The organism is Enterococcus sp. DIV2379 (assembly GCF_050542965.1).
In the GTDB taxonomy this organism is placed as follows: domain Bacteria; phylum Bacillota; class Bacilli; order Lactobacillales; family Enterococcaceae; genus Enterococcus_D; species Enterococcus_D entomosocium.
Window position 1 is genome coordinate 461,372 of the sequence record NZ_CP172938.1, and the last position, 57,671, is coordinate 519,042.

At 43.4% G+C, this 57,671-nt stretch carries 49 protein-coding genes and 1 other annotated feature (1 of these 50 cut by a window edge); of the genes, 41 read left to right on the forward strand and 8 right to left on the reverse strand.

Annotated elements, in window-relative coordinates:
• Positions 1-26 precede the first annotated feature (26 nt).
• The 11 genes from IGI92_RS02185 (at position 27) to IGI92_RS02235 (ending at position 13,920) form a co-directional block, all read left to right on the forward strand.
• Complete coding sequence (locus IGI92_RS02185) at positions 27-1,181, forward strand: cobalamin-independent methionine synthase II family protein (RefSeq protein WP_315041050.1); 1,155 nt, start codon at positions 27-29, stop codon at positions 1,179-1,181.
• A gap of 126 nt (positions 1,182-1,307) precedes the next feature.
• Positions 1,308-1,542: a binding site (T-box leader), on the forward strand.
• Between the two features lie 307 nt (positions 1,543-1,849).
• Positions 1,850-2,494: an amino acid ABC transporter permease gene (locus IGI92_RS02190; RefSeq protein ID WP_010748717.1), complete on the forward strand. Its 645-nt coding sequence runs from the start codon at positions 1,850-1,852 to the stop codon at positions 2,492-2,494.
• Between the two features lie 12 nt (positions 2,495-2,506).
• Complete coding sequence (locus IGI92_RS02195; protein WP_005227272.1) at positions 2,507-3,139, forward strand: amino acid ABC transporter ATP-binding protein; 633 nt, start codon at positions 2,507-2,509, stop codon at positions 3,137-3,139.
• A gap of 13 nt (positions 3,140-3,152) precedes the next feature.
• Entirely contained in the window at positions 3,153-3,956 is an 804-nt protein-coding gene (locus IGI92_RS02200; protein WP_005232224.1) for an amino acid ABC transporter substrate-binding protein, read from the forward strand.
• 163 nt (positions 3,957-4,119) lie between these two features.
• Positions 4,120-6,558 (forward strand): DNA translocase FtsK, encoded by a 2,439-nt coding sequence (locus IGI92_RS02205; protein WP_430607827.1) that lies wholly within the window; start codon positions 4,120-4,122, stop codon positions 6,556-6,558.
• Between the two features lie 43 nt (positions 6,559-6,601).
• Positions 6,602-7,303, forward strand: a complete 702-nt coding sequence (locus tag IGI92_RS02210) for a GntR family transcriptional regulator (RefSeq protein ID WP_005232219.1) — start codon at positions 6,602-6,604, stop codon at positions 7,301-7,303.
• Positions 7,304-7,364: 61 nt separating this feature from the next.
• Complete coding sequence (proC, locus tag IGI92_RS02215) at positions 7,365-8,165, forward strand: pyrroline-5-carboxylate reductase (protein ID WP_008376116.1); 801 nt, start codon at positions 7,365-7,367, stop codon at positions 8,163-8,165.
• 46 nt (positions 8,166-8,211) lie between these two features.
• Positions 8,212-8,886, forward strand: a complete 675-nt coding sequence (locus tag IGI92_RS02220) for an HAD family hydrolase (RefSeq protein WP_430607829.1) — start codon at positions 8,212-8,214, stop codon at positions 8,884-8,886.
• Between the two features lie 47 nt (positions 8,887-8,933).
• Entirely contained in the window at positions 8,934-9,158 is a 225-nt protein-coding gene (locus IGI92_RS02225; RefSeq protein ID WP_223347157.1) for a hypothetical protein, read from the forward strand.
• 15 nt (positions 9,159-9,173) lie between these two features.
• Positions 9,174-11,879 carry a YhgE/Pip family protein gene (locus tag IGI92_RS02230; RefSeq protein WP_430607830.1) on the forward strand — a complete coding sequence of 902 codons (2,706 nt, stop codon included), beginning with the start codon at positions 9,174-9,176 and terminating at the stop codon, positions 11,877-11,879.
• A 217-nt stretch (positions 11,880-12,096) separates the two neighbouring features.
• The gene (locus IGI92_RS02235; protein ID WP_034872061.1) at positions 12,097-13,920 is read left to right on the forward strand and encodes an APC family permease; all 1,824 of its coding nucleotides are present in this window, start codon (positions 12,097-12,099) and stop codon (positions 13,918-13,920) included.
• A gap of 72 nt (positions 13,921-13,992) precedes the next feature.
• Here IGI92_RS02235 and IGI92_RS02240 read toward each other — a convergent pair whose 3' ends face one another.
• Positions 13,993-14,883: an ArsR/SmtB family transcription factor gene (locus IGI92_RS02240; RefSeq protein ID WP_008376111.1), complete on the reverse strand. Its 891-nt coding sequence runs from the start codon at positions 14,881-14,883 to the stop codon at positions 13,993-13,995.
• A gap of 317 nt (positions 14,884-15,200) precedes the next feature.
• Between IGI92_RS02240 and IGI92_RS02245 the strand changes: the two genes are divergently transcribed.
• The 10 genes from IGI92_RS02245 to IGI92_RS02290 all read left to right on the forward strand — a co-directional run bounded on the left by IGI92_RS02245 (position 15,201) and on the right by IGI92_RS02290 (position 26,115).
• A complete protein-coding gene (locus IGI92_RS02245) occupies positions 15,201-16,451 on the forward strand; it encodes an extracellular solute-binding protein (protein ID WP_430607832.1) in 1,251 nt (416 codons plus the stop codon).
• 46 nt (positions 16,452-16,497) lie between these two features.
• The gene (locus tag IGI92_RS02250; protein ID WP_176257025.1) at positions 16,498-17,388 is read left to right on the forward strand and encodes a carbohydrate ABC transporter permease; all 891 of its coding nucleotides are present in this window, start codon (positions 16,498-16,500) and stop codon (positions 17,386-17,388) included.
• Between the two features lie 12 nt (positions 17,389-17,400).
• On the forward strand, positions 17,401-18,252 hold the full coding sequence (locus IGI92_RS02255; RefSeq protein WP_005227285.1) for a carbohydrate ABC transporter permease: 852 nt from the start codon (positions 17,401-17,403) through the stop codon (positions 18,250-18,252).
• An 8-nt stretch (positions 18,253-18,260) separates the two neighbouring features.
• Entirely contained in the window at positions 18,261-18,677 is a 417-nt protein-coding gene (locus IGI92_RS02260; RefSeq protein WP_008376104.1) for a hypothetical protein, read from the forward strand.
• A 15-nt stretch (positions 18,678-18,692) separates the two neighbouring features.
• Positions 18,693-19,649 carry a glycoside hydrolase family 43 protein gene (locus tag IGI92_RS02265; protein WP_430607835.1) on the forward strand — a complete coding sequence of 319 codons (957 nt, stop codon included), beginning with the start codon at positions 18,693-18,695 and terminating at the stop codon, positions 19,647-19,649.
• Between the two features lie 18 nt (positions 19,650-19,667).
• The gene (locus tag IGI92_RS02270) at positions 19,668-21,290 is read left to right on the forward strand and encodes a glycoside hydrolase family 43 protein (RefSeq protein ID WP_430607836.1); all 1,623 of its coding nucleotides are present in this window, start codon (positions 19,668-19,670) and stop codon (positions 21,288-21,290) included.
• A 10-nt stretch (positions 21,291-21,300) separates the two neighbouring features.
• Positions 21,301-22,746 carry an alpha-N-arabinofuranosidase gene (locus IGI92_RS02275; RefSeq protein WP_216691251.1) on the forward strand — a complete coding sequence of 482 codons (1,446 nt, stop codon included), beginning with the start codon at positions 21,301-21,303 and terminating at the stop codon, positions 22,744-22,746.
• Between the two features lie 4 nt (positions 22,747-22,750).
• Positions 22,751-23,017, forward strand: a complete 267-nt coding sequence (locus tag IGI92_RS02280; protein ID WP_005232191.1) for a DUF6171 family protein — start codon at positions 22,751-22,753, stop codon at positions 23,015-23,017.
• A gap of 137 nt (positions 23,018-23,154) precedes the next feature.
• Complete coding sequence (locus IGI92_RS02285; RefSeq protein ID WP_430607839.1) at positions 23,155-24,081, forward strand: helix-turn-helix domain-containing protein; 927 nt, start codon at positions 23,155-23,157, stop codon at positions 24,079-24,081.
• Positions 24,082-24,114: 33 nt separating this feature from the next.
• On the forward strand, positions 24,115-26,115 hold the full coding sequence (locus tag IGI92_RS02290; RefSeq protein ID WP_430607841.1) for a glycoside hydrolase family 31 protein: 2,001 nt from the start codon (positions 24,115-24,117) through the stop codon (positions 26,113-26,115).
• A 124-nt stretch (positions 26,116-26,239) separates the two neighbouring features.
• Here IGI92_RS02290 and IGI92_RS02295 read toward each other — a convergent pair whose 3' ends face one another.
• Positions 26,240-27,505: an alpha-galactosidase gene (locus tag IGI92_RS02295; protein WP_429947016.1), complete on the reverse strand. Its 1,266-nt coding sequence runs from the start codon at positions 27,503-27,505 to the stop codon at positions 26,240-26,242.
• Positions 27,506-27,625: 120 nt separating this feature from the next.
• On the opposite strand from IGI92_RS02295, the gene IGI92_RS02300 reads away from it, so the two are divergent.
• The 9 genes from IGI92_RS02300 (at position 27,626) to IGI92_RS02340 (ending at position 41,008) form a co-directional block, all read left to right on the forward strand.
• Complete coding sequence (locus IGI92_RS02300; RefSeq protein WP_086332957.1) at positions 27,626-28,525, forward strand: helix-turn-helix domain-containing protein; 900 nt, start codon at positions 27,626-27,628, stop codon at positions 28,523-28,525.
• 40 nt (positions 28,526-28,565) lie between these two features.
• The gene (locus IGI92_RS02305) at positions 28,566-30,209 is read left to right on the forward strand and encodes a sensor histidine kinase (RefSeq protein WP_430607843.1); all 1,644 of its coding nucleotides are present in this window, start codon (positions 28,566-28,568) and stop codon (positions 30,207-30,209) included.
• Entirely contained in the window at positions 30,184-31,734 is a 1,551-nt protein-coding gene (locus IGI92_RS02310; RefSeq protein ID WP_430607844.1) for a response regulator transcription factor, read from the forward strand. Before IGI92_RS02305 ends, IGI92_RS02310 begins: the two co-directional genes overlap by 26 nt.
• A gap of 121 nt (positions 31,735-31,855) precedes the next feature.
• Complete coding sequence (locus tag IGI92_RS02315) at positions 31,856-33,442, forward strand: extracellular solute-binding protein (protein ID WP_430607846.1); 1,587 nt, start codon at positions 31,856-31,858, stop codon at positions 33,440-33,442.
• A 102-nt stretch (positions 33,443-33,544) separates the two neighbouring features.
• Complete coding sequence (locus IGI92_RS02320; protein ID WP_016609626.1) at positions 33,545-34,468, forward strand: ABC transporter permease; 924 nt, start codon at positions 33,545-33,547, stop codon at positions 34,466-34,468.
• Between the two features lie 12 nt (positions 34,469-34,480).
• Complete coding sequence (locus IGI92_RS02325) at positions 34,481-35,374, forward strand: carbohydrate ABC transporter permease (protein WP_016609627.1); 894 nt, start codon at positions 34,481-34,483, stop codon at positions 35,372-35,374.
• 4 nt (positions 35,375-35,378) lie between these two features.
• Positions 35,379-36,011, forward strand: a complete 633-nt coding sequence (locus IGI92_RS02330; RefSeq protein ID WP_086299056.1) for a DUF624 domain-containing protein — start codon at positions 35,379-35,381, stop codon at positions 36,009-36,011.
• 49 nt (positions 36,012-36,060) lie between these two features.
• On the forward strand, positions 36,061-38,001 hold the full coding sequence (locus IGI92_RS02335; RefSeq protein ID WP_086299057.1) for a glycoside hydrolase family 127 protein: 1,941 nt from the start codon (positions 36,061-36,063) through the stop codon (positions 37,999-38,001).
• Between the two features lie 175 nt (positions 38,002-38,176).
• On the forward strand, positions 38,177-41,008 hold the full coding sequence (locus IGI92_RS02340; RefSeq protein ID WP_430607849.1) for an endo-beta-N-acetylglucosaminidase: 2,832 nt from the start codon (positions 38,177-38,179) through the stop codon (positions 41,006-41,008).
• 130 nt (positions 41,009-41,138) lie between these two features.
• Here IGI92_RS02340 and IGI92_RS02345 read toward each other — a convergent pair whose 3' ends face one another.
• The 4 genes from IGI92_RS02345 to IGI92_RS02360 are packed head-to-tail and all read right to left on the reverse strand — an operon-like array spanning position 41,139 to position 44,540.
• Complete coding sequence (locus tag IGI92_RS02345; protein WP_005227316.1) at positions 41,139-41,801, reverse strand: ABC transporter permease; 663 nt, start codon at positions 41,799-41,801, stop codon at positions 41,139-41,141.
• Between the two features lie 4 nt (positions 41,802-41,805).
• A complete protein-coding gene (locus IGI92_RS02350) occupies positions 41,806-42,726 on the reverse strand; it encodes an osmoprotectant ABC transporter substrate-binding protein (protein ID WP_008376082.1) in 921 nt (306 codons plus the stop codon).
• On the reverse strand, positions 42,726-43,361 hold the full coding sequence (locus IGI92_RS02355) for an ABC transporter permease (protein WP_005227319.1): 636 nt from the start codon (positions 43,359-43,361) through the stop codon (positions 42,726-42,728). The genes IGI92_RS02350 and IGI92_RS02355 overlap by 1 nt, the downstream gene beginning before the upstream one ends.
• Positions 43,362-43,364: 3 nt before the next feature.
• Positions 43,365-44,540, reverse strand: coding sequence for a betaine/proline/choline family ABC transporter ATP-binding protein (locus tag IGI92_RS02360; RefSeq protein ID WP_008376079.1), 1,176 nt, complete (start codon positions 44,538-44,540; stop codon positions 43,365-43,367).
• Positions 44,541-44,892: 352 nt separating this feature from the next.
• On the opposite strand from IGI92_RS02360, the gene queA reads away from it, so the two are divergent.
• A complete protein-coding gene (queA, locus tag IGI92_RS02365) occupies positions 44,893-45,924 on the forward strand; it encodes a tRNA preQ1(34) S-adenosylmethionine ribosyltransferase-isomerase QueA (protein WP_005227329.1) in 1,032 nt (343 codons plus the stop codon).
• Between the two features lie 450 nt (positions 45,925-46,374).
• Here the strand turns inward: queA and IGI92_RS02370 are convergent, their stop codons facing one another.
• A complete protein-coding gene (locus tag IGI92_RS02370) occupies positions 46,375-47,085 on the reverse strand; it encodes a DUF975 family protein (RefSeq protein WP_008376075.1) in 711 nt (236 codons plus the stop codon).
• Between the two features lie 198 nt (positions 47,086-47,283).
• On the opposite strand from IGI92_RS02370, the gene tgt reads away from it, so the two are divergent.
• A complete protein-coding gene (tgt, locus tag IGI92_RS02375) occupies positions 47,284-48,429 on the forward strand; it encodes a tRNA guanosine(34) transglycosylase Tgt (protein ID WP_005227333.1) in 1,146 nt (381 codons plus the stop codon).
• An 83-nt stretch (positions 48,430-48,512) separates the two neighbouring features.
• Positions 48,513-48,854, forward strand: a complete 342-nt coding sequence (gene yajC, locus IGI92_RS02380; RefSeq protein ID WP_005232170.1) for a preprotein translocase subunit YajC — start codon at positions 48,513-48,515, stop codon at positions 48,852-48,854.
• Between the two features lie 131 nt (positions 48,855-48,985).
• On the opposite strand, the gene IGI92_RS02385 is transcribed toward yajC, so the two are convergent.
• Positions 48,986-49,417 (reverse strand): Hsp20/alpha crystallin family protein, encoded by a 432-nt coding sequence (locus tag IGI92_RS02385; RefSeq protein WP_008376072.1) that lies wholly within the window; start codon positions 49,415-49,417, stop codon positions 48,986-48,988.
• A gap of 248 nt (positions 49,418-49,665) precedes the next feature.
• Here IGI92_RS02385 and IGI92_RS02390 point away from each other — a divergent pair, with 248 nt between their 5' ends.
• The 8 genes from IGI92_RS02390 to IGI92_RS02425 form a co-directional block, all read left to right on the forward strand.
• On the forward strand, positions 49,666-50,508 hold the full coding sequence (locus IGI92_RS02390) for a YitT family protein (protein ID WP_005227341.1): 843 nt from the start codon (positions 49,666-49,668) through the stop codon (positions 50,506-50,508).
• A gap of 26 nt (positions 50,509-50,534) precedes the next feature.
• On the forward strand, positions 50,535-51,263 hold the full coding sequence (locus tag IGI92_RS02395) for a GntR family transcriptional regulator, LSA1692 subfamily (protein WP_016611378.1): 729 nt from the start codon (positions 50,535-50,537) through the stop codon (positions 51,261-51,263).
• Between the two features lie 25 nt (positions 51,264-51,288).
• Entirely contained in the window at positions 51,289-52,590 is a 1,302-nt protein-coding gene (locus IGI92_RS02400; protein WP_016619682.1) for a Sapep family Mn(2+)-dependent dipeptidase, read from the forward strand.
• Positions 52,591-52,714: 124 nt separating this feature from the next.
• Positions 52,715-53,662 carry a N(4)-(beta-N-acetylglucosaminyl)-L-asparaginase gene (locus IGI92_RS02405; RefSeq protein WP_087664850.1) on the forward strand — a complete coding sequence of 316 codons (948 nt, stop codon included), beginning with the start codon at positions 52,715-52,717 and terminating at the stop codon, positions 53,660-53,662.
• A gap of 54 nt (positions 53,663-53,716) precedes the next feature.
• Positions 53,717-55,063 carry a PTS sugar transporter subunit IIC gene (locus IGI92_RS02410; RefSeq protein ID WP_430607855.1) on the forward strand — a complete coding sequence of 449 codons (1,347 nt, stop codon included), beginning with the start codon at positions 53,717-53,719 and terminating at the stop codon, positions 55,061-55,063.
• A 13-nt stretch (positions 55,064-55,076) separates the two neighbouring features.
• Positions 55,077-55,598, forward strand: a complete 522-nt coding sequence (locus IGI92_RS02415; protein WP_010748750.1) for a GrdB-related putative oxidoreductase — start codon at positions 55,077-55,079, stop codon at positions 55,596-55,598.
• Positions 55,599-55,611: 13 nt separating this feature from the next.
• Complete coding sequence (locus tag IGI92_RS02420; protein ID WP_271771212.1) at positions 55,612-56,682, forward strand: M42 family metallopeptidase; 1,071 nt, start codon at positions 55,612-55,614, stop codon at positions 56,680-56,682.
• 12 nt (positions 56,683-56,694) lie between these two features.
• Positions 56,695-57,671, forward strand: the 5' portion of a protein-coding gene (locus tag IGI92_RS02425; protein WP_430607859.1) for a M42 family metallopeptidase. It continues 130 nt past the right edge of the window; 977 of the gene's 1,107 nt are visible here — the first part of the coding sequence; it begins with the start codon at positions 56,695-56,697; its stop codon lies beyond the right edge, outside the window.

Consider the following 57,671-nt stretch of genomic DNA (forward strand, 5'->3'; position numbering starts at 1 on the left):
AATTTTGAAAACTTTGTATAGGAGGAATGGATATGGCAACAGACAAATTTCAGCTTGTGGGGTCATTGTTACGACCACAAGATTTATTGGACTACAAAAATCAAATCGAGCATCGGGAGGACATCCGCTACCCGTTTTATGATGCGTTTCCTGGCTACCAAGAAACGGAAGCAAAAGCGATCGCTGACATCATTGAAGCGCAAAAAGAACACGGCATTACAGTCATCACAGATGGCGAACATGGCCGCTCGATGTGGCACCTGGATTTTCTCTGGGGATTAAAAGGCGTTGAGCGCTATATCTCCGATCATGGGTATGCCTTTGAAGATTTGGACGGTGGACATTTTGAAACGCGTAAAGACATCGGCATCCGGATCACAGAACCATTATCTGGCAAAAACCATCATTACTTGACATTGTTTAAAGAAACCAAACGCCAAGCTGGCGACCTGCCAGTCAAAATCACCGTCTGGGGGGCTGCCCACGCGTTTACCGAGCTGACTGTCTTTAACGACCTCGTTGGTGAAGGTCAGGTGTATCCAACGAAAGAAGCCTTGCGGGAAGGGCTGCTTAACGCCTACAAGGAATTCTTGCAGGAATACCGAGAAGCCGGTGGTGAGATCGTTCAGTTCGATGATTGTTTATGGGAACTATTTGCTGAAGACAATGACAAGAGCTTCTTCACCCAAGGCAATGACGGCTTAGAAGCGTTAGCCGATGAATTCGTGGCGATCAACAACGAAGTCGCTGATTACGCCCACGAATTAGGATTAAAAGTCTGGACCCACAATTGTCGCGGCAATTACCAAAGCCGCGCGGCAGCCAGTGGTACCTACAAAGCGATCGCCGAAAAATTCTTGCGAGATCAGCATTATGACCGCTTTTTCCTAGAGTGGGATGATGACCGTGCCGGTGATATCTCGGCTTTAGAAGCGCTGAAAGATCGTACAGAAGTGGAGGTTGTCTTAGGCTTATTATCCAGCAAAACCGCCACATTAGACGATGAAGAGCGAGTGATCGCCTTATTAGACAAAGCTAGTCAAATCATTCCTAAGGATCGGCTTTATCTTTCTCATCAATGTGGCTTTGCCTCTTGTGATTGCGGCAATGAGCTTTCGACTGAGCAGCAATGGGCAAAAATCAAGCAAGGACAAGCCTTAGCTGAAGCATACTTCGGTTAAGCAGTTGCGTCTTCTTTTCCCTGAATCTTCCCCTCGAAATCGGTGCATTCCACAAAGTTTCGAAAATTTCAGAAAAAATGTTTGACATTTTCTTTAAGAGCGAGTAAAGTAAGACACAACTTAATGAAACAGACATCGAAAAGAAGAGTAGCAAGGCTTGCTGTTTGAAGAGAGTCTCTGGTTGGTGCAAAGAGATAACGCATGGTTGTGAAACACATCTTGGAGTCGTTTTTCCGAAAGAAAAGTAGGAGAGACCGGGTTTGCCCGTTACAGCAGCAGTCATTGATTGATGACTTTCTGAGTTCAGTTGCTGTGAAGCACTGATAAACAAAGGTGGAACCGCGTTGATAACGTCCTTTAGCTGTAATGGCTAGGGGACGTTTTTTTTCTCTTTTTTTGCGGGTCACCGAAAATCGAAAGTGGAAGGATCACAAGAACTGCACGAGGCCTTTTCCTGTGAAGGAAAGGCAAATTGAGGTGGAACCACGTATCTAGCGTCCTCTGGTAAATGCCAGTGTGCGCTTTTTTTGTTTTTCTTTTTTAGAAAAATGAAACTTGCCAGTTGCCCTCACCAGCCAACGCACAGCGCCACATAAGCGTCGGAGTAAGCCGTCGCTAAGCTGTTTTTCTGCCAAGCGAAATTGAAACCTATCAAGGAGGAAGTCACCATGTTTGAGTATTTAGTCAATGTTATGCCCCAACTGATTTCAGGAACTGGAATCACCGTTAAATTGTTCGCACTGACCTTAATCGGGTCCATTCCCTTAGGCATCTTGTTGGCCTTTGTTTTAGCCAGTCGCCTGCGTATTTTGAAATTGATCGTGCAAGTCTACGTTTGGTTGATGCGAGGAACGCCTTTATTGCTACAGCTGATCTTCGTATTCTACGGTCTGCCGATCTTAGGGATCGTCTTTGACCGCTTTGAAGCAGCCTTGATCGCCTTTATTATCAATTACGCTGCTTATTTTGCCGAGATTTTCCGTGGAGGGATCCAATCGATTCCAGCCGGACAATACGAAGCCGCGAAAGTCTTGCGTTTGTCCCCAATCCAAACGATCCAAAAAATCATCATCCCACAAGTCGTCAAGATCACCCTGCCATCTGTCGGCAATGAAGTCATCAATCTTGTCAAAGACACATCTCTGGTCTACATCTTGGGCTTGTCAGACGTGATGCGAATCGGAAAAATCGCCATGGAGCGAGACAGTACCTTGCTTCCGTTAGTTGGGGTCGGCTTGATCTACTTGGTGATGACGGGCGTCTTCACGTTATTGTTAAAACAAATCGAGACCAAACTGGACTATTACCGTTAGGAGGAACCACGTATGTTAGAACTAAAACAAGTATCAAAATCATTTGGCGCTAAAAAAGTCATCGATCAGCTAGACCTGACGATCGAAGACGGCAGTATCTTAGCGGTGGTCGGTCCTTCCGGTGGCGGGAAAACCACCTTGCTTCGGACACTGGCTGGGTTAGAAACGATCGATTCTGGAAGCTTTTTACTGGATGGCAAAGCCTTTGATCCCACCGACACAAAAGAACAAGAACAAGTCGTCGGTGTCGTCTTCCAAGACTTCCAATTGTTTCCGCACTTGTCGGTTTTTGAAAACATCACTTTGGCACCAAAAATGGTGCTAAAACAAGACAAAGCCGCGTATACAGCAAAAGCCGAACAGTTGGCAGAAAAACTAGGGTTAAGTGACCTATTAGCTCAATACCCCTTCCAGTTGTCCGGGGGGCAGCGGCAACGGGTGGCTATCGCACGAGCGATGGCGATGAATCCCAAAGTGTTGGCCTATGACGAGCCTACCAGCGCCTTAGACCCAGGCTTGAGACAGCAAGTCGAACAGCTGATCTTGGATCTGAAAAAAGAAGGAGTGACCCAGATCGTGGTGACCCATGATTTGGTTTTTGCCGAAAATATCGGCGATCAATTATTAAAAGTAGCAGGAGAATAAGGGGGAGAACAAAATGAAAAAATTACTATTAACGGGAATCGCAGCAGCAAGTGTATTTTTATTAGGGGCGTGCGGCAGCAGCAATGACACCACAACCAGTGCCGCTGACAAAGAAGAAGTGATCGTCGGCCTAGACGATACCTTCGTACCGATGGGCTTTAAAGACGACCAAGGCAACATCGTTGGGTTTGATGTGGATTTAGCCACAGCGATTTTGGATCTAACAGGAACCAAAGTCAAATTTCAACCAATCGATTGGTCCATGAAAGAAACCGAACTAAGCAATGGCACCATCGATATGATCTGGAACGGGTATACCAAAACCGCAGCTCGTGAAGAAAAAGTATTGTTTACAGATACTTATATGGAAAATAAACAAGTCTTGGTCACAGCGAAATCAAGCGGCATTACTAGTTTTGATGATATGGAGGGCAAAGTCTTAGGTGCCCAAGAAGGTTCTTCTGGTTATGAGACCTTCAATAACCAACCGGAAGTTTTGAAGGATCTCGTAGACGGCAATGACGCAACCTTGTATGCCAGCTTTAATGAAGCCTTTATCGATCTAGAAAACGGTCGGATCGACGGTCTTTTGATCGACCGCGTCTACGCAGAATATTATTTGACTCAAACAGGCAAAACCGATGACTTCAACGAAATCGAAAGCCCCTTTGAAGCAGAAGATTTTGCTGTAGGTGTGCGTAAAGACGATCAAGCCATGGCAGATAAAATCAATGATGGCTTGAAAGAATTGCAAGACAATGGCACCTTTGCTGAAATCTCTGAAAAGTGGTTTGGCGAAGACGTCACACCAAACTAAAACAAGTCAACAAGAGGCACTGGCTGCTTAGCAGCTGGTGTTTTTTTCATCATTTAAGAAATTTTCGCGTAAATTCTAGCACCTAACCAAAATTTCTCACAGGAAAACTTTTGTTCGCCTTCTTTTTTCGTTATAATAGGGAAAGATGAAAAGAGGGATAGAAATGGCGCAAAAAAAACGCGCAAAGAAACGCAAAACAAAAAAACAACAAAAACAGCAAGAGAAATTAATGCTGGTCGGCGTCGGCCTGCTCTTTGTCTTGTTTTCGATATTTGGCTTTTTCCATTTAGGTTTTTTAGGAACCTTGATTGCCAACGGGTTTCGGATCGTTGGCGGAAACACGTACCAATTTTTGAGTGTTGCCCTAGCCGCTTATGGTGTCTGGTTAGCGATCAAAACGACCGATGCTCGATTTAAGAGTATTCGGCGAGTGATCGGCTGTGTATTGGTGTATTTTGGTTTACTGATCATCCTCCATGCGCAAATCTTTAGTAATGTGGTGGGAGAACAAGCCAATATCTTCCAAACGACGTGGATGACGCTGTTAGGCGATATTCGGCGCAGCCAAGTGACCCAAAATGTCGGGGGCGGAATGATTGGCGCCATGCTTTATGGGGCGACCTATTTTCTTGTTTCTCAGATCGGCAGCTACATCATCGCTGTTTTACTCATGCTGATCGGGGCGTTCTTGTTCAGCCAAATGAGCAGCCACGAGTTAGTGGAGCACCTGCAAGCAGCTGGTGACAAGCTGCAGCGGTTGTTAGAAGGCTCAGCAGAAAAGCAAGCCGAACGAGAAGCCCGCAAAGCGGAACGAGCAGCAGAGAAACAAGCGGCGAAAGAAGCCAAAAAAGAAGCCGAGCGAGCAGCAGTCATGGCGGAGATCAAAGAAAAGAATCAAGTCCGACCAATGACAGAAGACGAAAAATCAGCAAAAGAACAGCAGATGCAAGCGCCAGCTGATTTTGAACCAGAGCAGCTGAGCTTTGTACCCATCGACCACTTCCAAGAATTGCCGCAAGCGACGGGACCAGAGGCCGCTCAAGCACCGCATCCAGCAGGAAACAAACCGGGACCAAGCAAAAAGGTCAACGAAGACGGGGAGATCCTCGATGACGATGGTGAAGTATTGGAATTTGAGATTTCGGAAGAAGCTGAAAATCGTGATTATGAATTGCCTTCAGCGCAATTACTCGATTCGATCCCTTCAACGGATCAAAGCAGCGAGTACAAAAAGATCGAACAAAATATTGGTGTGTTAGAAACCACCTTCCAAAGCTTCGGTGTTGACGCAAAAGTCGTCAAAGCTAGCTTAGGACCAGCAGTAACCAAATTCGAAGTTCAACCAGCAGTAGGGGTCAAAGTCAGCAAAATCGTCGGGTTGACCGATGATATCGCCTTAGCCTTGGCCGCCAAAGATGTGCGGATGGAAGCGCCGATCCCAGGGAAATCATTGATTGGGATCGAAGTTCCAAACAGCGCAGTCAGCATGGTTTCATTCCGAGAAGTGATCGAAGCCCAACCAGATCATCCAGATAAACTATTAGAAGTACCTTTAGGACGCGATATTTCTGGCCGTGTCCAAACGGCAGACTTAACGAAAATGCCCCATCTCTTGATTGCCGGATCGACCGGGAGCGGGAAGTCCGTAGCCATCAACGGCATCATCACCAGTATTTTGATGCGGGCAAAACCCCATGAAGTCAAACTGATGATGATCGACCCGAAAATGGTTGAATTAAATGTTTACAATGGGATTCCCCATCTCTTGACACCCGTTGTGACCAATCCTCGCAAAGCGGCGCAAGCGTTGCAAAAAGTGGTCAAGGAAATGGAAGAACGCTACGAAAAATTTGCGGCAACTGGGGTCCGAAATATTACTGGCTACAACGATTTAGTAATCAATAAGAATTTAGAAGATGGCGAAAATCGTCCGATCTTGCCATTCATTGTGGTGATCGTTGATGAGTTAGCTGACTTGATGATGGTTGCTAGCAACGAAGTCGAAGATGCCATCATTCGTTTGGCACAAATGGCGCGGGCAGCTGGTATCCATATGATCTTAGCAACGCAACGACCAAGTGTGGATGTCATTACAGGGATCATCAAAGCCAATGTTCCATCACGGATGGCGTTTGCTGTTTCCAGCGGTGTCGATTCTCGGACCATCATTGATGGGAACGGGGCCGAAAAACTGCTGGGCCGCGGCGACATGCTGTATCTGCCGATGGGTGAGAACAAACCGATTCGGGTCCAAGGGGCCTTTATTTCCGACCAAGAAGTCGAACGAGTGGTTGAATTCGTGACAGATCAGCAAGAAGCCAATTATGAAGAAAAAATGATGGTCACTGAGGAAGAAACGAGTGCCGGCAGCAGCGGACAACCGCAAGATGAGCTGTTCGAAGACGCCAAAGCCCTTGTGGTGGAAATGCAGACCGCCAGCGTTTCTCTCTTGCAGCGACGTTTTCGCATCGGCTATAACCGAGCGGCTCGGTTAGTGGATGAATTAGAAGATCAAGGCGTCGTTGGCCCTTCTGAAGGCAGCAAGCCACGGAAAGTCTTGATCGAGCCGCAACCAGAAGACATTCCTACCTTTGATGAATAAGGAGAACACCAGACCAATCCAATGAGAGAAAGGCGAGATAGCAATGAAACGCAAACACATTCTTTACCGTGATGTTGCCGATAAGCTCAAAGAAGACATCATGTCGGGTCGCTACCCGATTGGTTCATTTTTACCGACGGAAACAGAATTGGAAGCTACCTTCAATGTCAGCAAGATCACTGTCCGCAAAGCCATCGAATTGTTAGCGGCAGATGAGTATGTGGAAAAACGCAGCGGACGTGGGACGACGGTTTTAAGCAATCGCCCCTACAACAAGCTGTCAAAAGGCACGACGTTTAGCCAATTGCTTGAAAAGACCGGCAAGGAATACACAAAGAAGAACCTCAGCTATGAATTAGTCGAACTTGCGCCTGAACACCCTGCGTATTCTTTGATGGGCAAAGAAGTCATGCGTTTACGTCGCATGTACTATTTTGACCACCAACCTTTTATTTACTATGAGTACCATTTGCCAAAGCAACTAAAGGGAACCTCCATCGAGGTCTTTGAAGAAAAATCATTGTATCGCCTATTGGATGAACATCGAATGATCATCGATCGCTTTCAAGATGCGTTTGTGGCAACGACGTTGACTGAAGAGCAACAGAAGTTTATGATCACGCCGGAGGTCGCTGCCTTGAAACGAACCCGTTATTCGTATGATCTACAAGGAGAAGTGGTAGAATATACAGAAGGGATCTATAACACTGCCTTGCATCCGTATATGATCGAATTTGAAGCCTAGTCATTGATTAGGCTTTTTTAGCAAAAAGTGGTACCAAAATCAGAAGTGGAGTGTGAAATACATGAGAAAAATCGCCTTTTTAGGAGCCGGTAACATGGCAAAAGCTATCATTAATGGCTTGATTGCAGCAAAGCTGTATGAACCAGCAGAGATCTTGGTTTATAACCATCGCTACGAGCCGACTTTGGCACAATTAGAAAAAGAAACCGGGATCACTGGGACAACTAAGCTGGCGGATGTCACAGAAAAAGCAGAGATCTTCGTCTTAGCAGTCAAACCTTTTGTCTTTCCCCGCTTGCTTGCTGATTTAAAAGCAGGATTGACTGAGGAACACTTGCTAGTATCCATTGCCGCGGGTGTGACGATCGCGCAAATGGAAGAAATCATCGGTGCGCACAAAATCGTGCGGGTCATGCCAAATACCCCCGCACTTGTCGGCGAAGGGATGTCTTCTATCAGCCCCAACGGTCAAGTAACGGAAGCCGAAGCCAACGAAGTCAAACAACTTTTTGAAAGCCTTGGGAAAGCCGAGCAAGTACCAGAAAGCATGATCGATGCAGTCATTGGTGTCAGTGGTTCTTCGCCAGCCTACACGTATTTATTCATTGAAGCTTTGGCAGATGGAGCAGTGGCAGAAGGTATGCCGCGGCCGATGGCGTATGAATTTGCTGCTCAAGCGGTATTAGGCGCAGCGAAGATGGTACTAGAGACGAAGGAACACCCAGGTGTCTTAAAGGATCGTGTCAGCTCGCCTGGGGGCACAACGATCCAAGCAGTCAAAACCTTAGAGGAAAATGGCTTTCGTGCGGCTGTCATCAAAGCAGTGCAAGCAGCTGCTGACAAAAGTCGGGAAATGTCTTGATACCCAGTGAGTGAGGGGAAAATCTTAGCAAAACGAAGGAGCGTTTATGAAAGAACTTTTGATTTTTGATTTTGATGGATTGTTAGTCGATACTGAGAAAGTCTATTTTGATGGGTGGTTGGCTCTATTTAAAAAGTATCAGCTTCCGATTACAGCCGCTGATATTTTTGGTTGGCGTGGTCAAAGTTGGCAACAGACGGCTAGTAAATTAGCCGACCTCGTAGGCGGTCAGCAGCGGGTGCAGGAATTACGAGCAGAACGGGAAGTCTATATTGCCCAGCAAATAACTGATGGCACCTTCAAAACTAAACCCTATGCGAAAGAAACCATCGCATTGGCTAGGGAGAAAGGCTTCCAAACGGCACTAGCCACCTCGACGATGAAAAAAAGAGCCTCTGAATTGTTGGCGCATTTCGATTTGTTGCAGGCCTTTGACTATCAGACCTTTGGCGATGATGTCTCCGCCCATAAACCTGATCCCGCACCTTACTTGCTGACTTTAGAAAAAGCGCAATTCGCAGCAGAAAAAGCATTAGTCATGGAAGATTCTCTTGTGGGAGCAACAGCTGCGACACGTGCGGAGATCGATGTCGTGTTGATTCCCGATCAAAGTTTTGATCAAGTCTACTCCCCAGAAGAGAAGGCCGGACTTCAGTTATATGGCGAAGCCACCTCACTGAAATATGTGTATGATTTATTGGCAAAGGATCAACTGAAATAACACCTAAAAAAGCTTCCTTTTCGTTGCAGAAAAAGGAAGCTTTTTTTGTGAAGAAAAGACCGGTAAAAAAACAGTTCAAAGGATATGAGTGGTTTGTTTTTCGCCATCATGGTAAAGTTAAAGAAAGTTTAACAATAAGCGAAAAAAAACAAAAAGTAAAGGGGTTTCATTTTGACAAAAACGTCCATTTGTCAAAAGGACTTTTCTTGGTCGATCGTAGCCGTTGGCGGCGGGGGAAAAACATGGTAAATTATCCTTCGACGAAGAACTAGTGGGGGAAGAAAAAAATGAATAAACTAAAGAATGTTTTCTATTTATATAAACTGGACTGGAAACGAATTTTCAGCAATCCAATCTCTGCATTTTTGATCATTGCCTTAATGATCTTACCCTCGCTTTATGCGTGGTTCAATATCAAAGCACTTTGGGATCCATATGGCAACACCAGTGAATTGCCAATCGCCGTGTATAGTGCGGATAAAGGGGCAGAATTTCAAGGCAAGCATATCGATATCGGTGATGAAGTCATCGACACCCTCCATGATAACAAACAGTTAGGCTGGCGTTTCGTGGATTCAAAAGAGGACTTGGTAGAAGGGGTCAAATCAGGAAAATATTACGCCGGTATTTATCTGCCAGCTGATTTTTCAGATGATCTGATCAGCTTTACCAGCGGGACAATTGAAAAACCGACCATTGAGTATTACAGCAACCAAAAAATCAACGCCATCGCACCAAAAATCACCGAGAAAGGAGCTAGCAGCCTTCAAGAAGAGATCTCACAGAACTTTATTGAAACCGCCAGCTCTACGTTAATAAAAGTCTTCAATGAAATCGGTTATGACATTGATTCCAACTTAGTCAGCATCAACAAAGTCAAATCCATGATCTTAGATACCGATGACAATTTGGCTACGATCGACGGTTATACGAAAGAGATCGTCACCTTGCACGATAAGTTTCCAGAAATCAAAGAAAAGATCGCAAAAGCCGAAGAATTTACCGATTATATTCCGCAAGTGGATGCCATGGGGGAAAAACTGATTGGCCTAAACGATAAGCTGCCGACATTGAAGAAAGAAGCCAGCATCATTTTGACCTTGCAAGAGAAGATCCCAGAGATCCAAAATGCCGGCAAACAATTGAAGATGATCGATGATGATTTTGATGACATTGCCAGCACCATGACGGACGGCATCGATACCGCCAAACAAGGACTGCAAGTCATCGAACAAGTTCAAGCCGCGTTACCACAGATCGAACAACTAGGCGACCAAGCCGCCAGCTTCGCCACAGCGACCAAAGATGGGGCGCAACAGTTGCAAGATGCCCTGCCAAGTATTTCTAGCAGTGTGAAGGTGACGATTGAGTTGATCAGTCAAGTGGCAACAACTACTGCTGGGCTGACAAGTACGATTCGTCAAGCACTAGCTGACAATGAACTAACGGATGAAGAGCGTCAAGCAATCAGTGCAACGATCACTGACTTTCAAAAGAACATCCAGCAACAACAAGCAGCCTTGGATTCCTTGATTGCCTTTTTAACCAATATTCAGAATTCCGGTAGTAACGCCGATTTAGAAGGTATCATTACGCAACTAAGCAATGCTAAAACATCGCTAGGAGTTTTATCTGACCGCTTATCGCAATTGAATAACCTTGTTCAAAATGGGTCTGTTGATGAAATTACAGCGTACCTCGATCAAGTTACCGCAGCTGCTCAAAACATCGCTGATCTCATGAACAGCATCAATGTTGATTCAATCACTGTAACCATCAACGACATCCTAACCAAACTAATCGAAACCATCACCACAGCCGAAGATGTCTTGAAAAAAGCCCAAGAAATCGATTTTGACTCGTTGCTGTCTTCCACCAAATCAGTGGTCAGCAATGCCGTGACGATTTTGGAAAAATACCAAAAAGAATTGCCTGCCATCAAGCAAGAATTGCACGATGCCAATACGATGCTGAATGGTCATATGGATGAAATCGTCAATGCCATCAATAAAGGAGCCGACCTTTACAACAACGAATTGCCAGTTGTCGAAGAAAAATTAGGGTTGGCCGTAGACTTCTTGCAAAACGATTGGCCAACCATCAAATCAGAAATCAGTTCTACGATGGCGATGGTGGATGAAAAACTGCCAGAAGTTGAAAAAGCCTTGGATGCGGCTGTTGATTTAATCAATAACGATTGGCCAAGTATCAAAGCAGGCATCCACAAAGCCGCTGATGCGATCCGAGCAGGAGAAAATGAAGTCGATCTTGGGGAGGTCATCAAATTATTGAAACTTGATGCCACGGATGAAGCCGACTTCTTCAAACAACCAGTGGAATTAAAAAGCAATGAAATCTACCCAATCGCCAACAATGGTTCAGCGAGCACACCATTTTATACCGCATTGTGTTTGTGGGTAGGGGCATTATTGTTGTCAAGTGTCGCTACAACGGAGTATCATTTAGAGAAGAAAGACAAAAAACGCTTTACACAACGTGAAACCTTTGTGGCACGGATGCTGACGTTCTTGACGATGGCAGTCGCCCAAAGTTTGATCGTGACCCTAGGAAATATGTTTTTATTAGGCGTCGATGTCCACAACCCTGTGTACAGTGTCTTCTTCGCATTACTCGTCGGACTCGCCTTTATGATGATCGTCTACGTACTGGCGGGACTGTTCGGCAACCTCGGGAAAGGGATCGCCATCATTATTTTGGTTCTCTCCATTTCAGGTGGGGGAGGAAACTACCCAATCCAAGTCTCTGGGAAGTTCTTCCAATTCATTAATCCGCTACTGCCGTTTACTCATGCGGTCAATCTGTTAAGAGAATCAGCCGGTGGGATCTATTGGCCAAATGCTATCCCGCAGTTGATCATTTTAACGATTTTGTTCCTAGTCTTTGGGATCGTCGGTACGTACGCGTATCCTTATCTAGTCAACTCTACGAAGAAACTAAGTGACATTTCCAAAGAAAGTCATTTCTTCCACTAAAATCTTAAAGCAGAAAGAGCATTTGTTCTTTCTGCTTTTGTGCCATCACGTGAAATTTCTAATAATCAAAAGAGGGAAAAAGGGTCGTTTTTTCATCTGATTTTCATTGACTTTTCGCGGTTACAAGAGTAGCATACAGTCTTGATAATTCAATATTTGTGAGGATATCGTTACAAGTTTAACGAAGGATTTTTTCATGAAAAGGAGTGTAGAAAAAGTGGAGTATTTGAAACGTTTGTTGGTCGGACGTCCATTGAAATCCGCAGAGAATGATGAACAAAAACTGAGCCGGACGGCGGCCCTTGCGTTGCTATCTTCTGATGCTTTGTCTTCGATTGCTTATGGGACAGAGCAGATCGTTGTCGTATTAGTGGCACTTTCCGCTGCTGCTATCTGGTATTCATTGCCGATCGCTGCTTTTGTTATTATTCTTTTGATTTCATTGACCTTGTCTTACCGCCAGATCATTCATGCTTACCCTCACGGCGGTGGGGCATATGTAGTAAGTAGTGAAAATTTAGGGAAAAATGCGGGCCTGATTGCCGGCGGCTCTCTATTGATCGATTATATGCTGACAGTGGCAGTATCCGTCTCAGCAGGGGCAGAAGCCATCACTTCAGCTGTGCCGGCGTTGTTCGGTCATCAAGTGGCCATTTCTGTCGTGATCGTAATCTTGATCATGATGATGAATCTGCGAGGGTTGCGAGAATCAGCTAGCTTCTTGATGATTCCTGTCTACACCTTTATCGCAGTGATCACAGTCTTGATCGTGGTCGGTTTGTACAATATCGTAACGGGTGCGCAACCGTTAAATGCAACCGCACTACCGGGAGCGGTCGTACCTGGGGTATCCGTGGCCTTGATTTTACGGGCTTTCTCATCAGGTTCCTCTTCTTTGACAGGGGTCGAAGCGATCAGTAACGCGGTGCCGTTTTTCAAAAAACCACGGGCGAAAAATGCAGCTGCGACCTTGACAATCATGGCGTCGATTTTAGGATTCTTCTTTGTCGGCATCACTTTTATCAACTATTGGTATGGTATCGTACCAGAAACAGAAGTGACCGTCCTATCTCAAATCGGTTCTGCCGTTTTTGGTCATGGGTTTATGTACTACGTTTTGCAATTTGCTACGGCACTGATTTTAGCAGTTGCCGCAAATACCGGATTTTCAGCTTTCCCCGTGTTGGCGTATAACCTAGCGAAAGACAAATATATGCCGCATATGTATCAAGACCGTGGGGACCGTCTTGGCTATTCGAACGGAATCATCACCTTGGCTGCTGGTTCCATCGTATTATTGTTTATCTTCCAAGGATCGACCGAGCGTTTGATTCCTTTGTATTCCATTGGGGTATTTATTCCTTTTGCCTTGTCCCAAAGCGGAATGGTGATCAAATGGAGAAAAGAAGGCAAAGGCTGGTTCTTTAAATCGATCGCCAACATCGTTGGGGCTTTGATTTCCTTTGCGATCATTGCCATCTTGTTCGTGTATCGCTTAGGCGATATTTGGCCATTCTTTATTATCATGCCGATCCTCTTGTATATCTTTTACAAGATCCATGATCATTATAAGAAAGTCGCAGAACAGCTGCGGTTGGAAAAACAAGAAGCACTACATGTTTATGAAGGAAATACCGTGATCGTTTTAGTCGGAAATGTTACCCGAGTAAATATCGGCGCATTGAACTATGCCCAATCGATTGGTGATTATGTCGTAGCGATGCACGTATCGTTGGATGAAGATGTGAAGAAAGAAAAAGAAATCGAACAAGAATTTAAGCAAAAATTCCCAGACGTGCGTTTCTCCGTCGTTCATTCTTCTTATCGTTCGATTGAAAATCCCATCTTACGTTATGTGGATCTAGTCAGCCGCAATGCAGCCAAACACAATTACACAACGACCGTCATCATTCCACAGTTTGTCCCAAGACGTCGCTGGCAAAATATTTTGCACAACCAAACAAGCCTGCGCTTGCGTTTCAGACTCTCTTGGCGTGAAAACATCATTGTAAGTACGTACAGTTACCATTTGAAAAAATAACAAAAACGCTAGTTTAGCGACCTGATTCCCAAAAGAAATGTTTGGGTCAGCCGCTAAGACTAGCGTTTTTTTTTAGCTATAAAACATTTTTAGTTTGATATCTTGATCGTAATTCCCAAACCCCTTGCCAAAGAGGGTACAACCGCCGACATGCTCGGCATCTTCTTTGACTTCCACTTTTAAATGCCACGTATCTTCGTAGGCAGGTATATCCTTGATCGTAATGTCGGAAAGAGGAACACCTTCCATGTAGGTTCCATGATCCATGATGCGGATCGTCTTCAATAACCCGTACTGATTAAGATTGTCTGGATACCAATCCGGTGTATACTTTCCACGAATGTCTGCAAAATCCCCTGGGCTAGTCCATGTACCAAGCTCCACACCATTTAAGCTGAAGGTGATGTCTGAAGGCCAGTTGTTATTGGAAAAAGGAAATTCAGACGAAACCTCCATTGAGATCTCCATCATTTCGAGTTTTTCTTCTTTTGCTAAGAAGTTTGGCGATTGGTATTCGACAAATCCTTTCGTAAACCACAAGATGCGGGCATCCATTCGTCGGGGATCCATGAAAAACTTCGGTTCATCTACCATTCCCACAAAATCAGCTGAAGTAGCAAGCCCGCACGTTGGTTCTACCGAATAATTTGTATAATGACCGATCGGTATCGCCGTTTCTTTCGTATCAAAGGCATTAAAGATTTTCTCTGGAAAGTTGATATCGATATGGTCCACTCTCAAACTGGAAATCTTTTTTTGCCCCACACGCTCTGTTTTGATGATTTTGGCTTCTTCTAATTTTTTGATGTGCATCGTAATGATAGCGCTGCTTAAGCCCAACTCTTGTGCCAACTCTTTGACATTCATCTTGTTTTTAGCCAGCAATTGAATGATTTTGATTCGCACGTTACTGGCAAGTGCCTCATAGACAGGCAATGCTTCTTGATTGATTTCTAATTGCATCGTGTCACCTCCGCTTAAACTGTTTGATTTACTTGAATGTTAACATATTTGCTAATTTGTGTAAATAGCGTTGTTTATTTCGCTAGTTATTAATATATTTATTAATTAACATAGATATTATCCTTGATAAATTAATCAAAATATTGTTGACAGCGATTACAAATCAAGTTATGATTTATTTGTAAATTGAAAGTGTTTGCAAACGCTAGAAATGAATAATGCAATTATAAATGCTGGGATAGCAAATAAGAGAAGGAGGATAGGCGTGTGTTCGGCTTCAAAGACCAAAATTCAATTTCTATGAAAGAGGGAAAAACATGAAGAAGAAACTTATTATTATTGGTGCTTTAGTTGCAGTCATTGCAGTTGCCCTTATTGGTTTTAATCGTTATCAGGCAGCGGAAAAAGAAAAATACACGATTAATTTTTGGTCACCCCTTACTGGTGATGATGGCGCTTATATGGATCAGATCGTAAATGAATTCAATGAACAATCAGGTTCCGATTATACAATCAATCATGTGATCACGTCTGATATGTATACTAAATTAAGTACGGTTGTTAGTTCTAAAAGTGGGATTCCAGATTTGACTTTGATGCATTCTTATAAAGTAGAGGAATTTGTCAATTCCGATATTATTGATCCGGTTGATCGTCTGGTTTCTTATCAACCTGAGTTAGAAGAAAGCAATTATTTAGATACAGCGTGGAATGCAGGAAAAATCGGCGATACTCAATATACGATCCCATTAGATATCCATGCCAGTGCCATGTATTACAATCAAGATCTTTTAGAAAAATACAATGTCACTTCTTGGCTAGACGATAACATCGTGACGTTTGATGAAATGATGTCATTAGCAGGGCAGATGGAAGAAGGCGATTATGTCGTAAATAATGCGTTACTTTCTTGGGTTATCTTAGCGCAAATCCGTAACTTAGGTGGCGCAATTTCTGACGATGCTGGGAACCCGACGGTGAATACGCCAGAAATGAAAGAAGCGTTAGAAAAAATTAAAGCGTTAACAGATGCAGGTTTGATGACACCTTATGGAGAAGATGGGTATTTGATGTTCCAAGGCGGAAACGTACTCTTATCAACAGATGGTACTTGGACTTCCACCGCTCATGATGCGGTTGAGGGATTGAATTGGGGCGTAACAAATATTTATTCGACTTCAGATGACATCGCAACTAACCGAGCAGCTTCTCATATGTTTGGCATGTTGAAGAGTGAAAGCAGAACAGAAGAAAAAGAAGAAGTAATCGCACAATTTTTAGAATTCGTTCGTACAAACTCGATCGAATGGGCAAAAGCCGGTCAAATCGTTGCAAGTAAAGATATTTTAGAAAGTGATGATTACCAACAATACCCACAATCATTCTTTACTTCTACACCAGAGGAAGAAGAAACACTTTACATCTTTGACTACGTTTATTTCTCTTATGTCTTAGAAGCATTAGATGTTTATAGTACAGATATCGCTTACGGTGAATTAGATATGGATGAAGGATTAGCAACGATGCAACAATATGTCGAAGATAAGATTGCAGAAGTAGCTAGATAAGTGAAGGGGGGATAATTCTATCCCCTTTTCCAATTTTTAGAAGGGAATGAAAGGAATGAAAAAAAAGAGCATTAACTGGGCATCGATCGCATTCATTGGACCACACATGGTACTCTTTATTATTTTTGTATGTATTCCAACGATCTATGGTATTTATGCTTCATTTACGCAATGGAATTTGATCTCTGATCCAGTCTGGGTCGGTTTTAACAACTATAAAACATTATTGTTTGATAGTTCCTCGACATTCTATACCCAATTTTGGAATGGTTTGAAAAATACCTTTATTTTCGTTTTGATCATGGTGCCGTTACAAATCATCATTCCACTGATGATTGCAGCTGCATTGCAACATAAAAAAGTGAAGCTGAAAGGACTTTTTCAAGCAATTCTATATATTCCAGGTCTTATCTCTGTTTCAGCAGGTTCTTTGATCTGGTCATTGATTTTCCACTCTCGATTAGGTGCCATCAATAATATTTTTGGGTTCGATTTCTCTTGGGCTTCGCGACAACCCTATGCATGGATCTTGATTTTTGTTGTCAGCATTTGGGGAGCGATCGGTGGTAACATGATCATTTATCGCTCAGCTTTAGCGGGTGTCAATGAAGACCTTTATGAAGCGGCAGAGATCGACGGAGCTGGAGCATTCCAAAAATTCTTGAATGTGACCTTGCCATCTATTCGCTTTCCACTGTTATATACGATCGTGATGACAACTGCTGGCGCATTTAATGTCTTTGCACAGCCTTTGATGATGACAGGTGGAGGTCCAAACCAAAGCACGACTGTATTGATGATGTATATCCGCTCACTGGCTTTTAGTCAAGGAGAATCAATTGCAGGAATGGCTTCGGCAATGGCAGTCATCTTAGGATTGATCATTATGTGTGTGTCCGTATTTCAATATTTTCTTTTAGATAGAAGCAATACTTAAGGGGGCAAAAAAATGAATACACAAAAGAAACATATACCTAGTATGGTCATCGCATATTTGTTTCTGATCGTTTTATGTATCATCTGGGTTATTCCATTGATTTTTAGCTTTGCCACTTCTTTTCGTTCTCAAACCGAAATCGTCTCTACTGGGTTTCGTTTATTACCCGTAAACTGGATATTAGATAACTATGTAGCGATTTTGACTAATACGTCTACTGCACCAATTATGCAGTGGTTATGGAATTCAATGTTTATCGCAGTCACGCACACTGTTTTAGTTGTGATCGTTGTTTCAGTGACCGCTTATGGCTATGGCAGAATGCGGTTTAAATACCGTGATCGTATCTTTTATCTTTTGATGGGGATCTCGATGTTTCCCGGTGTAGTGAATTTGATCCCGTCTTACAAAATCATTGAAACCTTCGGCTGGGTCAACTCTTCTCTTGCTATGATTATTCCAGGCTTAGCAGGGATGGGAAATATCTTTCTTGTGCGACAGTTTATGAAAGGTATCCCGCTTGAATTTGACGAGTCAGCACGAATGGATGGTGCAGATGAATTTACAATTTTTGCAGAGATCATCGTTCCTTTGATCAAACCTGTGTTGATCGTTGCAGGCCTCTTTTCTTTCACAGGCTCATGGAATGATTTCTTGTGGCCAGTGATCGTGTATACGGATGTTAGTAAGATGCCGATTACAGCCGGTTTGCTATTACTACAAGACATTTATGGCAACTACCGAATGATTGGTCAATTGATGGGCTCGGCATTGATTGCGATCATTCCAACCGTCATGCTGTTTCTATTTGCTCAAAAATACTTCATTGAATCTATGAACTTAAATGCAGGAATAAAAGGATAGTGAAGATCATGAATCGAAAATTGGAAAGAAATTTACTACGTGCCAGTGCGGTCTGGGATGTCTGTATTGGTCTCGTAACGATGTTTGGGTATTATCCTTGGTTTGAAGAACAAGGGATCGCAGCATTTCAAAATCAAAATCAGTATGAATACTTGCAGTCAAGTCTGGTAGGAATGATATCGAAGGTAGTTATGATCGTTGCGTTAGCGACGATTTTGATGGGCGTGATCAGTTGGATCAACGCGAAGAATATGCGAGACAAACAAATAAACAAAGGAACGATACGTTGGATGATCGCCTGTGTCATCATCCATTTGATCATCTATGATGTGATCGGTGTCGTCCTCTATTTACTAGCTACGACGATGTATATGTCTAAAAACAAAGCAATAAAAATACTAAAAACGGAAAATGGAATTTTTTAAGAAGGTGTAGAATTTATGGCAGAAAATTATTTGGAACCGATTGTATTAGAACGTGCAGACCCATGGATATACAAGCATACCGATGGATATTATTACTTCACTGGATCAAAACCAGGGTATCAGGAAATCGAATTAAGGCGTGCGAAAACCTTGAAAGGTCTGGCTGACAGTGAAGTGAAAGTCATCTGGACGGCTCATGCCGAAGGCCCCATGAGTGAGCTGATCTGGGCACCAGAGATTCATTTTATTCAAGGAAAATGGTACATCTATTTTGCTGCTGCAGATCATGGAGAAGTCAGAAATGATCAGCATCATCATCGGATGTTTGCGATCGAAAATGCGAATGAAGATCCCTTTGCAGGCGAGTGGGTAGAAAAAGGACAGATCGAGACGCAATTTGAGAGTTTCAGTTTAGATGCTACGGTATTTGAACACAGGAACCGATTGTATTATGTCTGGGCACAAGCAGATCCAAACATTCCAGGCAATTCCAATCTTTATTTATCAGAGATGGAAAATCCTTGGACATTGCAAGGAAAGCAGATTCTGCTGAGCATTCCTTATTATGGATGGGAAAAAATCGGCTTCAAAGTGAACGAAGCTCCAGCTGCTTTGATTAGAAATGGAAAAGTGATCATTACTTATTCAGCCAGTGCGACGGATGAAAACTACGCGATGGGACTGTTGTGGGCAGATGAGGATAGTGATCTATTGAATGGGTATTCTTGGCATAAGTTGAAGGAACCAGTCTTTTCAAGTTCTGAACAAAATTCCCTATACGGACCAGGACATAACTCCTTTACAGTCGATGAGGAAGGGAAACAAGATATCTTAGTGTATCATGCAAGACCAGAAAAAAATGATTACAGTAATCCTTTAGAAAATCCCAATCGACATGCGTACGTCCAACCGTTTACTTGGAAGAAAAATGGATTGCCTGATTTTGGCGAACCCGGTGTAGTCAAAGGATAGATAAAAGAGAGGGAAAAAATGAATACAAAAAGAAAAATGCTCTGTTTAACCATGTCCGTTTTTTTTACTAGTTTATTTCTTGTTGGCTGTCAAACAGGAGATGCTGCTGAGCAACTTTCACAAAAGGAGTGGGAAACAACGACAAAAAATCGAGTGTCGATTCATGACCCATCGATTACTTCTATTCATGTTGGTGACCAAGAGCTGTTTTACGTATTTGGTTCGCATCTCGCCCAAGCGAAAACAGAAGATTTACAAACTTGGGAAGTACCTTTCACTCACGAATATGAATCAATGGAAGACAATATGATCTATGGTAACACAAAAGAAAATCTAGCTGAGACTTTTGAATGGGCAGGCTACGATGATGCCGATTCAAAAGGTGGTTACAGCCTTTGGGCACCAGATGTCATTTGGAATGCTGATTATGAATGGTCAAATGGAGACAAAGGAGCCTATATGCTCTACTACTCAGCTAGTTCTACGTGGCGGCGTTCAGCGATTGGATTGGCCGTAGCTAAAACAATCGAAGGACCCTATAGCTATGCGGATACCGTGGTCTATTCTGGCTTTACAGAAAAAGATTCGACAGATGGTAGTGAACGCAATACCAACTATCAAAATACCCATTTGGCGAAATTGATCAAAGAGGGGAAAATCAGTGGGTTCAGTGAAAACTGGGCGATCGAAGATGGTCTGACGTATAACACCGATTATGCGCCAAACGCCATTGATCCAGCGTTGTTTTATGATGAAGAAGGGAAACTATGGATGACCTATGGTTCTTGGTCTGGCGGTATCTTTTTATTAGAAGTTGATCCAGCCACTGGAAAACCAATGTATCCTGGGGAAGATAGCACGACGGAAGATGGGCGTATCATTGATCGCTATTTCGGGATCAAGCTTTTTGGCGGCTATCATCAATCAGGAGAAGGTCCCTATATTGTTTATGATGAGGAAACCGATTATTATTACCTATTCGTCACTTATGGTGGTTTAGCAGCAAAAGGTGGTTACAATATGCGACTATTTCGCGCTGAAAAACCAGAAGGACCTTACCTTGATGCCCAAGGAAATAGCCCAATCTTCGAACAAGGGGACCAAAATTCAAACTACGGCATCAAATTGATTGGCAACTACCAATTCTCGTTTCAACAAATGGGGTATCGAGCAGCGGGACACAATTCGGCGATCATCGATGAGAATGGTCAGTGGTCCTTGGTGTACCATACGCGCTTTAACAATGGAACCGAAGCCCATGAAGTGCGGGTCAACAGAATGTATATGAATGAGGAGGGCTGGCCAGTTCCAGCACCCTACGAGTATCGAGGCAATGAACAAATAGCAGATGCTTTGTCAGAAGATGACATTATCGGACGCTATGAAATCATTAACCATGGTACCGACAATGGAACGACCATGCTAAAAACGCAGACAATCGAGCTTCAAAAAGATGGAAGCGTTACTGGTGACTTGACCGGAACTTGGACGTACGATGCGGGAGACTTGGCATTGACTTTTGAAAAAGCGACCTTCAAAGGTATCTTATTAAGTCAGGAAATAACAGAATTTGAGCAGCAAAAATTAACGTTTTCAACGATTGGCGATAATAATGAATCCATTTGGGGAATCAAAGAATAGGAGTATAACAATGACGATTAACATTCAAAACACAAAATCAGGAACAACGATCAGTAAATATATCTACGGTCATTTTGCAGAGCATCTAGGCCGTTGTATCTATGAAGGATTATACGTTGGAGAAGATTCGCCGATCCCAAATAAAAATGGGATGCGGATCGATGTGGTTGAAGCACTGAAAAACATTCAAATCCCTGTGCTGCGTTGGCCAGGCGGCTGCTTCGCCGATGAATACCATTGGAAAGACGGGATTGGTCCTAAAGAAAACCGCAAAACGATGGTCAACACTCACTGGGGCGGCGTGACTGAAAACAATCATTTCGGGACCCATGAATTTTTTGAATTGATCAAGCAGCTGGAATGTGACGCGTATGTCAACGGTAATGTCGGCAGCGGAACGGTGCAAGAAATGTCGGAATGGGTGGAATACATTACGATGGATGGCATTTCTCCGATGGCTGATCTTCGCAGAGAAAATGGCCATGAAGATGCGTGGGAAATGAAATTCTTTGGCGTAGGAAACGAAAACTGGGGCTGTGGCGGCAATATGCGGCCAGAGTACTATGCGGATCTGTATCGCCGCTATCAAACCTATGTCCGCCAATACGGTGACAAAAAAATCTACAAAGTTGCTGGCGGAGCGAATGTCGCAGACTATCATTGGACGGAAACGCTGATGAAAAACGCCCATTGGTTGATGGACGGCCTAAGCTTGCACTACTACGTTCATCCGCAGGGCTGGGAAGAAAAAGGTAGCGCCTTGGAATTTGATGAGGCAGAGTGGCAAGTGACCTGTGAAAAAGCAGCCTACATGGATGAATTATTGACCCGCCACAGCGCGATCATGGACCAGTATGACCCAGAACAGCGTGTGGGAATCATTGTTGATGAATGGGGCACTTGGTTCTCAGCAGAACCTGGGACGAATCCAGGCTTCTTATACCAACAAAATACGATTCGTGATGCCATGGTCGCAGCGATCACCTTGAATATTTTCCATAAACATGCCAAGCGAGTGCATATGGCAAATATCGCACAAACCGTCAACGTCCTGCAAGCGATGATTTTGACAGATGGCGAACAAATGGTGAAAACCCCAAGCTATCATGTCTTTGATTTGTACAAAGTCCATCAAGATGCTGAAACCATTGATAGCCATGGAACTAGCAGTGATACCATTACGTATACGATTTCGAAAAAAGAGGATACGATCCATCTATCGGTTTGTAATTTTGCTACCCAAGGCACGGAAGAATTAACCTTCTCCCTGGAAACAGCGATCAATGAAGTGAAAGAAGCTCGTTATATCGTGGGGGACAAAATGAACGCACACAATGATTTTGATCATCCTGAAGATGTGGTGATCCAAGACTTCACCGCTTACGATGTTAAAGAGAACAAAGTCAGCTTGCGGGTGCCAGCAATGAGTGTTCTCACGATCTCATTGACAGTCTGATCCCATGACTTGTAAAGGATGCGAAGTGAAAGATGCTGCTGCAGCAGCACAGGAAGACATTGAATCCTTGATTGCAGAACAACTTTCTTTAGAAAGCGACTTGGCTTCGCCGGAGATCGTCAGTAGGAGAATCGTTGTTTGTGAGACTTGTCCATTGCGATTGAATCATACCTGTACCAAATGCGGCTGCTTTTATCGGTTTCGCGCAAATTTAGCTAAGAAAAACTGTCCTGCAGGAATGTGGGAACAAACAGGACAGCTCGTCAAGTAGCTGTCCTGTTTGTTTCAATTGGTCAGAAGGATCAACAGATAAAACATTTTTTTGATTACGCTTACATAATCGTTGTAGATACGCTATGATTAAACGAAAAACAATGTTAACAAAGTGGAAAGTGAGCGAGTGATTCAATGAAAATAAATCAACCTGCAGCGCTTGCTTATTATGAAGCTGCGAACCATGGCACAGAAGATTTCCCATTAGCATATTATCCTAATTTAGTGAGTGTTTGGCGAGAATTCTTTTTTGTGCCACATTGGCATAAAGAAATCGAAATTTTATGTGTCCATCAAGGACAGCTAGAATTAGTCGTTAATGGAGTCTCACGCAAGATTAAGGCAAATACGATCGTACTGATTCCTCCCAACGCTTTACACACTGCCTATCGAATCGCACAACAAAGCTGTCGTTTTTCGTGTATCGTTTTTTCTGAACAATTAATCACGAGTCGACAATCAGATAGAATTCAAAGCCAACAAATCGATCCTTTTTTGAGACAAGAAGGTGTTACTTCTTATGTGGATTTTCCAGATAAAAGTCAACAAAGTCTCACCTTGTTTCAACTATTTGATCAATGCTTTATGGGGAAATCGTCCTATCGTGAATTACGTCTGAAAGGGATCGTTATCCAACTCTTGTCATATCTATTAGAAGTTGGGACTGACCAGCCAGCAAAAAAATCAAGCGAGCGCCTCCAAGAAAAACGGGAAAAAATGGTTTTATCTTATATTCATACTAATTATCATGAAATGATCCAATTGCAAGATTTGGCCGATTCTGTTTCCTTAAGTAAAGAGCAATTCACACGATTTTTTAAGCAATCATTTCGAACTTCCCCAATGGCTTATCTAAATCATTATCGCTTGATCCGATCGGCAGAATTGTTGCGAGAGACTGATTTGACCATGGTGGCGATCGCTCAAGCTATCGGTTTTTGTAATAGTAATCATTTTTCTGTGTGCTTCAAAAAGATGTTTGGTGAGACTCCTACACAATATCGGAAAAATGACATGATTACGATAGAACACGCCATAAAATCGAAGGATAGCCCTCTGTAATCCAGCTATACTGAAAAAAAGGAGGGTTCAAAAATGTCGTTTTTTTCAATAGGTGAGAATTACCTCGAATTTCAAAATGGAAATGAAGTCGTGCGTATTATTGCTTGGGGCACGAACAGTTTGCGGGTGGTGAGTGCACCGTCTGGTGAACTAGATTTATCCTGCTGTGCATTATTAACACAAGATTCTAAGGCCGAGGTTGCGATTGAGGGGGATGTAGGAGCTATCGGTAATGGAAAAATCCACGCAGTAGTCACCAAAGACGCAGGCTGGAACAACTATGGCAAGATCACTTTTTACAATCAAAAAGGCGAAGTGATTTTGAAAGAGGCAGCATCTGGCGGTGCGCTCTTGAAGAAGGCGCGGTTTTTTAAGTCGATTATTGGAGGAGATTTTCAACTAAAAGCTACTTTCGAAGCCGATCGTGAGGAGAAAATCTATGGTATGGGGCAATATCAACAGGATATTTTTGATCTAAAAGGGTGTAATTTAGAATTAGCGCATCGAAATTCACAAGCTTCGATCCCCTTTTATTTATCAAACAAAGGATACGGCTTTTTTTGGCACAATCCAGCAATCGGTTCGGTCTCTTTTGGTAAAAATACGACCGAATGGCGTGCCGAAAGTACGAAGCAATTGGATTACTGGATCACTGCTGGAGAGACACCAGCTCAAATCGAAGAACAATTTAGCCAAGTGACAGGACGGGCACCTATGATGCCCGAATATGGCCTAGGATTTTGGCAATGTAAACTTCGCTATGCGACACAAGCGGAAGTAGTGGCGATCGCTAGGGAACACAAAGAGCGGAACATTCCCGTTGATGTACTAGTGATCGATTATTATCATTGGCCGCGCTGTGGTGATTTTCGCTTTGATGAAAATTTCTTTCCAGACCCCAAGGCGATGGCAGAAGAAGTACGAGATAAATATGGAATCGAGCTAATGGTATCGATCTGGCCCCAAATCGACACGCGTAGTGAGAATTTTCAAGAGATGAAAGAACAAGGCTTATTAGTCAAAACGGATCGCGGCATTGATGTACAGATGTTGTTTCATGGGAATAACATCTTTTATGATCCAACAAATCCTAAAGCTCGAAACTATGTCTGGGAGAAAGTATCAAAAAATTATGTCAATAACGGCATTCGCTTGTTTTGGTTGGATGAGGCTGAACCAGAATTTGGTACGTATGACTATGATTCCTATCGTTATTATGTAGGGAGTGTGTTGCAAAAAGGCAATATTTATCCCCGTGAGTATGTTCGTGGTTTTGATGAGGGAGAAGCTTCCTCACAAAAAGAACATTCAATCAAATTGGTTCGTTGTGCTTGGGCGGGCAGCCAACGATATGGGGCATTGGTTTGGTCCGGCGATATTCATTCGACTTACCAAGACTTTCGCAACCAAATCGTTGCTGGCATGCAAATGGGGTTAGCAGGCATCCCGTGGTGGACAAGTGACATCGGCGGATTTCATGGTGGTTCTGTGACAAGTCTAGATTTTCAAGATTTATTGATCCGCTGGTTTCAATACGGGACTTTTTGTCCAGTCATGCGATTGCACGGTTCACGTACTCCCCATAAAAAAATCTTCAAAGCAGATGGTGAAGAAACAGAGCAAACCGGAGCAGCTAACGAAATATGGGCGTTTGGGGAAAAGAACTATGAGATTATGAAAAAATTTATTGGAATTCGTGAATTGATGCGGGACTACTCGCGTGAATTGATGCGCGCAGCTCATGAAAAAGGAACGCCAGTCATTCGACCAACTTTTTATGAATTTCCAGAGGATCGCCAGGTATGGGAACTGACAACACAGTATCTCTATGGTTCTGATATTCTAGTGGCGCCCATCGTTGTAGCGCATGCTACTGAGCGTGAGGTATATTTGCCAACAGGAGCAAAATGGACCGATGCTCGAGATGGAACTATCTATGAAGGTGGACAATGGATTGTCGCACAGGCACAAATTGATTCCTTACCAATCTTTTTGCGAGAGGGAAAACAGAGTTACTTGATTCATGAAGTATAGGCTGGAAATGGTTACGGTCAGTTGTTTGTAAGACTGGTAGGTACCTTGTTGAGAGGGTAAGAACAATATGAATAGAAAAGCAACACAATGTGCTCGGCACATTGTGTTGCTTTCATTGAGAGGACTATTGTAATGGGCTTTTGAGTAACAAGACACCATGAGTAGGAACCTCAGCATCGGCAATTGTTTGTTCTTTTTGTTGCCATAACTCAGTGCCGCTTTTAATTGGTAGTAAAGCAGCGATCGATTTTGGGATGGTTTGCGTTTGATCAGAAACATTGAAAATGGCATAGTAGACTGCTGTGTCGCTCAACGCCTCCCAAATGATCCACTCTTGATCACGATAGAACTCTTTTTTCGTATAAATTCTTCGATACATTTCTAAGACTTCAGTATTCGTCAATAAACGTAAGGTAAAGAGATCGATGTCTGGTAAAGTACCACCAAACATCAATGGAGATTGGAAGATCGTCCATAAACTCATCAATAAGTATTGCTCGTCTTCCGTAAAACGTGTCCAGCTGTCACCACCGCCTCCATCAACTGCTCGAATGCCGATATGACCCAACGGTAGCATATCACAGTCAGGCCAGTTACCTGGACGAACGAAAGGTGCCCACTCTGCTGCTCGGTCAAACATGGCGTAAAGGGCGTCCCAATGATCCCAAAAGTCATCCGTCAAGCGCCACATATTGGCATGATTTTGAAAGAAACTACCATTTTTGAGGGCAGCTGGTCCGGGAGACAAAGAAAGGACGATCTCTCGACCGGATCGATCGATTGCACGGCGAATCGCTTTGATTTCTGCTTTATGGGCATCACCGTAAATTTTCGAATCGCCGATATCATCCACCTTTATAAAGTCAACACCCCAAGAAGCATATAATTCGAGCAAAGAATCATAATAAAGCTGTCCTTCAGGCAATGAAACATCGACCCCATACATATCGGAATTCCAAGGGCAGATTGAATTCATAGCAATGTCTCGTGCCCGTTTATCCGTTCCTTTGATCGGCGTATTTTGATGAACTGCTTGTCGTGGAATGCCGCGCATGATATGGATACCAAACTTCAGCCCTTTTTGATGCAGATAGTCACCAAGTTTTTTGAAACCAGCGCCATCTTTTGCTGAAGGGAAACGGTTCTCAGCAGGAATCAAGCGAGAATAGTCGTCCATACACAACGGATAAAAATCATTGTACCTTGTAGATTTTGCTTCTGGTTCGCTCCATTGAATATCCACGACGACATACTCCCAACCATAAGCTTTCAAATGCTCTGCCATAAAATCGGCATGGGCGATCACTTCTGCTTCGGTCACAGAAGCGCCATAGCAGTCCCAAGAATTCCATCCCATTGGGGGTGTTTGTGCAAAATGTAAAAAAGACATCGATTTCCTCCTAGTACGTTTTTCTTATAGTATAGTAAGCAATAAAAAAGAGAGGGAAAGTTTTGTCTACTAGAAATAAAAAAGAAAGAAATCGTCAACGAATGAAAAAGGAGTTGATCAATAGTGTTTCCACAAGAAACAAACTATGCGAAGATTACAGCATACTATAGTGTTGCCCTTGAGCGTTTTTCCATGAATCCACATCAACACCCAGCGTGTGAGATCATGTTTGTGACCAAAGGGAAGTGTAAGATAAAGGTGCAAGATCAAGTAATTGTTCTGGAAAGAAATGATTTCGTTTTCATAAATGCGTTTGTGGAACACGCCTTACTCGTTGAAGGAGATTCCTGCACATTACTGAATATTGAATTTCTTCTGAGTGAGACACCGTCCGCCCTTTGTGTTCGTGATGTTTTTGCATACATCAAAGGAAATGTACAATGGAATGAGCCTTACGCGAAAAGTCGCGATGTCCGCCAATTTGGACAAGCGATCAAGTCATTGCTGCAGCTGCTAATGATCGATGATACTCAAGAGCAACCGTCTGCTGAACGGCAATTTACGATCGAGCTCTTGTTTAAGCGGATGCTGATGGAATTAGCCTTTTCATTACGTACGAAAGAAACCAAACGGGGCAATTGCTATGTGAACGCTGCGATCGACTATATTCAACAGCATTTTGATGAAGATATTCAAGTCTCCCAAATCGCAACGGCGGTGGGGATTACGAAAGCCTACTTGCATAAACTCTTTCATGAGCAACTGGGAGTGACGGTCAACCATTTTCTCACCAGTGAGCGTCTGAAGCAGGCAGCATTTTTACTAAGCAATAGTCAGCTGCCAATCGTCGAAATTGCCGCTCAAGCAGGATTCAACAGTAGGCAGCACTTTACCAATACCTTTAAACAGAAAAAAGGCATGAGTCCTAAAGTTTATCGTCAAATCTACACCCATCAAATCAAAGAAGAAGCAGGACAACATATATTAGGGGAACATACAGCTTTTTTAAGAATGAAGTAAAGACAGATAGTTAGAAAGTGTGATGCGATTGAAGATAAAAATGAAACTTATGGTAACGATCATTATTGCAAATGTCGTTACTTCGTCACTGATCATTCTCTTTTTTTCTAATACCGCGAATAAGATCATTGATAAAAATATGGAGATCCAAGCGAAAGAGATCGAGGTCTCTATTTTACGTAATATCCATACGATCAGTACGGATCTCAATCATATCAATTATAAATTGATTATGGATGGCTACGACACGTTGAAAGAGGCCAGTGAACAACCACGGATTACGAGAGACACCTTTGAGAGCATCAAGCTGACTATGGAATTGAAAGAGATCGTGGAACCATTGTATCAATTTCAACCTTATTTGCTGGGAATGGCGATTTATTCCAAAGAAAATCGGTTGATGTCGTTTGGGTTAGTTGATCCAGTTGTTGAAGAAAAGCTGATTGGTTACACCAATGAGGCCGCTTATGCAAGAGAGATTGATGATTCGACTGTTTATATCAAAAATGAAATCAAAGTCGGGCAAGTAGTCCTGGGGCATTTGGTGGGATTCCTTCATACAAGCGAGTTTCTTAATGATCAATTAGAAAATCTCCCTGCTGGTACGCAGATCGCCTTGTTAGATCAAAAGCAAACGGTGCTTGCTGAAGTTGGCACCATTGATGAAGACCAAGCCAATTTGTATGAGAAATCATTCTATAGTGAAGAAGTCGAAGCGTGGTTTCATCTCCATCTCCCTAAAAAGCCATTTTTGGGACCGTTGACACAGAATTTACGACTGATGATTTTTCTGTGTATCGTGATCGTCAGCATGAGTATTTTTGTGGCTACGCTGATTATATTAAAACTGTCGAAACGAATCGATCAATTAAACCAAGCAATGGAGCGGGTCAAGAATAAGGACTTATCAACCACTGTTGAGATCCAAGGCAATGACGAATTAAAACAAATGAGTATAGTCTTTAATTCGATGATAGCCAATATCAATACTTTGATGGAAGAAAATAAAGCCAGAGAAAAAGAGAAAAAAGAAATTGAGATCGACTTTTTACAAGCTCAAATCAACCCCCATTTTCTGTCCAATACGTTAAACTCGATTACCTGGATGGCTGAATTACAACAGGCTAACAATATTGCCCATCTTTCGAAATCACTTGTATCATTGTTGCATGCCACGATGTATAAGGGACAAGACTTGATTCCTTTGTCTGAAGAAGTAGCACATGTCAAAAGCTATGTGTCCATCCAAAAAGTTGCCTATATTGATAGCTTTGATGTTCATTGGGCGCTTGATCCAGCGATTTTATCTTGCCGTATCCTCCGATTTATTTTGCAGCCCATTGTTGAAAATAGCATTTTGCACAATTTTGTTGGAACGAATAGCGAAAAAGGGCAAATAAAAATAAGTGGAGAAAAAAGGGGAGATAAGCTTTGTTTAATGGTTGAAGATAATGGTAATGGACTAACAGAAGAAGCGATAAAACAGATAAACGATCGAGAAAAAAGCAATGGAAAACACTATTCGAAAATTGGTATCCATAATATCGATAAACGAATCAAGCTTTACTATGGTCCAGACTATGGTATCACATATGAAACAGAGTTAGAGGTTTATACCAGGGTCATTATTGAGCTTCCTATGATTGGAGAAAACGACGATGAAGAAAATAGCCCTCTTGGATGACGAGTTGATTTCACGCAACAAAATAAGTACTATTTTACAAAATTTCCCTCAATTTGAAATTGTGCTCAGTACGGCAAATCCTTACGAATTGTTAAATTATTTGGAGATTTATTCTGTAGATCTCATTTTTTTAGACATGAATATGCCAATTATGAATGGTTTAGCCTTTTTAGAACAATTGGAACTGATCGATCGCACGACTAAAGTGATCGTGATGAGTGGCTATGCCGACTTTAATTATGCGAGTGGTAGCATGAAATATGGGGTCGTTGACTATCTTTTGAAACATGAATTGAGCGAGGAAGTGATTTCGGAAGCGCTGAAAAAAATCAATTTTTTTACAAACAAGCCTATCGCTGCGCCTGCTTACGAAACACCCTCTCTACGTGACTTTTTTCATGGAAATACAAGTTTCTTGATGCAACAGTATCCGCATTTTGTAACTGAAAAAATGGTAGGACTTGTTATGATACCTATCTCTATCAGCAAAAATGTTTGGGACAAAGAAAAGTATAAACGAAAAGTGAGCGCTGTTTTAGAGCAATTGATTTTAGACACAAAGAATGAAACCATAGAAATGCTCTCTTTTGTGACTGATGATGGGAAGCTTTTTATGCTCTACTCGTTTGCAAAAATCAAGTCCTATAAAGCGATCAATGATTACTTGGAAACGATCAAAAACAAGTGCTACCATGCTGCCAAGCGCTTACTAGATGTTGAACTTTTTCTCCTGCGATCCCCAGTAAGCAATCGACTGTCGGAGGTATTAGAACTATTTAAGAGCGATGAACGAATCTCAGATTTACTCTTTTTTTCACGTCCGAATGAGTTGCTGCATTTTTCAAGCCAAGAATGCAGCAAAAACGTCTTTCAACAGCATGAGATCGCTTTGTATCTGAAAAAAATCTATTTTTATACCAAATACATCGAACCAGAGAATATCGGATATTATAGTAAAAAACTGTTTGAGTATATAAGAGAAAAACGGGTCGCACGTTCGCTGGCTTTAGAATTAATTGCACAAATCGATTTTCAAATCAGTTTAGCGATGAGTAATAGCTTTAGACAACCGATGGAAACGATGATTCAAATCAATTATTATCAACAGTTCGATACGTTACTAAGAATCGAAGCAGATTTTTTTGAAGCCATTTCATTAAGTGTAAAAAATTTCCAAAAAGAAGTCTTTAAGCCTGTTGACGAGCCGGTAAAAAAATGTATTCTTTATCTTCATCAACACTTCAAAGAGCCGATCAGCTTGCAGACCTGCGCCGAAGCGATTGATTTAAATTATTCCTATTTAAGTAGGGTGTTTAAGCAGCAATGGGGACAGTCTTTTTCAAAATACTTGTCTGAGTTGCGGATCGATTATGCAAAATTATTGTTGAGTACCTCGTCTTGTAGTGTCAATGAAGTCGCAAGGCAAAGCGGATTTGCGAACTATAATTATTTTTTCCGTGTTTTTAAAGAACGTGTAGGAATCTCTCCATATCAGTTTAACCGCAACATTATGGACTATGAATGAAGCGGATCATGTAAAAATGGTTGGCGAGTAAAAAAAAGAGAGTAGAAGTAAAAATTGTTAATAAAAGCGTTTTCATTTTCGACGTTATACTTAGTGTAACAAGAGTGAAAGGGATGAGAAAATGAAAAAAATAGGTTTGGTGTTTTGTTCCGCAGCATTGATCGGATTGCTCTCTGGATGCGGGGGAGGATCTTCAAGTGAGGGAGATGGAGAGTCGTCAAGCAACCAGTTAAATGTTTTAGTGGTAAAACATGGCTTGACGCAAAAGAACAAAGATATTGAGTGGTTGAACAAACTAGAAGAAGAACTTGAGCTGACCATAAAGTGGGAGGAAGTTTCCGCTGATTGGGATCAGAAAAAAGCCCCAATGTTGGCTTCTGGAGATATTCCCGATTTGATTCTGGGACCCAATGTTGTGACGGATGCGGAATTTGCGAAGTTTCCTGGCTTGTTCACCGATTTATCTGATCACTTAGATGCCCTGCCAAATGTTCAAAAGATGTTTGAAGAAAAACCAGAAACAAAAGCACTTGCTACTCAACTGAATGGAGAGATCTATGGCTTACCAAAATACCAGCGTTTTTGGCCTAAATCTGCTTCTCGTCAATATATCAATCAAACGTGGCTGGACAATCTTGGGTTAGACGTACCTGAAACATGGGATGAACTATTCGAAGTGTTGGTCGCATTCAAAGAAAACGATGCGAATGGAGATGGGGATGCTAGCGATGAAATTCCAATGGATTGGAGTCCAGTTGGAACCGGCGGTTTTGGCTATTTCCAACCAATGCAGCTTTTAGCAAGTACGGGTATCGTTGTTTCAGAAGGAGGAAATACCGGCTACTTTGCTGAAAATGGACAGGTAGGCAACTTCTTTGTTGATGAGCGTTACAAAGAAACAGTGGAATTTTTGAACAAGTGCTGGGAAGCTGGCTTGATTAATCCTAAGGCTTTTTCTCAAGATTATAGTGCCTATCAGTCCACTGGTAGAGGAGAAGGCGAGACGGCAAAAGTCGGTTTTACTTGGGGCTGGGAAGCTTCAGACCGATTTGGTAATCAGTTAGCAGATCAATATACATCAATGGCACCATTGATTCAAAAAGCTGGAGTGGAACCGACATGGAGCTATGAAACCTCGCTTAATTATGGGGTAAACTTTGCCGTTGTTTCCTCTCAAACCAAAAATATGGACGGAGCCTTAAAATTCGTCAATGCGCTATACGATCCAGAAATCGGAATCCAAGCATTGTTTGGGTCATTGGGCACTAACATCGAAAAAGAGGGGGACACTTACCGCGTCTTGCCACCTGCGGATGAAAATGTCGATCCAGGGACATGGAAGTGGACAACAACTTGGGCGGACAATAGTCCAATGTATATTTCAGACGCTCTTGATGTCGAACTTGGCGCAGATATGAAAGCGAATGAGGTCCAAGATGAAGTGTTGCATCCTTACGTGGATAAAATCGTTCCTGAAGAACAAGTAGTACCATTCAATCTCTTGAAATTTAGTAATGAGGATGCCACAACACTAGCAAACAACAATACAACGATCCTCAATGAAGCAATGACAAAATTTGCTAAATGGGTGACAAAAGGTGGCATTGAAGATGAGTGGGAGCAATATGTCACAACCTTGCAAAATAGCGGCTTAGATCAAAATATCGAGATCGTTCAAAAAGGATTTGATCAATATTACGGGAATTAAGTGAGTGGTGAGGCTGGTCAGAGTTGAGTAAAGCAATCGCAAGTTCATGCTTGAATAACAAAGACCAGCCATTTACCTAAATCTATCAAAGGAGTGAAGATCATGGACACAGTTCTCGTGAAAAAAAATAATCGGTTACTGTCTCATTTCAGTCGACAATGGCAGCTATGGTTGATGGTTTTACCGGCATTAGCGATCATTTTGGTTTTTAATTACATACCAATGTATGGTATCCAACTAGCATTTCGGGAATTCGATTTTACGAAGGGACTCACTGGTGGCGAATTTGTCGGTTTCAAGTATTTCCAACAATTTTTCGAAAGCCCGATGTTCCAAACCGTGATAGTCAATACGTTGCGGATCAGTGTGACAACGCTGATTTTTGGGTTCATTGCTCCCATTTTATTGGCATTGATCATCAATCAAATCAGAAACCCTAAAAGAAAAAAAGTCATGCAAACTGCGGTTTATTTACCTCACTTCATTTCTACGGTCGTGATGGTAGGGATATTGCAAGTCTTTCTTTCACCAGAAACAGGTGTTTTAGTCAACCTCTTGAACTTGGATTCTTCTGTCAACTTAATGGGGAGCGACAGTACGTTCGTGCCCGTCTATGTCATTTCTGAGGTTTGGCAGCACTGTGGCTGGAACAGCATTATTTACTTAGCGGCACTTTCGAGTATCGATACGCAACTCTATGAATCAGCAGATATCGATGGCGCCAATCGTTTTCAAAAAATCCTCCATGTTGATATACCAGCATTAGTGCCAACGATGGTTATTTTGTTGATTATGAATATGGGTGGGGTTTTAAATGCTGGCTTTGAGAAGATTTTCCTGATGCAAAATAGTTTGAATTTGAGCGTCTCAGAAGTCATTTCTACATATGTGTATAAAATTGGGATCTTAAACAGTCAATTTAGTTATTCAACAGCGATCGGGCTATTCAATAACATCATTAATTTTCTCTTTTTAGTTTTAGCAAATGGTCTTTCGAAAAAATACACGAACCGTAGTTTATGGTAAAGGGGTGGCTATATGAATCTATCACTAACAAACAAACCTAAATCAGATCTTCTTTTTAACCTAGCGATCATCATACTTTGCTTGAGTATCTTTTTGATTGTCGTCTATCCGCTCTTTTTTGTCGTCATCGCTTCAATTAGTGATTCCAACATGGTTTCTAAAGGATTAGTCACGCTCTTTCCTAGGAATATCAGCTTTTTTGGTTTTGAAAAAATTTTACAAGATGCTAGGATCTGGACGGGCTATCGCAATACCTTGATTTATACGTTAGGAGGAACGGCGGTCAATTTAATTTTTACTTTACCCGCAGCTTTTGCCTTATCAAGAAAGGAATTTAAACCTCGAAAACTTTTGATGTTTCTCTTTACCTTTACGATGTTTTTCAATGGTGGCTTGATCCCTACGTATTTACTTTATCGAGATGTGGGGTTGATCGATAGTATGTGGGTCTTTATTATTCCCTCGGCAGTCAATGTCTATAATTTGATCATTGCAAGAAGCTTTTTTGAGACAAGCATTCCGGATAGTCTCTATGAAGCAGCCGCTCTAGATGGTTGCTCCTATGCAAAATTTTTTGTTACTGTAGCACTACCGCTATCCAAAGCAGTCATTTCTGTGGTGGGTCTTTACTATTTGGTCCAACATTGGAACGATTTCTTTACAGGACTCGTATTTATTCGCGACTACGAAAAACAACCTTTACAGATCGTTCTGCGAGATATTTTACTATCAAATCAAGCATCTGCAGGTGGTGCGGGCGCTTTGGGTGATGGCTACGGACAACAATATGCAGATCAGATCAAATATGGCGCCATCATTGTTTCGACCTTACCGATTTTGGTGATCTATCCTTTCCTACAGAAATACTTTGATAAAGGAGTCATGATTGGTGCAATGAAAGGGTGAGTACATGAATAAGCTAGTCGATTTACATGTGAGCATTGGGAAAAAAGGCTTACTGTTATTTCTGTTGCATTGCTATTGGCTGCTGTTTACCTTATTCGGCTTAGTTCTTTTCGGACTATTGCCAGCAACCAATGCGGTTTACGAACTTTGCAATGATGAAAAATATCAAGAAGCAAATGCGATAAAATTGTTTCAGTCCTTTGCAAAAAGCTTTCGAAAAAACTTTTGGAGAATGAATCGATTAGGACTCTTTATCCTTCCTTTAACAGCCCTTTTTTCGATTGACTTGATGCTAATGAGACACTATGTCTTTACCGAAGCCGATACAACCGTTTATTTGTTGATCCAACTTCTGATAGTGATTAGTCTCCTTTTTTTAGCCAATCTCTTTTGGTTTTTTCAACACGAACGAGCTTGGAAACCCATGCTTAAAAAAAGTTTGATTCTAATGCTTGGCAAACCTGGATTGACCGGTCAAATTTTCGTCCTTATGGTCGGGATCAGCTGTTGCTACTACCTACTACCGGGTTTATTCTTCGTATTTGGTGTTACACCGCTGGTTTATTTTCAACTTAATTTGTTTAAACAAAAAGATGCGTATGTCTTTTTACCTGAAAAAAAGCATACGACTGTCTAAGCTCGTACATTTACCATAAAATCTCAAAATAAAAGAATAGGAGAACGAAATGAAAGAATTCGCATTAAACAAGATCCAGCTCACGGACGAGTTTTGGCAAGGGTACCAAGAGCTTGTTCGCAAAGAAACGATTCCTTACCAATACCAAGTCCTAAATGATGAAATCGATGTAGATGTTCAAGCAGAACGGGAAGATCCTAATTTGCCAGCTGGGAAAAGCCATGCCTTGGCGAATTTTCGCATCGCTGCAGGGCAAATGGAAGGAGAACATTTTGGCTGGTTTTTCCAAGATAGCGATGTCTACAAATGGATCGAGTCGGCTGGGTATAGCTTGTTGAATACCAGCGATCCGCAATTGGAAAAGACAGTAGATGAAGTGATTGACTTAGTTGCTGCGGCGCAAGAAGCGGATGGCTACTTAAATACCTTCTTTCAATTGACTCGACCGAAGTTAAAATACCGTCAGTTGTATTTCAGTCATGAACTTTATTGTGCGGGGCATCTAGTCGAAGCGGCTATCGCTTATGATCAAGCAACAGGTAAGGATAAATTACTGACCGTGGCAGAGAAAAATATCGCCAATATTTGCACGTATTTTGGGCGGGAGCCTGGAAAAATTCAAGGTGCTGATGGCCATCAAGAGATCGAATTGGCTCTGGTGCGTTTGTATGAATACACCGGTAAACAAACCTATTTGACATTCGCTGATTTCTTTCTTGAAGTACGTGGGGAAGATCCTGCCTTTTACGAAAAAGAAATCTTGAAAAACCAAGCGGATGGCTTATCGGATGAAACGCCAAGGGTAGACCTCACCTATTTACAAGCCTACGATCAACCTAAAAAGCAGCATGAAGCCAAAGGTCATGCGGTACGAATGCTGTATATGGCAAGCGGGATGGCAAAAGTCGCCCAGCATACCCAAGATCAAGCATTAATCGACGCTTGTGAAGCGATTTGGGAAGACATCGCCTGTAAGAAAATGTATGTGACCGGTGGCGTCGGCTCAACCGTTCACGGGGAAGCCTTTGTCGGTCCCTATGATTTGCCAAATGATACGATGTATTGTGAAACCTGTGCAGCCATTGCATTGGTCCAATTTTCTTTTGAGCTGTTCAAACTAACCAATGAACCAAAATATTTAGCGACGATGGAACGAGCGTTGTATAATAGCGTCCTTTCTGGTGCGGCAATTGACGGCAAACACTTTTTCTACGTGAATCCTTTGGAGGTCAATCCCCAACGAGATCAAGAAAATCCTGGCAAAGGTCACGTCAAAGCCCAACGACCCGATTGGCTCGGTTGTGCGTGTTGTCCGCCCAATTTTGCACGGATGGTCGCATCGCTGCAGCGCTTGGTTTACACTTGCGATCAAGAGAAGCTTTACGTGAATTTATTTGTAGCAAGCCGTTTAGAAGAACCTGATCAATTTACGTTTGAACAAACGGGCGGGTTTCCTTTTACAGAGGACCTCACGATTCGCTATCAAGGCATTCCAAAGACGCTCATCATCCACAAACCTAACGGACTAAGTAAGTTTCAAATCGATAGTGAACACGAATGGCAGGAGACGAACGAGGCAATCATCTTTGAGGCAGTCGAAAACGTGACGGCCAATATCCGTTTTGAACAACCATTGCAAATCTTGCGTGCGAATCCTCAAGTTATTCAAGACATCAATCAAGTCGTATTGCAACGTGGCCCCTTCGTGTATTGCATAGAAGAAGCCGACAATGGTCAAGCACTCTGGCGTTGCCGCATCGACCCACAGGCGCTGGAGGCGACCTTTGCGAAAGAGGATACGTTGTTGCCAACTACTTTACGTTTGGCGATCAAAGGCTACCAAAGCGAAGAATGGTCGGGAACAACCCTTTACGAAGAACGAGCGGAAACGGTCATACCTCGTACGTGGCAACTGATCCCATACCATTTATGGGGCAATCGGGGCATAGGCGAAATGCGCGTTTGGCTGCCGCTCGTTGGAAAGGAGTAAGAAGTAAGCAGGGCCAAAGAGCTTCCCAAAAAGGAGGCTCTTTTTTTTCTAAACTCAACCTTCTTGGATTTGTTGCATGATTTCTTTAATTTGTTCCTATATTCCTATCTTTGAAAGCGTTATCGTTTTAGTGTAGGAATGTTGGCGGGTTTATGTAAAACAAGGAGGAAGAAGTGTGACAAGGAAAATCAGTAAAGTTGGCGTATCTTTGTTGGTATTGGCAGCGGCAACGGCAATCGGTGGCTGCACCCAAAGTGAGGCGAAGACAACTGGAAAAGTCGTTTACCAAGAAACAGCCAAAAGTACGTTGGAAAAAGCGATGGACAATCAACCGGAGTCGTCTTATTGGTTCCCAGAGGATTTGTTGGCATGGTCTTTTGAAAAAGATCCAGATGCGAAATATAATACCAGCGTTGTTCCATTAGCGCAGCGGGCAGCTAAAGAGACGTTGCCGAAGATGAATGACACGCAAACGGCAGAAACCAAAGTCGTAGCGCTTTCGATCATGAATAGCAGTACGAGCGGCAATGCACCACGAGGGATCAATACCTTTGATGCCAATGTCTTTTCTTATTGGCAATACATCGATCAATTGGTTTATTGGGGCGGCTCTTCTGGCGAAGGGATCATCGTACCACCAAGTCCTGATGTAACGGATGCTGCTCATAGGAATGGCGTGCCGGTTTTAGGAACGATCTTCTTTCCACAAACTGCCCATGGTGGGAAGTTGGAATGGCTAGATACGTTTTTAGCTAAGGATGAGGACGGCAATTTTCCGATCGTAGAAAAAATGATCGAAGTTGCCAATACGTATGGCTTTGATGGCTGGTTCATCAATCAAGAAACCGATACGGCGGTCACTAGTTTTGATGATGCAGCGGAAGGTGTCGAACAATCGGGGGCTGATGGTAAAGGACTAAATGAAAGCCACGCCAAAGCGATGCAAGAACTGATCGCCCAATTCAAAGAACAAGCCGACGAGCATTTAGAGATCATGTGGTATGATTCCATGACGAGTGATGGGAAAATGGATTGGCAAAACGCGTTGACGGATAAGAACAAAGCCTATTTAGTGGATGCAGAGATGAACCCATTGGCAGATAGTATGTTCTTGAATTTCTGGTGGACCACTGACAAATTGGCGGACAAAGAGCTGTTGAAGGCCTCCAATGAAAAAGCCCGTGAAATCGGTGTCGATCCTTACGATCTTTTTGCTGGGATCGATGTACAAGAAAATGGCTATGCAACGCCTGTGCGCTGGGATCTGTTTACGGATGAAAAAGGCGTTCCTTATACCTCATTGGGCCTGTATGTGCCTAGCTGGACCTATTCTTCTGCTAGTACGCCGGATGATTTCCAAAGCAAAGAGAATGCTTTTTGGGTCAATAACACGGGCGATCCTCGGGAAAGCCAGCTGCCAGAAGCGACAGAGTGGCCTGGAATCTCCACGTATGCCCTGGAACAGACCGCTATCACAGAGCTGCCTTTTGTGACGAATTTTAGTCTGGGTAATGGCTACAACTATTTTATCGACGGAGAAAAAGTGTCCAGCCGCAATTGGAACAACCGAAGCTTGCAAGCTGTTTTGCCGACCTATCGTTGGGTCTTTGATCATGGAAAAGATAATGATTTGGCTGTATCAATCAATTATGCGGATGCCTACAATGGCGGAAATGCACTGAAACTACGTGGACAGATGACAAAAGGCAGTACCAGTCACATGGCATTGTATCAGACAGCATTTCCTGTGACGAAAAAGACGAAGCTAACAACGACTGTCAAAGCAACGGTACCGACAACTCTTGATTTGGTCGTGACCTTAGCCGATGGTTCGACACAAACAATCAAAGGAGACAAAGAGGTCGCAACAGACTGGACGACGATCACCTACTCATTGAAAGACATCAAAGGAGAAGTGACAGCGATCGGTTATGACATAACCACGAAAGAAACCAGTGATGTCTATGAATTGAATTTAGGGCAATTAACGATCGGAGATCAGAAAGCGGAGAAATTCGCTGCCGAAGCATTGACGGTTGAGGATGTGCTCTTTGATGAGGAAGAGGGCAACTATGCGGGTGTCCGTTTAACGTGGGAAGCTGCCAAGGACAAGACAGCTGCGGTTTATGAGATCTACCAATTGAACGATGACGGCTCACGCTCTTTCTTAGCAGCTACGCCAGCAACCAACCACTATTTGAATGCCGTTGAACGTCCAAAAGGGACGAAAACCAAGTTCGCGGTGGTGGCAGTGGATCGCTATGGCAATCGTGGCAAGCTATCAGATACGGTGGAGATCACTTGGCCGAACAATCAGCTGCCAAAAGCGGCCTTTACAGCCTCTAGAACCTTGGCAGCACCGGGGGAAACGATCACCTTCACGAATACCTCATCTGCGAATGCTGAAGCATTCGAATGGACGTTTGAAGGCGGCGATATCACGAGCAGTACAGAAGAAAATCCCCAAGTGACCTATTCGGAACCAGGTACCTACAAAGTCACGCTTGTTGCCAAAAACGAAGCAGGAGAGACCCCTCTGGAAATGGCGGGATTGATCACGATTTCTGCTGATGCGCGGAAAGAGTTGCTGCTGCTTTCAAAAGATGCCGAAGCAACTGCTTCATCGTTTGTCAATGATGCCGAAGCACCGGCTTTTGCCCTCGATGGTGATTTGAGTACGAAGTGGTGTGCGACAGGCAATGCGCCTCATGAGTTGATGATCGATCTCGGTCGGCCACAAACGGTCAGTGAAGTACGCCTCGCTCATGCGGAGGCTGGTGGAGAAGGTCCAGACATGAATACGCGGGCGTATACGGTGCTCGTCAGTGAAGATGGCAAAGACTATGAGCCAGTTTCACGAACGTTGAAAAATGAAGCCGGCAATAGCACCAATACGTTTGCCGTCCAGAAGGTGCAATATGTAAAAATCAGTATCGATAAACCAACACAAGGAGCAGATTCGGCAGCCCGAATCTATGAAGTCGAAGTATACGGAATGGATAAATAGCGAAAAAGAGCAGGGCGTTAAACCTAAGAAGGGAAGCGTCTGAAGCATGCTTTTCTGAAAAATGACCAAACCCAAAAAGCCGTTGCGACCAATAAATGGTCACAACGGCTTTTGCTTTTTGCAAATAAGTTTAGCGTGACGTACGGCTGGCTGGATCTAAGCGGCGTTCAATAAAGCTCAATCCAAGATCCGTAATGATCGCCATCAAGGCAGTTGGTAAAGCACCGGCTAAGATGATCGATGCACCATCCGTCGCATTGGTTCCACGGATGATGATGTCCCCCAGTCCACCAGCACCAACGAAAGCCCCAATAGCGGTGATACCGATCGCCACGACTAAGGCGTTTCGAATCCCTGCCATGATCACCGAAACAGACAATGGCAATTCGATCATATACAATCGTTGCCAGCTAGTCATCCCCATCCCTTTGCCGACATCTAACGTATTGCGGTCGACTTGGCGCATGCCGGTATAGGTATTTTTGATGATCGGTAACAAAGAATAAAGGAAAATCGTTAAAATCACGACATTCACACCTAAGCCCATGCCGATCATTAAAATCGAGATCATCGCTAAAGATGGAATCGTCTGGATGATATTGGCGAAACGAATCACCCAATCTGCCAAACGCATTTTTTTAGAAATCAAGATCCCGATTGGAATCCCGACGATTGAGGCAAAAAGTACCCCGTAGATTGAAATCAAGAAGTGACGAATGAACTGGGCAAAAACATAGCCGCCATTTTCTTGAAAATAGAAAAGAAATTGTTGGAATAAATTCATGTCTGCCATTTCGTCACTCTCCTTCGAAGTAATTATTTTCTTCTAAGAAACGTTCGGCAACTACCGTTGGTTCTAGAAGGTCATTATCCACTTGGTAATTCAATTCTTGCATTTTTTCGGTATCAATTTTGCCTGCTAATTTGTTCAGGGCATCGCCGATTTCAGGTGTTTCTTTCAATAATTTGTCATCGACGATCGGTGCGGCATCATAAGGCGGGAAGAAGTTTAGATCATCTTCTAGCATCACGAGATCGTAACTGCCGATCCGGCCGTCGGTTGAGTACCCTAAAACGATATCCATTTTTCCGTTATCAACAGCATCATAGACGAGACCGATCTGCATCGGTAGGATATTTTGGAAAGAGAATCCATAGGCTTCCTGGAAGCCATCGTACCCATCGCCGACCCGTGTGATCCACGCGGTATCGACCCCTGCGACCAATTGATCTGCGACATCTTTCAAGTCACTGACTTTTTCCAATCCGTATTTTTCAGCAGTGTCTTTCCTGACAAGAAAGACATATGTGTTATCAAAGCCGTAAGATGGGAACCAAGTCTGTTGGTATCGTTTCTCAAATTCTGATTTGACTTTGTCAAAGGCGGCTTGCGGATCAGATTCTGGTTCCAACCCTAACGTAGTGGTCAAGTCAGTTCCTGTGTAGCGGGCAGCTGAGATCGACGCATCGCCATTCATCATCGCTTGGTGATTGATGGTCGTTGTTGCTAAGTTGTTAATGACGGTTGTGTTTTTATCCGTATAGTGTTCGACCATACCGGCAACCACCGCGCCAAGAATTTGGGCTTCGGAAGTGATCCCGCCTGTGATCGCCACGGTATTCTCATCAGAAGTCGATGCTAAACCGGGAAAGGAACAGCCAGACAGTAAAGCGACACTTAAGGAAAACAACAGCGCTAATTTTGAAGTTTTTTTCATTACGCATCCCCCCTTAAGGCAGCTGGTGTCAGTTTGTTTTCTAACAAACCCAGTAACCAGTCAGCTAATAAAGCAAAGATCGTCACTGGAATCGTCCCAGCAAAAATCAAAGGCGGTTGGTAGTTGTTTAGTCCGCTAAAGATCAAATCACCAAGTCCACCGGCACCGATGTAAGAAGCCAAGGTAGCCCAGGCTAAAACATACACGGCCGATAAGCGGATCCCTGCCATGATCGTTGGGATCGCTAGAGGTAATTCCACACTGATGATCGACTGCAAGTTGGTCATCCCCATCCCTTTGGCAACATCGCGGTAATTCCAATCGACTTTTTTCATTCCAATGTAGGTATTTCGCAAAATCGGCAACAAGGAATAAATGAAAAGAGCGACGATAGCAGGGACTTTTCCGACACCTAAAATCGGGATCATCAATGCCAATAGTGCCAAAGAAGGCACGGTTTGCAACGCACTGGTGATGCCGATCACGATCGTTGCTGCTTTGGGGAAACGGGTCAAGATCACACCGATCGGTACGGCAACAAGAATCCCTAAGAGCAAAGCCGCAAAGGAAATATACAAATGTTCAAGACTTTTGGTGACCAATTGGCCGCCATATTCATTAAAGAAGCTTTGCATGCGCTAGACCTCCTCAGTTTCTTCAGGTTTCGCCGACTCAATGGCTTCCATGATCGATGGCTCATCGCCCCAAATCACGTCATAAACGATATCAACTAAGGAAGCACGGGTCAAAATCCCAACTAAATGTTTGTCGGCATCTACTACTGGGACATATTTTAAGCCGCGTTTTAAGATGCGTTGCAAGGTATCCCGCAACAAGGCGGTTTCGCGAACGAAAAAGACATCTTTGTTCAAGATATCGCCGACACTAGTAACTTTGCCACGGTTGCGGTCGATGGATTCGACATCGATGTAGCCTTTTAGCACGTTGCTATTGTCGGTAACAAGCAAGGTATCGACCCGTTTTTCCCGCATCAAGTGAATCGCTTCTTGTATGGATTTTTCTGGTGTGATAGCGATCGGGGTATTTAACATTACGTCTTTGACTGGCGTCGTGTCAGGTTTTGCTTGTAACAAGCGGTCTTCACCGATCAATTCTTCCACAAACGGTGTTGCTGGGTGTTGCAGAATATTTTCTGGTGTATCAAATTGAATGACTTTTCCTTCACTCATGATCACGATACGGCTAGCAAGCTTCAATGCTTCGTCCATATCATGGGTAACGAAGACGACGGTTTTTCCAAGCCGTTCTTGCAAGTCTTTAACCAAATCTTGTAAGGAGTCACGAGTGATTGGGTCTAGTGCGCCAAAAGGCTCATCCATTAAAATGACATCTTGGTCAGCTGCCAAGGCACGGACAACACCGATCCGTTGCTGTTGCCCTCCAGACAATTCGTTGGGGTAACGGTCGAGCATTTCTCGTGGCAATTCCACTAAGTCGATCATGCGCTCGGCAGTTTTGTTGCGTTCTTCTTGGCTGACTTTTAACAATTTTTGAACCAATGTGATGTTTTCCCGAATCGTCATGTGAGGCATCAAACCGATGCTTTGGATCACATAGCCGATTTGACGGCGTAACTCCACTGGGTTGATCTCTGTAACGCTTTTTCCATTGATCAAGATTTTTCCTTTAGAAGGATCCGTCATACGGTTGATCATCCGCATACAAGTCGTCTTTCCGCTACCACTTGTCCCGATGAAGCAAATGAATTCGCCTTTTTCAAAGGAAAGATTCACATCTTCAACAGCGACTTTACCACCTTTGTAAATTTTGGATACCTGCTGAAACTCAATCATGATGTCACCTCTATTTTTATTTAAGCAATCTGAATAATGGCTTATAATCTGTACTAAGTATGCCGAAAAGTCACGTGTTATTCAAATAATCTGCCCATTTTTTTCATAATTGTATAGACAAAAACGAAAATAGCGCCATAAGCAAGTCCAAATTAAGGAGCGATGCATAGAGAAAAGAAGCAGCGAAAATATGTCGTTATTTTTCATTGGGAAAAGGGGTGCTTTTTTGCTGAAGGCCTTAGCAGCAGTCTCTTTATTTTTTTCTAAGAAAGGGCAGAATTAAAAGCTGTTTTTTCAATTTTTATAAAAACATGCTAGAATAGAGAAGAATTTAGGGAAAGAGAGGAACAACATGCTTACAACTGAAGATTTTGATTTTGACTTACCGGAAGAACTGATCGCCCAAACGCCATTAAGCGATCGCTCAAGTTCCCGTTTATTAGTGGTTGACCGCGAGACTGGCAAATTTGAGGACAAGCACTTCTATAACATCATTGATGAATTGGCACCAGGGGATGCTTTGGTGATGAATGATACGCGGGTATTACCAGCTCGTATCTATGGCGAAAAACAAGAAACAGGTGCCCATCTGGAAATCCTTTTACTGAACAATATTGAAGGGGATACGTGGGAAACCTTGATCAAGCCAGCCAAAAGAGCCAAAGTCGGCACGAAGATCACCTTCGGCGACGGACGATTAGAGGCAGTGGTGGAAGAAGAGCTCGATCACGGCGGCCGGATCATTCGTTTTCAATACAAAGGAATCTTTTTAGAGATTCTGGAATCACTTGGCGAAATGCCGTTACCGCCTTACATCAAAGAACGGCTAGAAGACCCAGACCGCTATCAAACGGTTTATGCCAAAGAAAACGGCTCAGCGGCCGCACCAACTGCCGGCTTGCATTTTACCCCAGAATTGCTAGAGCAGATTGCAGCGAAAGGCGTCAAGCTGGTTTATCTGACTTTGCACGTTGGTTTAGGAACGTTTCGTCCAGTCAGTGTCGATAATATCGCTGATCATGAGATGCACAGCGAATTTTACCGTTTGACAGAAGAAGCTGCCGCACAATTGAACGAGGTTCGGGCAAATGGTGGCAAGATCGTTGCAGTCGGAACGACTTCGATCCGTACATTAGAAACCATTGGGACCAAGTTTGATGGGCAAATCAAAGCCGATAGTGGGTGGACGAGTATTTTTATCACGCCAGGCTATCAGTTTAAAATCGTGGAAGCTTTTTCTACCAACTTCCACCTACCAAAATCAACCTTAGTGATGTTAGTCAGTGCCTTTGCAGGACGCGACCTAACACTTTCTGCCTACCAGCATGCCATCGATGAGCGATATCGCTTCTTTAGCTTTGGCGATGCGATGTTCTTAAAATAAACAAAAAAACTGAGCGACGTAAGCGGCTCTTTAAGTTGAATCAATTTCTCAACTTTTAGAACTGCTTTTTTTGTCGCCCAGCTTACTACTAGAGGAAGGTATAAGTGGTGGTCGCTTTTTGTGGTCCATGCAAAGCAATGTTTCTCGAAAATTTGTTTTCATTTACAAACTTACACATGTTTCGTGTATTCCGATACAAAATGAGACGTATCATTTTTCGATATGGAAATGTTCGATCCTTGTTACGTTTTTCTTCTTGTTACTTTACACGTTTGGTACTAGGTGAAACTTGTACGTTCAACAACTTTTAGTAGATTGAGTTTGCGATATTTACGAAAACCACCAACAGAGTTGCTACCTTCCTTACACTTATACTATAACACGAAACGGAAGCGTTTGCAAAAGAAAACGATTCTTTTCTTCAAAAAAAAAGACCGGCGAACCGATCTTTTAAGCAAGTGCTCGTTTAGGCAGATTGTCATAGAATGCTGCTTTGGTTGCACTGATGTATGGCGTCAACCATAAGTAGCCAATTCCTGCTGTCATGATGGCCAAAATGTGCCAGCCGATGAAGCTCAGATCAAGGATGAACAGTTGACCTTTGTAGCCTTTCATTAAATGACGGCTACCTGTGATGCAGCTGAGAAAATCTGGCCGCATGCCCGTTTCTTCATAGGTATCATAAAAGACAAAATATGCTTGAGAATAAGAATAAGCTTTAATGATCCCAGGAATGATAAACAGGAACGTCCACAACGTCGTGAAAATAGTCGACAGAATATAGATGACGATGATCCCTAACACGAAAGCGCCACTGAAGCCGCGAAAGACATCAGAAAAAGGCTGGATCGATTGCTTCTTACCGCGTAAAATGTCAAGGAAAGTCCAAGAGATCCCAGCACCGAATAAGGCAGAAAATAGACCGCTGATCAAACCGCCACCACTGCCGCCGCCACTTCCTCCTGCGGAATTGACTGCGTCAGTGGAACCAAGATCATTAAACATACCGCTTTGATACAATGGAATAACAGCAAGAACGATAATGACGAGTGCGATAGCGATCGAGATCAAAGTCGGTACAATACACATCAAAACACTGTCTTTCCAGCGGCCTCTCAGGATTGCTTTTGCTTCTGCTTTTAGTTCTCTATTTGATTTCATTTCAAAAAACCTCCCTTCAATATAAATAACATGATAGCAAACTTTCGCTAAATCTTCAAAAAAAAGTAATAGATGTTTCGCATAACTAGGAGAAAATACTCTTAGTTTCTTTAAACTTCCTTGCAAAATGTAAGGGCAACCCTTATCATAGATAGCGTTGCACAGTTAATTGAGTTTAGAGAGAAAGTAGGGAAATGAATGACGGAACCAGCCATTCGTTATCGTCTGATAAAGAAAGAAAAGCATACCGGTGCCCGTTTAGGCGAACTGATCACGCCTCACGGAACCTTTCCAACGCCAATGTTCATGCCAGTCGGCACATTAGCAACGGTTAAAACCCTTGCCCCTGAAGAGTTGAAAGAAATGGGTGCAGGCGTCATTTTAAGCAATACCTATCACTTGTGGTTGCGTCCAGGAGAAGACATTGTTGCAGAAGCAGGCGGCTTACATAAATTTATGAATTGGGATCAACCGATCTTAACAGATTCAGGTGGTTTCCAAGTCTTTTCATTAGCCGAAATGCGCAACATCGTCGAAGAAGGTGTCCATTTCAAAAACCATTTGAATGGGTCGAAAATGTTTTTATCTCCTGAAAAAGCGATTGATATCCAAAACAAATTAGGATCAGATATCATGATGAGTTTTGATGAGTGTCCGCCATTTGATGAAAGCTATGACTACGTCAAAAAATCGGTGGAACGGACGTCTCGCTGGGCAGAACGTGGCTTGAAAGCTCATGCCAATCCAGATCGTCAAGGCTTGTTTGGGATCATTCAAGGTGCAGGCTTTGAAGACTTGCGCAAGCAGAGTGCCCAAGACTTGATTAGTATGGACTTCCCAGGTTATTCTATCGGCGGCCTGTCAGTTGGCGAACCAAAAGCGGAAATGAATCGCGTGTTGGAATTTACGACTCCTTGGATTCCAGAAAACAAACCACGTTACCTGATGGGCGTTGGGGCAGCTGACTCCTTGATCGATGGCGTGATTCGCGGTGTCGATATGTTCGACTGCGTTTTACCAACACGGATCGCAAGAAACGGTACCTGTATGACTTCAAAAGGTCGTTTAGTCGTGAAAAATGCGCAATATGCCCGTGACTTTCGACCAATTGACGAGAAGTGTGATTGCTATACATGTAAAAACTATTCTCGTGCGTACATCCGCCACTTGATCAAATGTGATGAAACCTTTGGTATGCGTTTGACGTCTTACCACAATGTCTACTTCTTATTGAATCTGATGAAAAATGTCCGTCAAGCCATCATGGATGACAACTTGTTGGAGTTCCGTGAGCATTTTATTGAAGAGTATGGGTTCAACAAGGAAAATGCGAGGAATTTCTAACATTCTCTACTAAAATGGTGGGAATAATAGAGGAATTCTGATAAAGTATCTTATAGGAAAGAAAATAAATCGAGGTGAAAAAAATGGCACAATCTTTACCAATGCTCTTTATGCTGGTTGCTTTAGTGGCAATGTGGTTCTTTATGAGTCGTTCACAAAAGAAACAACAGCAAGAGCGTAAAAATCTTTTAGAAAATATGAAAGCTGGCGATGAAGTCGTAACCATCGGCGGACTCCACGGTGTTCTTTCTGAAGTCAACACAGAAAAAAGCACCGTGATCATCGACTGTGAAGGAATTTTCTTAGAGTTTGATCGTTCAGCGATCCGCACAGTGAAACCTGGAACTGTTGCATCCGTTGAGACACAAATCGAACCAGCTGATGTCGAAGACGCAACGAGCATCCAAGACGAAACCAAAGAATAAGCACAAACGCACCGTCGCTTTCTCAGAAGCGATGGTGCGTTTTTTTAGTAGTCGGACAGTTTCTAAAATAAAACAAGCACCGCAGCAAAACAGAGATCGCTCGTTTTGCTGCGGTGTTTTGATTGGCTTCGCTACTCGATCGGAATCAGTTTCTTTGACGCTTGTTTGCCTTGATCTTTTGGCAACGTCAATTTCAAAATTCCTTCAGCGTAAGAGGCCTTGATTTCATCCTCTTTGACGTTTTCTAACAGGTATTGCCGTCGAACGCTTGTCAAGCTGCGCTCGCTGCGAACCAGACGTCCTTTTTCATCTTCGGTCGCATGATCCGTCTGGTGTTGTCCCGTAATCGTTAAAACCCCATTCTCATAGGTTACTTGAATATTTTCCTTAGGGATGCCAGGCAGTTCTGCTTCAACGAGAAATTCATTGTCATTCTCGTGAATATCGGTTTTGATCAGGTTCGATGGAAACCCATCAAAAAAACTGCGGCCAAAATCTTCAAAGAAATCAAAAGGTGTCATACTGTATGAATCTGAGCGGCGTGGCACAATCTCATGTGTCATAAGAATCATCCTTTCTTTGTTCTTTTGTTTTTACACTTTTTATTTTATTCATTTTTCAGAGAATCTCAAGTGATTTACTCACTTTAAAAAAATCTTTAAAAACCTTTGATACCAACATTTTACTCCTTAATTTTAGCGTGTTTTTACATTGCTTCGTTTCCGTTCCCCCCCCTCATTTCGCCTGCTTTTTTCGCGTGACAGTATATACTTAATGATATATACTAAAAGTGAAGTGGAGGAGGAAAAACATGGCACGTTATAGAAAACGAATGCTTGTTGCTTTGATCTATGCATTGTTGTCGTCGATTGCCTTAAATCTCTTTTGGCTGCCGGGAAATATTTATGCGAGTGGGATCACTGGTTTGTCGCAATTGTTGTCGCAGCTTTTAGACGAGCAGTTGAATCTGCAGCTTTCGATCCCGCTTTTGGTGCTTTTTTTTAATGCGCCATTGTTAGCGGTTGCTTGGGTCAAAATCGATCGAGAATTTACCATCATGACGGTTTGTACCGTCGTCCTGTCTTCTGTTATGATGAAGGTGGTACCGGTCATTGCTTTAACGACCGATCCGGTGATCTGTGCCGTGTTCGGCGGATTGCTGCACGGGGTGTCGGTGGGCTTGACATTGAACGACGATTTTTCAACGGGTGGGCTTGATATTTTAGGGATTTTAGTGAAAAAAGCCACTGGTAGAAGTATCGGTAGTTTCTTTATCGGCTTCAATGTTAGTTTGCAGCTAGCAGCCGGGCTGATCTTTGGCTGGCCCTATGCTTTTTATAGTGCCATTTCCTTCTTCATCAGTGGGCGGATGGTCGACTACGTCAACCTGAAGCAGCGGCGTGTGCAGCTGCTGGTCGTTACAGAAAAAGCAGAACCCGTCATTACGACGCTGCAATGTGCCTTGCAGCGAGGCATCACGGTCATCAACGATGTCGAAGGTGGATTTGATCATCAACAGAAAAAACTATTATTACTTGTCATTTCCCATAGAGAACTCAAGACCGTCGAAGGCATGATCCAAGGAATCGATGAACAAGCGTTTGTCAGTGTTTCTTCTGGCGTCAGTGCCAATCGATCGTTTTATGAATGGTAGCAAAGTGAAAGAAAGTAGGAGAGACGTTGAAAAAACAAGCAGTATTTCAAGAAGTTGCCCAGCAGATTGCGCAACGGGTTCATGAAGGTACGTACGTGACGAGCCAAAAACTTCCTTCCGATTATGATTTAGCAGAGGAATTTCAGTGCAGCCGTTTAACGGTGCGCAAAGCCATCGATCTATTGATTGGCCAGAATTTGTTAGTGAAAGAAAAAGGCAAAGGAACCTATGTCATGAAACAGCCCAAGATCCAAAGCGGCTCCGGCGGCCTTCAAAGTTTTACTGAAACTGCAAAGGTCCAAGGGAAAAAGACCCGTACGGAAGTTCTGCATATCGAAACCGTCAAAGAGCTCCCGATAGAGATTGGTCAGTTGTTTGGTGATTACGCCAAGGAACCGATCGTTTATTTGGTGCGCTTGCGTTACTTTGATGATGAGCCGATGACGGTGGAAAATCTTTACGTACTGAAACGCTATCTGCAAGAAGGCACCGCAGAACTCACGAAAGCTCAATTAGAGTCGTCTTTATATCAAGTCATTGAAGCCAACATCGAGATTGGTTATTCCCATCAAGAGGTGGAAGCTGTGAAAAGTCCTGCCGATATTGCGAAACTTTTACAGGTGCCTCAAGAGGAACCGATGCTTTTGGTCCATTCGATGACCTATTCCGCATCAGCCAAACCGATCTTATACGATACATCCTATTACCGAGCAGACAAATATACCTTCAAAAATACATTAGTGCGTCAAAAATAAAATCAATCCTTTAGAGGTGAAGACAATGGATCCACTCACAGCAAGTATTGAAGCCAATTGGTCAGAATTTCTCACGCTTTTGAGCGAAGTGATGCAGATTGCAAGCGTCAAAGGTGAGCCGGCGCCCCATGCGCCTTATGGCAAGGGACCACGAGAAGTGTTAGCATACGTCATGGAAAAAAGCGCAGCATACGGGTTTCAAACAACGGTCATTGATGATGCAATCGGCTATGCCCATTGGGGACCAACGGATACCGACTATATCGGTGTGTTAGGACACTTGGATGTCGTGCCGGCAGGTTCTGGCTGGAGCTATCCACCGTTTGCACTAACTGAAAAGGACGGCAACTTTTATGGCCGAGGGATTTTAGACAACAAAGGCCCAATCATCAGCTGTTTGTTTGCCATGAAATTGTTGAAAGACCTTGGTCATCAACCGCAATTACCGCTGCGGATCATTTTCGGTACAGATGAAGAAAGCGGTATGTCGGATATCCCGCATTATCTAGCGGCTGAGCAGCCACCGCGTTTTGGTTTTACGCCAGACTGCAAGTACCCAGTGGTTTACGGCGAACGAGGTGTCGTCAATGTGCAACTTGATTTTCCGTTGCCCGCCCAAGAACAGCAGCTGTTAGCGGCGTTTTCTGGCGATCAATTCCGCGATCATGTGCCAGACCACCTATCGGTAACCATAGGCAGCCAGTCCTTTGAAGCACTAGGCAAACGCTCCCCTAGCAATGCCCCTGAGCTAGGGGACAATGCCATTACAAAGCTTGCCCAGCAAGCAGCACCGCAACTAGCGGCGACACCGTCCTTGCAAGCAGCTTTGCAGTGGATCGCCCAAAGTTTTCACCAGCAGCACTATGGCGAAGGCGTTGATTTGGTACTAGAAGATGCTGATTCAGGAAAGTTGATCTTGACCCCTGTGGTTCTCCAAAAATCCGCCAGTGGACTAGCGTTAGAAGTGGCCTTTCGCTATCCTGTATCGGTAACGGAGGAACAAGTACTCGCTGGGGTGCAAAAGGCATTGCCAGAAGGGGCAAGCCTTACGATCCTTCGCAGCATTCCGGGGTTCTGCCGATCAAAAGATGCCCCCGAAATCCAAACGCTATCGACGATCTATCACCAAGTAACGGGCAATGATCCAACCCCCGTGACCACTACAGGAGCAACCTATGCCCGCAAGATGCCAAATATCCTTGCTTTCGGTCCGTCTTTTCCAGGGCAAAAAGGGATCGCTCATAACCAAGATGAGTACATGGCGGTTGCCGATCTACGGATGAATCTTGAAATTTATCTGCGCAGCTTACAAGCACTGACAAAATAAGCGAAGACGCGAACGAAGAAGAGTTTTTCCAATTTTTTTGAGAAACTCTTTTTTTAGTATAGACATAGTAGTATATACCGTATAGAATATACTTGAAAGCGCTATGAAAAATGGAGGGATATTTATGTGGGGAATGATTGCTACATGGCGGATGGCACACGATGGCGTGCTCGCTGCTAAATCAATATTAGAACAACAAGGCTCCTGCCAAGATGCAGTAGAAACAGCCATTAAAGCAGTGGAAGATTATCCATTTTATAAATCGGTGGGGTATGGCGGGCTGCCCAACGAAGAAGGCGTGTTGGAAATGGACGCTGCCTTCATGGATGGTGATACCTTCAAAATTGGTGCCGTCGCTGGGATCGTCGATGTGGAAAATCCTATTTCCGTGGCACGCCGCCTAAGTGAGGAAAAATTCAATAGTTTTCGGATCGGCCAAGGAGCGGTCGCTTATGCGCTTGCCGAAGGATTCCAGCCCAAAGCGATGCTGACACCGCGAGCCAAAACCATTTGGGAAAAGCGCAAAGCAGAGATCGCTGCCAACAACCTCGATCCCTATGACGGCCACGATACAGTGGGAGTAGTTGCGCTAGATGAACACCAAAGTATGGCAGCAGGAACCTCTAGTTCTGGTTTATTTATGAAAAAAAGCGGTCGTGTCGGCGATTCACCTTTATCTGGTTCTGGTTTTTATGTGGATAGTGAAATCGGCGGTGCCGCTGCCACAGGGTTAGGGGAAGACTTGATGAAAGGCTGCCTTTCCTACGAAATCGTCCGTTTGATGGGAGAAGGGCTAGCACCGCAAGAAGCATGTGATCAAGCCGTTTACGACTTTGAAGCGCGATTGAAGAAGCGCTATGGCAAAGCCGGCGCCTTCTCGCTGATCGCCTTAGATAAACAGGGGCGCTGGGGCGTGGCAACCAATGTAGAATTTACCTTTAGTGTCGCAACCACCAATCAAGCGCCAGCTATTTTTATGGCAACGCCAGGACCTGAGCAGACAACCATGATCGAGCCTATTACGAAAGAATGGTTGGAAGCGTATGAAGAACGAATCAAAGCGCCAGTTTGATCAAGGAATCAACCAGCTTTACCATGAAAGACACAAGATGAAAGGAAGAATGGAATGTTCAATAAAATTGAAAATATTTTGATGCCTCTGGCAGTCAAACTCGGACAAAATAAAGTCTTGATCGCTGTACGCGATGGTTTTTTAATCACAACGCCGCTGGTAATCGTTGGCTCGATCTTCTTGCTGTTTGCCAATTTCCCGATACCAGGATGGTCAGAATTTTGGGCAGGTCTTTTTGGCAGCGGGTGGGAATCATGGGTGACTAGAGTTTCCGGTTCTGTCTTTAATACGGTCGGTTTTTTCTCCTGCTTAGGAACAGCCTATGCCTACGGAAGAGAAAAGAAGACCGACCCAATCCAAGCAGCAGCCGTTGCCGTCATCGCCTTTTTGATCTTAACGCCGAATAAATTGGTAGTTGAAGGCGTTGCGGACCCAATAAGCGGGCTTTCTTTCAATCATTTAGGAACAAACGGTATTTTTGTCGGCTTGCTGACAGCGATCCTTTCTGTTGAAATCTATGCCTATACAACGAAAAAAGGGTGGACGATCAAAATGCCAGATGGGGTTCCGCCTGCTGTTACAAAATCATTTGCCGCATTGATCCCGAGTGTCCTCGTTATGCTTTTATTCTTTATTATCAACATTTTATTTGGATTGACCGCGTATGGTACCGTACATGACTTTATTTTTAATGTCTTGCAAATGCCTCTCAAGGGAGCGGGCAATACCTTGACTGCCCAATTGATTTACAGTCTGGCATGTACGATTTTCTGGTTCTTCGGCATCAATGGTCCAGCAGTCGCCAATTCCGTCTTTTCACCGATTTTGCGTATTTTAACGATGGAAAATCTAGATGCATTTCAAGCGGGACAAGCGTTACCGAATATCTTTACCGATCCATTTTCAAACTTCTTTACCAATTTTGGCGGCGGCGGTTCGACGTTGTCACTAGTCATCATCATGGTGCTGTTTTGTAAATCAAAACGAATCAAAGAATTAGGGAAACTTTCACTAGTGCCGGGGATTTTCGGGATCAATGAACCAATCATTTTCGGCTTGCCGGTCGTATTGAACCCAATTATCATTATTCCCTTTATCGCCGTGCCGATGATCAATCTTTTGCTGTCGACTCTCGTAACGAATCTTGGATTGATTCCTTATACAACAGGGGTATCTTTACCATGGACAACTCCGATCGGTTTTTCCGGCTACTTGAGTACCGGTAGTCTGGTAGCGTCAATCTGGCAGTTTGTTTTGTTAGCCATTGGATGCTTGATCTATTATCCGTTTATTATGACGCTGGACAAACAATATCTGAAGGAAGAACGTGAAGCAGAAAAAGCCAAAAATGACGCTTTGGAATTATCTTTTGATGATCTTTCCATCGATCATTTGCTTTAGAAAGGATGCAACCATGAAAATTATTTTTCTATTAGATCAGATTCAAGCAGGATTAGGCGGCAAGGAGCATGGTGATCAGCCGCTTGGCGGACAAAAAACGGCGATCGGATCAGTCAAAATGTTTGAGAAATTGCTGAAACAAAAGGAAATCGATGTTCTCGCCACTATTTATTGCGGAGATGACTATTATTTACAAAATCCGAAAGAATCGTCACTAAAAATTGCTGCTATGGCTCAAAAACTCGGAGCAGATGCGGTCTTATGCGGACCTTGTTTCAACTATGAAAAGTATGGCGAGATGGCTGCCCAAACAGCGCAGATCATTGAAGAAAAAGTACAGATCCCAGCAGTTGCCGCCATGTCGCCAGAGTGCCAGCAGGCAATTGAAACATATAAAGACCAAGTCACTATCGTGAAGATGCCGAAAAAAGGCGGTACTGGATTGACTGAGGCAATGAATGATATGCTGACGCTTTGCCAAATGAAAGCAGCACACCAAGAGATCACTGCCTTCGCTGAACAGCACTGCTATTAGAAAGGGCGAGAATATGGAAGAATTAATGCGTCAGTTAGAAGAAGTCGTTTATACACCTGGTGTTTCCGGACGAGAAAAGCCGATAGCCGCATTACTGGCAAAAAAGTATGCGCCTTATTGCGATGAAATCATCTACGATAATCTAGGATCTATTTATGCCGTCATTCGATCAGAAAGACCGGCGGCTCCTAAAGTGCTGGTGAGCGCTCATATGGATGAAGCAGGCTTTTTCGTGAAAAAAATCGAAGCAAATGGACTGATCCGCGGACTCATCATGGGAAAAATCGAAGCCAACAGCTTGCTAGGGCAAGAAGTTCGGCTAATCACCCGTAGCGGTGAAAAGTATTTTGGGGTGGTTTTAGGCATCGATAAAGACAATCATGGCAAAAGTCAAAAAGATGAAGTACTGTTGGATTTTGGTTTTTCATCAAAAGATGCGGTTTTAGCGGAGGAAATCACTTTAGGCGACATGGTGACCTTTGCGCCGAAAATGAAAGAAACCAGCAATGGACAAGCATGGATTGCGTCCAATTGGAACGGGCGCATCAATGTTAGTCAAACCATTGATTTAGTCAAAACAATGGCAGCTGCTAGTGTCAAATTGCCCTACGATCTGATGATCGGCTGTACGGTGCAGGAACAAGTCGGTACCAGAGGAGCTCAGACAGCAGCCAATGTAACAGCGCCGGATTTTACGATCGTTCTTGATACTGCCCAGGCAATGGATTACCAAAACGAACAAGAAGATCAGCAAGGTTTTTTGGGTAAAGGCCTTCTGCTGACGTATTACAATCCGACCGTTCTGCCAAATCGCTTGCCGCTGGAGCGGTTGAAAGCAGTTTGTCAAACTGCGAATCTGCCCTGTCAGAGTTATTTTTCCTTTGAAGCATCAGATGGGGCTTGGTTCAACAAATTGCGTACAGGATGTCCTATTTTGTTAGCGAGTTTGTCTGTGCGAAACAAGAACACTGCTTCTCAAGTTGTTGCCCGCCGCGACTATGAAACAGCACTGCAAGCATTGGCGCGTTTTTTGACTGAGCTTGACGAAGAAGCAATCCGTTCTTTCAAAGAAGAAAACCGCTAGGAGACGATTTTAATGACAAATCAAACAATAGATATTCAGCTTCTGAAAGCCCTAAGTGAAGCTGATGGGATAGGCGGGCGGGAAAAAGAAGTGTCTCGTATCGTCAAAGCATATACACAGCCATATGTTGATGACTTGTTCTATGATGCCTTAGGTTCGCTGATCCTCGTCAAAAAAAGCACACAGAAAAATGCACCGAAAGTCATGCTTTCTGCTCACATGGATGAGGTAGGTTTTATGGTAAAAGAAATCACAGATGCGGGCTATCTAAAACTTCTGCCGGTAGGCGGATGGTGGGGACACGTCATGCCGGCACAGGAAATGCGTGTCACCACAGTATCTGGAGAGAAATTTGTGGGCGTCATCGGAAGCCGTGCGCCTCATGGTATGCCGACAGACGAGAAAAACAAAGTCATTCCGGCAAATCGTTTTTACTTAGACCTCGGTGTGGCCTCAGCAGAAGCTGCAAAAGATCTGGGGATTGCCATTGGGGATATGGTCACGCCGCATACGATGTTTCGTGAAATGAATGATCCTGATTTTTTGCTGGGTAAAGCTTGGGATGATCGCGTTTGCGTAGCAGCTTGTATCGAAGTAATGAAAAACTTAGCTTCTTCAGAATTGGCAGTGGATGTTTATTTTGCTGCTACAACTCAAGAAGAAGTCGGTATTCGCGGTGCACGTACGGCTACACACCAAATCAAACCGGATTTAGCAATCGCATTGGATGTGACGACAGCTGAAGATACCTTGTTTGATCAGGGCGGATTGACATTAGGCGGAGGGACCGTGCTTTCCGTACTTGATTCATTGACGATCGGCAATCCCGGTCTTGTGGCAAAAATGGAAGAACTCGCTTTTGAGCAGCAGCTATCTTTTCGGCACGATTTTATGACTGTTGGCGGCACCGATGCCTGCAATATCCATAAAGCAATGAAAGGCATCCCAGCAATGACCCTGTCGATCCCCACCCGCTATATGCATTCTTC

Coding starts and splice junctions, on each gene's coding strand:
- IGI92_RS02185 (WP_315041050.1), top strand. CDS start 27: ATGGATATGGCAACAGACAAATTTCAGCTTGTGGGGTCATTGTTACGA.
- IGI92_RS02190 (WP_010748717.1), top strand. CDS start 1,850: ATGTTTGAGTATTTAGTCAATGTTATGCCCCAACTGATTTCAGGAACT.
- IGI92_RS02195 (WP_005227272.1), top strand. CDS start 2,507: ATGTTAGAACTAAAACAAGTATCAAAATCATTTGGCGCTAAAAAAGTC.
- IGI92_RS02200 (WP_005232224.1), top strand. CDS start 3,153: ATGAAAAAATTACTATTAACGGGAATCGCAGCAGCAAGTGTATTTTTA.
- IGI92_RS02205 (WP_430607827.1), top strand. CDS start 4,120: ATGGCGCAAAAAAAACGCGCAAAGAAACGCAAAACAAAAAAACAACAA.
- IGI92_RS02210 (WP_005232219.1), top strand. CDS start 6,602: ATGAAACGCAAACACATTCTTTACCGTGATGTTGCCGATAAGCTCAAA.
- proC (WP_008376116.1), top strand. CDS start 7,365: ATGAGAAAAATCGCCTTTTTAGGAGCCGGTAACATGGCAAAAGCTATC.
- IGI92_RS02220 (WP_430607829.1), top strand. CDS start 8,212: ATGAAAGAACTTTTGATTTTTGATTTTGATGGATTGTTAGTCGATACT.
- IGI92_RS02230 (WP_430607830.1), top strand. CDS start 9,174: ATGAATAAACTAAAGAATGTTTTCTATTTATATAAACTGGACTGGAAA.
- IGI92_RS02240 (WP_008376111.1), bottom strand. CDS start 14,883: ATGCAATTAGAAATCAATCAAGAAGCATTGCCTGTCTATGAGGCACTT.
- IGI92_RS02245 (WP_430607832.1), top strand. CDS start 15,201: ATGAAGAAGAAACTTATTATTATTGGTGCTTTAGTTGCAGTCATTGCA.
- IGI92_RS02250 (WP_176257025.1), top strand. CDS start 16,498: ATGAAAGGAATGAAAAAAAAGAGCATTAACTGGGCATCGATCGCATTC.
- IGI92_RS02255 (WP_005227285.1), top strand. CDS start 17,401: ATGAATACACAAAAGAAACATATACCTAGTATGGTCATCGCATATTTG.
- IGI92_RS02260 (WP_008376104.1), top strand. CDS start 18,261: ATGAATCGAAAATTGGAAAGAAATTTACTACGTGCCAGTGCGGTCTGG.
- IGI92_RS02265 (WP_430607835.1), top strand. CDS start 18,693: ATGGCAGAAAATTATTTGGAACCGATTGTATTAGAACGTGCAGACCCA.
- IGI92_RS02270 (WP_430607836.1), top strand. CDS start 19,668: ATGAATACAAAAAGAAAAATGCTCTGTTTAACCATGTCCGTTTTTTTT.
- IGI92_RS02275 (WP_216691251.1), top strand. CDS start 21,301: ATGACGATTAACATTCAAAACACAAAATCAGGAACAACGATCAGTAAA.
- IGI92_RS02280 (WP_005232191.1), top strand. CDS start 22,751: ATGACTTGTAAAGGATGCGAAGTGAAAGATGCTGCTGCAGCAGCACAG.
- IGI92_RS02285 (WP_430607839.1), top strand. CDS start 23,155: ATGAAAATAAATCAACCTGCAGCGCTTGCTTATTATGAAGCTGCGAAC.
- IGI92_RS02290 (WP_430607841.1), top strand. CDS start 24,115: ATGTCGTTTTTTTCAATAGGTGAGAATTACCTCGAATTTCAAAATGGA.
- IGI92_RS02295 (WP_429947016.1), bottom strand. CDS start 27,505: ATGTCTTTTTTACATTTTGCACAAACACCCCCAATGGGATGGAATTCT.
- IGI92_RS02305 (WP_430607843.1), top strand. CDS start 28,566: ATGAAACTTATGGTAACGATCATTATTGCAAATGTCGTTACTTCGTCA.
- IGI92_RS02310 (WP_430607844.1), top strand. CDS start 30,184: ATGAAGAAAATAGCCCTCTTGGATGACGAGTTGATTTCACGCAACAAA.
- IGI92_RS02315 (WP_430607846.1), top strand. CDS start 31,856: ATGAAAAAAATAGGTTTGGTGTTTTGTTCCGCAGCATTGATCGGATTG.
- IGI92_RS02320 (WP_016609626.1), top strand. CDS start 33,545: ATGGACACAGTTCTCGTGAAAAAAAATAATCGGTTACTGTCTCATTTC.
- IGI92_RS02325 (WP_016609627.1), top strand. CDS start 34,481: ATGAATCTATCACTAACAAACAAACCTAAATCAGATCTTCTTTTTAAC.
- IGI92_RS02330 (WP_086299056.1), top strand. CDS start 35,379: ATGAATAAGCTAGTCGATTTACATGTGAGCATTGGGAAAAAAGGCTTA.
- IGI92_RS02335 (WP_086299057.1), top strand. CDS start 36,061: ATGAAAGAATTCGCATTAAACAAGATCCAGCTCACGGACGAGTTTTGG.
- IGI92_RS02345 (WP_005227316.1), bottom strand. CDS start 41,801: ATGGCAGACATGAATTTATTCCAACAATTTCTTTTCTATTTTCAAGAA.
- IGI92_RS02350 (WP_008376082.1), bottom strand. CDS start 42,726: ATGAAAAAAACTTCAAAATTAGCGCTGTTGTTTTCCTTAAGTGTCGCT.
- IGI92_RS02355 (WP_005227319.1), bottom strand. CDS start 43,361: ATGCAAAGCTTCTTTAATGAATATGGCGGCCAATTGGTCACCAAAAGT.
- IGI92_RS02360 (WP_008376079.1), bottom strand. CDS start 44,540: ATGATTGAGTTTCAGCAGGTATCCAAAATTTACAAAGGTGGTAAAGTC.
- queA (WP_005227329.1), top strand. CDS start 44,893: ATGCTTACAACTGAAGATTTTGATTTTGACTTACCGGAAGAACTGATC.
- IGI92_RS02370 (WP_008376075.1), bottom strand. CDS start 47,085: ATGAAATCAAATAGAGAACTAAAAGCAGAAGCAAAAGCAATCCTGAGA.
- tgt (WP_005227333.1), top strand. CDS start 47,284: ATGACGGAACCAGCCATTCGTTATCGTCTGATAAAGAAAGAAAAGCAT.
- yajC (WP_005232170.1), top strand. CDS start 48,513: ATGGCACAATCTTTACCAATGCTCTTTATGCTGGTTGCTTTAGTGGCA.
- IGI92_RS02385 (WP_008376072.1), bottom strand. CDS start 49,417: ATGACACATGAGATTGTGCCACGCCGCTCAGATTCATACAGTATGACA.
- IGI92_RS02390 (WP_005227341.1), top strand. CDS start 49,666: ATGGCACGTTATAGAAAACGAATGCTTGTTGCTTTGATCTATGCATTG.
- IGI92_RS02400 (WP_016619682.1), top strand. CDS start 51,289: ATGGATCCACTCACAGCAAGTATTGAAGCCAATTGGTCAGAATTTCTC.
- IGI92_RS02405 (WP_087664850.1), top strand. CDS start 52,715: ATGTGGGGAATGATTGCTACATGGCGGATGGCACACGATGGCGTGCTC.
- IGI92_RS02410 (WP_430607855.1), top strand. CDS start 53,717: ATGTTCAATAAAATTGAAAATATTTTGATGCCTCTGGCAGTCAAACTC.
- IGI92_RS02415 (WP_010748750.1), top strand. CDS start 55,077: ATGAAAATTATTTTTCTATTAGATCAGATTCAAGCAGGATTAGGCGGC.
- IGI92_RS02420 (WP_271771212.1), top strand. CDS start 55,612: ATGGAAGAATTAATGCGTCAGTTAGAAGAAGTCGTTTATACACCTGGT.